Genomic DNA, 56,658 nt, shown 5'->3' with positions numbered 1-56,658 from the left:
CGCTTTCCTACCGGGCTGTGTTCCGGTTATGTCCCGCAAATGACCGCTCCGACCCTCTCCGCTGCGTATCGCCGTAAAGCTGGCGGCAGCGTGACGCTGGGCTCCGTTTCGTGTGACTTTGTGTGAACTTCGGGGTCGAACGATGATCGCGCATCTGAAAGGCATCCTCAGCGCCACCGATATCGACCATGCGGTGATCGACGTCGGCGGTGTCGGCTATCTCGTCGGCGCATCCTCGCGCACCTTGTCCGCGATCGGGCCGGTGGGTGAGGCGTGCATGCTGCATACCGAGATGCTGGTGGCCGAGGATTTCATCCGCCTGGTCGGTTTCGCCAGCGCGGCGGAGCGCGACTGGTTCCGCCTGCTCACCAGCGTGCAGGGCGTCGGCGCCCGCGTCGCGCTGGCGATCCTCTCCGCGCTCGAACCCGGCGATCTGTCCCGCGCCATCGCCGCGCAGGACAAGGCGATGGTAGCCCGCGCCAACGGCGTCGGCCCGAAACTCGCCGAACGCATCGTGCGCGAACTCAAGGACCGGATCGGCGCGGTCGCGATCGGCACGCCCGGCCTAGCCTCGCCGGTCGGGGCCGGGGCGGACGCCGTCTCCGCCATGCTCAACCTCGGCTTCCGCCCCGCCGAAGCCAATGCGGCGGTGGCGAGTGCGGAGGAGGAACTGGGCGCAGGCGCGACGCTGGATGCGCTGGTGCGGCTGGCGCTCCGGAAGGCGGCGAAGTGATCGGTGGGTTGATGACCGATATTGGCCTAGAACCTCGACTGGATTATATTCACGAGATGACACAGCTCTCCATATCGATGCCGCCCGCGTTGCAGACCTGGGTCGATGCCCGCTTGTCGGAGGGCAGCTATGCCGACGCGGCCGATTATCTCCGCGACCTGGTGCGCCGCGATCAGGCCCACGCGTCCGCCGATCGCCAATGGCTGAAGGCAATGATCGACGAGGGGCTGGCATCGGGTGTGCTCGAAGGCACGCCGGAGGACGTGCTTGACGACATCCTGAACGAGGATCCGAATCTGCGTGCCTAAGGCGCAGATCGGTTCGGCGGCTCGCGACGATCTGCGGGACATCCGGATTTACAGCAAAGCCGCTTTTGGTACAGTCGCCGCCCGCGCCTATCTGCTTGGATTACGTGGCGTTTTTACCTTCGTTGGCGAGAACCCCTCGGCAGGTGTCGCTGAGAACGATTTGGGCAACGGAATGCGAAGTTACGGCTATCGATCGCACCGCGTTTATTATCGCGCTGATGCTGCGGGTATCCTGATCGTTCGAATTCTGCATCATGCGAGAGACGTGCCGCGTGTTATGGGCGGCGGTGCATGACCGACGACCGTATCCTCACCCCCCAACGCACGCCGGAAGACGTCGACGCCGCGCTGCGCCCCAAGAACCTCGACGATTTCGTCGGGCAAAAGGCGGCGCGCGAAAACCTGCGCATCTTCATCGCCGCCGCCAAGGCACGCGGCGATGCGCTGGATCACGTGCTGTTCTTCGGGCCCCCCGGCCTCGGCAAGACCACGCTGGCGCAGATCGTCGCGCGGGAAATGGGCGTCGGCTTCCGCGCCACCTCGGGCCCGGTGATCGCCAAATCGGGCGATCTCGCCGCCTTGCTCACCAATCTCGAGGATGGCGACGTGCTGTTCATCGACGAGATCCACCGCCTCGCGCCCGCCGTCGAGGAGGTGCTGTACCCGGCGATGGAGGATCGCGCGCTCGATCTGATGATCGGGGAGGGGCCGTCGGCGCGCAGCGTGCGGATCGATCTGCCGCGCTTCACGCTCGTCGGCGCGACGACGCGGCAGGGGTTGCTCACCACCCCCTTGCGCGATCGCTTCGGTATCCCGGTGCGGCTGCATTTCTACACCGTCGATGAGCTGGAGCGCGTGGTGACGCGCGCCGCGAGCCTGCTCGGCCTGGGCATCACCCCGGACGGCGCACACGAGATCGCGCGCCGCTCGCGCGGCACGCCGCGCATCGCCGGGCGGCTGCTGCGCCGGGTGCGCGATTTCGCCCATGCCGCCGGGCACGACACGGTCGATGCCAAGGCGGCGGATCATGCGCTGAACCGACTGGAGGTCGATTCGCTCGGCCTGGATGCGATGGACCGGCGCTATCTGACGATGATCGCCGACATCTATCGCGGTGGCCCGGTCGGCGTGGAGACGCTGGCGGCGGGCCTCAGCGAACCGCGCGATACGATCGAGGAAGTGATCGAGCCGTATCTGATCCAGCTCGGCCTCGTCGCCCGCACCGCACGCGGACGCTGCCTGAACGCGCTCGGCTGGAGGCATCTCGGCCTGAACCCTCCGGAAGGTGCGCAAGAGGGGCTGTTCGATTAATTACTTGCGCGCCGCCCGGTAGAACCGACCCCCACAACCTGCTAGCTCCGCGAAATGCCATCCGCCGTCGCCTCCGCCCGCGAAATCCTCGTCCGCCTGCACGACGTGATGGCGTCGCGCACGGCCGCGCAGGCCAAGCTCAACGCCGTGGTCAACATCGTCGGCGAGGCGATCAACAGCGAGGTCTGCTCGATCTACCTGCTGCGCGACGGCGTGCTCGAACTCTATGCCACGCGCGGCCTGTCACAAGAGGCGGTGCACGTCACCAAGCTGGCGCTGGGCGAGGGGCTGGTCGGCACGATCGCCGAGTTCGTCGAGGTGCTGAACCTCGACGAGGCGACCAGCCACCCCAATTTCGTGCACAATCCTGAAACGGGCGAGGAGCGCTTCCACAGCTTTGCCGGCGTGCCGATCATCCGCCGCGAACGCGCGGTCGGCGTGCTGGCGATTCAGCATGTCGATCAGCGCAAATATGACGATGTCGAGATCGAGGCGCTGCAGACCGTCGCGATGGTGCTGTCCGAACTGATCGCCAATGCCGATCTGGTCGATGCCAGCGCCGCCGCCAATCTGCGCCCGCAATCCACCGCCGCCGTGCGCATCCCCGGCCTCAAGCTGGTCGAAGGCATGGCCAGCGGCTTTGCGGTCTATCACCAGCCGCGCGTCACGATCGAACATACCGTCGCCGAGGATACCGAGGCCGAGCGCCACCGCGTCTATGCCGCATTCGACCGGATGCGCGAGCAGATCGATCGCATCGCCTCGCAGGCCGAATTCGGCGGTGCCGGCGAACATGACGAGGTGCTCCAGACCTACAAGATGTTCGCCTATGACGAGGGCTGGGCACGGCGCATCAACGAAGCGATCGATTCCGGGCTGACGGCGGAGGCCGCGATCGAGCGCGTGCAGCAACGTACCCGTGCCCGGATGCGGCAGATCGACGATCCGTTGCTGGCCGATCGCATGCACGATCTGGAGGATCTGTCGAACCGCCTGTTGCGCATCGTCTCCGGCCAGATGGGCACGGCGGCGCAGGGCGGCCTGAAGCAGGATACGATCCTGATCGCGCGTAACCTCGGCCCGGCCGAGCTGCTCGAATATGATCGCCGCCGTCTGAAGGGCGTGATCCTGGAGGAGGGATCGCTCACCGCGCACGTCACGATCGTCGCACGCGCGATGGGCGTGCCGGTGCTAGGCCGCGTCAAGGGTGTGCGTCGCGCGATTGCAGAGGGCGACATGCTGCTGCTCGACGTCACAGCCGAGGCGAACGTCTTCGCGCGGCCGTCACCGGCGATCGAGGAAGCATTCGAGACCAAGCTACAGATGCGCCAGAAGCGCCGCGCCGCCTTTGCCGCGCTGAAGAACGAATTGCCGGTCACCAGGGACGGCCACCGCGTCACCGTGATGGTCAATGCCGGCCTGCGCGACGACGTGGCGGCGCTCGACGTCACTGGCGCGGACGGGATCGGCCTGTTCCGCACCGAATTCCAGTTCCTCGTCTCCGCCACCTTGCCGACCAAGGCGCAGCAGCAGCGGCTCTACAAGGACGTGCTGGACGCGGCGGGCGACCGGCCCGTGATCTTCCGCACCGTCGATATCGGTGGCGACAAGGCTTTGCCCTATCTCGTCAAGGACGATGCCGAGGAGGAGGAGAATCCGGCGATGGGCTGGCGCGCGCTGCGCCTTGCGCTCGATCGCGACGGTCTGATGAAGGTACAGGCCCGCGCATTGCTGGAGGCGTCGGCAGGGCGCACCCTGAGCGTGATGTTCCCGATGGTTTCCGAGCCGTGGGAATATGACGAGGCGCGCAACCTGTTCGAGGCACAGCGCGACTGGATGCGCAAACGGGGCAAGAAGCTGCCGATCGAAATTCGCTACGGGGCAATGCTCGAAGTACCGGCGCTGGCCGAAATGCTCGACCAATTGCTGCCGAAACTCGATTTCCTGTCGATCGGCACCAACGATCTGACGCAATTCCTGTTCGCCGCCGATCGCGCCAATCCCAAGCTCGCCGAGCGGTACGACTGGCTCAGCCCGGCGATCCTCCGCTTCCTGGCGCGCGTCCAGGCGCCGGTCGCGGCGGCGGGCAAGCCGCTGGCGGTGTGCGGCGAGATGGGCGGGCGTCCTCTGGAGGCGATGGCGCTGATCGGCCTAGGCATTGATCGCCTGTCGATCACCCCGGCGGCGGTCGGCCCGATCAAGGCAATGGTGCGTTCGCTCGATCGCGCTGCCTTGATGGCCAAGATGCAGGCATTGTTGGTCGAATCCCCGCGCGACATGCGCGGTGCGCTTTCAATCTGGGCGGCGGAAAACGGCGTCGAACTGGCGTAATGATGTGACAGCGGGCCGCGCGGGGCGTTGACACTTGAGTGCCCCTTTGTGAGACACGTTTGCAAGACATGCAGGATATCAACGGGCCGCACCCTTCCTGCCGGAGATGGAAATGACCGACCTACCGCCGGCAGAAGACGCCACCCTGTTCCCCAAGACGGCGGGGGAGCGGTTGCGCGAGGCGCGTGAGGCGCAAGGCTTGTCGCTGGCGGAAATCGCCGCGCGCACGCGCGTACCGGTGCGTCATCTGGAGGCGATCGAGACCGACAGTTTCAAGACGATGCCTTCGGTCACCTATGCGGTCGGTTTCGCCAAGGCCTATGCCCGCGCGGTCGGGCTGGACGAAGTGGCGATCGCCCGCGAGGTGCGCGGGCAGGACATCGGCGTGCGGCGCACCGAATACGAACAATATGAGATCGACGAACCGTCGCGCACGCCCTCGTTCGGACTGGCGGTCGTTGCCGGGGTGATCGTCGCTTTGCTGCTGCTCGGCGTCGGATTGTGGTACGGCACCAACCTGTTCCGGGGCGGTTCCGCGACACCGGCCGCGGCGACCGACAATGCCGAGATCATGCCGCCCGCGCCTGTCCCTTCGGCTGCTCCGAAGCCTGCCGCCGCGCCGGCTAGTGGTCAGGTCGTGCTGACCGCGACGGACGAGGTGTGGATGCGGGTCTATGACGCGACCGGCAAGACGCTGTTCCTGAACACGTTGAAGCCGGGCGAGAAATACGATGTGCCCAGCGACGCCAACGGCCCGATGATCAATGTCGGTCGTCCGGACAAATTGCAGGTGACGCTCAACGGATCGGCCCTGCCTCCGCTTGGCAGCGGGCGCGTGGCAATCAAGGACGTGCCGATCGGCGCTGCAGCACTCAGCGCACGCGCCAGTGGCACGCCGGCACCGACATCGTCCCCGACGAGCAAACCGGCAACGCGGGAAACGAACACGCCGCCGGCGGCCTTCCGCAACGAGCCTTCGGCCGCACCGGCCCGCTTGCCCGGCGCCCAGCCGCGAGTTTCGCGCCTGCCGCCAAGCCAGCCGCCGCCGGAGGCCGCGCCGCCTGTCCTGGTGCCGGCGCCCGCACCGACCACCAATCCTTGAGGCTGGCGACAGGATGACGATCTCCAATATGTTTCCACGTCACTCGCACCGGGGGGTGTCCATGCGTACCTGTCTCACCACGATCGCAATCCTGCTCGGCACGGCGGCACTGCCCGTCCTTCCGGCGACGGCGCAATCGCGCGATGCCAGTGTCGAGGTGCGGGTCGATCGGCTCGAGGGCCAGATGCGCGCGGTGCAGCGCAAGGTGTTCCCAAGTGCGAACGGCAAGCTGATCCAGCCCGAGATCACCGGTGCCGAGGCGACGACCAACCCGATCGGCACGCCTGCCGACACGCCGGTCACCGATCTCACCGCGCGGGTCAACGCGCTCGAATCGCAGCTCAGTTCGATGACCGGGCAGATCGAGCAGAACCAGTTCAAGCTGCGCCAGATCGAGGAAGGCTTTACCGCCTACAAAAGCGCCACCGACGCTCGCCTGAAGGCGCTGGAAGGCACGGCAGCGCCGGTTGCTTTGTCGACCGCCCCGACGATGGGGGAACAGGTACGCCCGACGCCGGCCAAGCTCGTGTCCACCGCGGCCGCCAAGCCCGATCCGGCTGCCACGACGAAGCCAGCACCCACGGCGACCGCCAAGGATCCGGCCCGCGCCGATCGCCTCGCCGCGGTCGAGAAGCCCGCGACCGACGATGCCGGTGAAGACACCTACAATTACGGCTACCGCCTGTGGGAGGCGAAATTGTATCCGGAGGCCGAAACGCAGTTCAAGGCGCTGGTAAAGGATTACCCGCAGCACCGTCGCCTCAGCCGCGCGCAGAACATGCTCGGCCGCGCGCTGCTCGACGATGGCAAGCCCAACCTCGCCGTCCTCGCCTTCTACGACAATTACCGCAATCAGCCCAAGGGCGACCGCGCGCACGAAAGTCTCTATTATCTGGCCCAGGCGCTGACGATCCTGAAGAAGCCGTCGACCGAGATCTGCAAGGTCTATGACGAACTGACCCAAGTCTATCCCGAGAAACTGAACGACGCGATGAAGGCTGGCGTGGCGAAGGGCCGTGTGGCGCAGAAGTGCGGGAAATGATGCGGGCCGGCCGCTGACGGCGCGCGCCGCAGCGGTCGCGCGCTTCCGCGATGACGTGGCGGCGGCGTTGCGGCGACCGGTGGCCCCGGACGATATCATCGCCATCGCCGTATCCGGCGGGCCGGACAGCATGGCCCTGCTCGCGCTGGCCGAGGCAGCGTGGCCGGGGCAGGTGATTGCCGCAACGGTCGATCATGGGTTGCGCGCGGAGGCTGCGGACGAGGCGGCGATGGTGGCGGACTATTGCCTAACCCTCGGCACTTCCCCGGCGAAGGCCGGGGCCCAGTCGCGCAACGCCGATGACGACGCGCATCACAAGCCAATTAAAACCTTCCCGACTGGGCCCCGGCCTTCGCCGGGGAACGGCAGTGGGCAAAGCATCCCCCACACCACGCTAACCCCCGCCACCCCGCTCGGCACCGCCAATCTGCAAGCCGCCGCCCGCACCGCGCGCTACGCGCTGCTCACCGATTGGGCACGCGACGCCGGGGCGACGATCCTCACCACCGCGCATCATGCCGACGATCAGGCCGAGACCTTCCTGATGCGCGCCGCACGCGGGTCCGGGCTTGCGGGTCTCGCCGCGATCCGGCCCCGGCAGCAGATCGAGCATAATCTGATCCTGCTTCGCCCGTTGCTCGACTGGCGCAGCGCCGAACTCCGCACGCTGGCCGAGGGCTGGAAACTGCCGTTCGTGGACGATCCCAGCAACGCCAGCGCCCGCTACGATCGCACTCGCTTCCGCACGCTGCTCAATCAAAACCCGTGGCTCGATGCCGACCAGATCGCCCGGTCCGCCGCCCATCTAGCCGAGATCGACCATGATCTCCGCGCATTGGAAATCTGGCTGCTCGAAACCCACGGTCTGCCCGCAAATCCCGGCGAACGCCGTAGCGACGTGGCGGGCCTGCCACGCGAAGTACGCCGTCGTCTTGCCCGCGCCACGATCACGGCCGTGCGCACCGATCGGGCGATTCTCACTCCCGCCTGGACACCGGCGACCAATATCGAATCGCTGCTGGATGCGCTGGAGGCGGGGAAAGGGGCCACTCAGGCCGGAGTAATGGCCTCGGCAACCGCGAATATCTGGCGGTTTCGGGCCGCTCCGCCGCGTCGGAACACCTGATCGGCATATTCTCTTTTCTGTTCCATTGCCATTAACCTCCCTGCGCCTATCTTGTTGGATGAAGCTAGGTGCGTGGGAATCCAATGAACGATAACGACAAGCAGCCCGGTCAGGACGGTAACGGCCCCAACCCGTGGATGAAAAGCCTGCTGATCTGGGTCGGCATCCTGCTCGCGCTCGCGGTGTTCGTCACGATGTTCGATGCGCCGAACCGCCAGCCGCAGGGCACGGCGATCGCCTATTCGTCGTTCCTGGACAAGGTTCAGGAAGGCAGCGTCAAGGACGTGAACGTCGCCGGTGAGGTCATCTCCGGCACGCTGACCAACGACACCAAGTTCAAGACCTATGCGCTGCCCGATCCGCAGCTGATCGATCGCCTGCGCGCCAAGAACGTGGCGATCACCGCCAAGCCCGAGGAAGGCCCGGCGATCTGGCAGGTCATGCTGATCAATTCGCTGCCGTTCCTGCTGTTCCTCGGCATCGCCTTCTTCGTGCTGCGCCAGATGCAGAAGAATTCCGGCAGCGGCGCGATGGGCTTCGGCAAGAGCCGCGCCAAGATGCTGACGCAGAAAGAAGGTCGCGTGACCTTCGCCGATGTCGCAGGCATCGACGAAGCGCGCGAGGAGCTGGAGGAAATCGTCGAGTTCCTGAAGGATCCGACCAAGTTCGCCCGCCTCGGCGGCAAGATCCCCAAGGGTGCCCTGTTGGTCGGCTCGCCCGGCACCGGCAAGACGCTGCTCGCCCGCGCGATTGCTGGTGAGGCTGGCGTGCCGTTCTTCACCATTTCCGGGTCTGACTTCGTCGAGATGTTCGTCGGCGTCGGCGCGAGCCGCGTGCGCGATATGTTCGAACAGGCCAAGAAGTCGGCACCGTGCATCGTCTTCATCGACGAAATCGATGCGGTCGGCCGCCATCGTGGCGCTGGGCTGGGCAATGGTAACGACGAACGCGAACAGACGCTCAACCAGTTGCTGGTCGAGATGGACGGGTTCGAGGCTTCGGAAGGCATCATCATCGTCGCGGCGACCAATCGCCCCGACGTGCTCGATCCTGCGCTCCTGCGTCCGGGCCGTTTCGATCGCCGCGTGACGGTTCCGCTGCCGGATATCGAAGGCCGTGTGAAGATTCTCGAAGTGCATATGAAGAAGGTGCCGTTGGCACCCGACGTCGATGCCCGCACGCTCGCGCGCGGCACGCCGGGCATGGCCGGTGCCGATCTGGCGAACCTCGTCAACGAGGCGGCCCTGATGGCGGCCCGTCTCGGCAAGCGGCTCGTGGCGATGGCGCAGTTCGAACTGGCCAAGGATCGCGTGATCATGGGCACCGAGTGGAAATCACTCGTCATGACCGACGATGAGAAGCGCATGACCGCCTATCACGAGGCCGGCCACGCCTTGGTCCGCGTGCATGAAAAGGCGTCCGATCCGATCCACAAGGCGACGATCATCCCGCGCGGCGGTGCCCTGGGCATGGTGGTCTCGATGCCGGAGCGCGACAATTATTCGTACCACCGCGACAAGATGTACGCCGATCTGGCGTCCGTCATGGGCGGTCGTGTCGCTGAGGAAGTAATCTTCGGCCACGACAAGGTGTCTAGCGGCGCATCGTCGGACATCAAGCAGGCGACCAAGCTCGCCCGCGCGATGGTGACGCAATGGGGCATGTCGGATTCGATCGGCCCGCTTCAGTACGAGGAACAGCAGGGGGAAACCTTCCTCGGCTATTCGCAGACGCAGCGGCACAATATGTCGAACGAGACGGCACTGGCGATCGACGGCGAAATCCGCCGGTTGGTCGAGGACGGGCACAAGCGGGCGACCGAGCTGATCACGCGCCACGTCGATCAGTTGCATGAGATCGCAGGTGCCTTGCTCGAATTCGAGACGATCACCGGCGACGAGATCAAGGCGCTGATCGGGGGCACGCCGATCGACCGGGAGGGCGGCCCGAAGGCGCCGACGCTGGCGGCAGCTGGCACCTCGATCCCCAAGACCAAGCGTCCCAAGGGTCCGTTCGGCAGCCCGACCCCGCTCGGGGCGTAATCCGAGCCACTTAATCGACCGTTCATCGCGGTCCTCATAGCCCTCCCGCAAGCATGCTTGCGGGAGGGTTTTTGATATGAAGCGGACAGGTTTGGCATTTGCGCTGGCGTGCTTGGCGGCGGTTTCCGTGCAGGCGGCCCCGCCCGTCGCTCCGCCGACGCCGACGCCTACGTCGATGTCGGTGCGCACGTTTCTCGCCAAGGTCGCCAAACTGAAGGGCCTTGGTCCGCTGGCGCTGGCCTCGTCCGATCTGACGCAGGTCAAGGAGGCGGCACGGTCTGCCGGTCTGGCGCTCAAGGCGGATAGCGATGCGCGCGAGGCGGCGGGCAAGCCGCCGCTCGCCTGCCCGCCCAAGGGCACCAAGATGGGCGGCGGCGAATTCCTCGCCGCACTGGAATCGATCCCTGCGGCGGAACGCGACATGCCACTGAAACAGGGCTTCGCGCGCGTTCTGGTCAGCCGCTACCCCTGCGCCAAGAAGGCGTAGCCGGACCTAGCCGGTCAAGCCCATCGCCAGCAGCAGGATGCAGAACGCGATGAGCGCGACGAAGGCGAAGACGAGCAAAGCGATGGTCCGCCAAAGCGCCGATCGTTTGCGCAGATCATAAGCGCCGCGCAGTTGCGCGAACATGTGGATCGGCGGTGCGAATGCGACGATCATCGAGAAGATCCAGTCCGGCGCCGCGATCTTTTGCAGCAGGCTCAGCACCACCACCAGCCCCATCATGAAGGCCAGCGAATAGGTCACGAAGATCGCATGGTCGTATAATTTGTAGCGCCGCCGCCACAGGAACAGCAGAGCGACGAACGGCGTGGAGATGGGAATGAGCGCCCAGCTGTATTTGTAGGCGCTCGATTGCAGCTTGTAGAGCATAAGGCCGGGATTGGCATTGGCCTTGGCGATGCCGCGATCCAGCGCCGGCCAGCCGGTCTTCATGTCGGTGAAGGTGAAATCGTTATCGCCGGGCTTCACGCCGACGATCGCGGTACGCGCTCGCTTCATGCCCGTGATCGTCCCTTCGAGCGCGACGAAATCGGCCTCGGTCTTGTCGCCGGGCGAGGCCTTGTCCTTTTGCAGTTCGGTCGTGGCCGCGGCGATCTGGGCATCGAGTTTGTGGGTCGCTTCGGCGCGCTGCGCCGCCGTCATGTTCGAATTGCCGAAGTCGCCACTGAAAGTGTGGATCGTCGCGAACATCAGGAACACGGTGAACAGGAACAATGCGAGGGGCGATACGAACCGCGCGCGTTCGCCCGCGACATACCGCCGCGTCAGCGCCCCCGGATGCAGCACCAGCATCGGGATCGTGCGCCAGATCTTGCCCTCGAAGTGGAAGACGCCGTGCAACAGATCGTGCCCGATCGACCCGAGCGTCCGGTGGACATGCTCGTTCTGCCCGCAGGCGTGGCAATATTCGCCGATCAGGGCGGTGCCGCAATTCAGGCAGATGCCATGGGCATGATCGCCGCCATGCGATTCGCCCGCGCGTGGCTCGACTGCGCGGCCCAGCAAGGTGCCGGTGGCGATATCGCCGATTGCTCCGATTTCCCCCGTCATCGCGGCGGAACCTATCACCGGATCGACGGAAAGCGATAGGGCTTTGGCAGTGATCGCAGGGCGTGATAGCGAAAGCGGCATGAGCGAAACTATCGATCCCGCCGCCCTGATTGCAGACATGGGCCACCGCGCCCGCGCGTCCGCCGGGATCGTCGGCGCGCTGCCGGCGGATGCGAAGTCGTGTGGACTGACCGCCGCCGCGCAGGTGCTCCGCGATGCCGCACCGGAGATCCTTGCCGCCAATGCGCTGGATATGGCTCACGGGCGGGAGATCGGGCTGTCCGGTGCGATGCTCGACCGGCTGATGCTCGATGAGGGCCGGATCGACGGCATGGCGGCCGGCGTCGCGGCGATCGCCGCTCTCCCCGATCCGGCGGGCACGGTGATGGATCGGACGGTGCGGCCCAACGGCCTCGTTCTGTCGCGCGTGCGCGTGCCGATCGGGGTGATCGGCATCATTTACGAAAGCCGTCCCAACGTCACCGCCGATGCCGCCGCTTTGTGTGTGATGGCTGGCAATGCGGTGATCCTGCGCGGTGGATCGGAGGCGGCGCACAGCAATTGCGCGATCCATGCCGCGTTCGTGCGCGGGCTGGCGGAGGCGGGGCTGCCCAAAGACATCGCGCAACTCGTGCCGATCACCGATCGCGCGGCCGTCGGTGCGATGCTGGCGGCGGACGGGTTGATCGACCTGATCGTGCCGCGCGGTGGCAAGAGCCTCGTCGCGCGGGTGCAGGCCGAGGCGAAGGTGCCGGTGTTGGCGCATCTCGACGGCATCAACCATGTCTACGTCCACGCCTCGGCCGATCGGGCGATGGCGGAGGCGATCGTCGTCAACGCCAAGCTGCGCCGCACCGGCGTGTGCGGCGCGATGGAGACGCTGCTGATCGACCGCGATTACCCGCATGGCGAGGCTTTGCTCCGCGCGCTGGCCTATGCCGGATGCGAGGTGCGCGGAGACGCCGCCGCCCGCGCACTCGATCCGTCGATCGCGCCCGCCGGCGACGCGGACTGGGACACCGAATATCTCGAAGCGATCGCTTCCGCCGCGATCGTGGACGGCGTGGACGATGCGGTGGCACACATCGCCGCGCACGGATCGCACCATACCGACGCGATCGTCGCCGAAGACGAGGATGCGGCGAACCGCTTCCTCGCCGCCGTCGATAGCGCGATCGTGCTATGGAACGCCTCCACCCAATTCGCCGATGGCGGGGAATTCGGTCTTGGCGCGGAAATCGGGATCGCCACGGGACGCTTACACGCACGCGGCCCGGTCGCGCTGGAGGGGTTGACGACGTACAAATGGGTCGGGCGTGGGACCGGGCAGGTACGGGCTTGAGCGATACCGTCACCCTCTGGCGACCTGTCGACCCTGCCGAACTGAAGTTGATTGAGTCAACCGGAATGACGGGATTTCCTCCACGTCTGCCCGATCAGCCGATCTTCTATCCTGTCACTACCAAAGATTACGCGGTGAAAATCGCCCGTGACTGGAACGTGCCCGCCAGCGGGTCAGGGTTTGTCACGCGCTTCGATATACGATGCGATTTCCTGTCAGCCTATCGCATCGAGGAAGCCGGGGGCCGCGCCCACCGCGAATATTGGATTCCAGCGGAAGATCTGCCTGCTTTCAACGCTGCGATTGTCGGTCTGATCGCGGTTGTTCGTCGTTTCCCGGAATGACCCGTATCGGCCTGCTCGGCGGATCGTTCAATCCGGCGCATTCGGGGCATCGCGCGATCAGCCTCGCGGCCATGCGTGCGCTCGATCTGGATGAGGTGTGGTGGCTGGTTTCGCCCGGCAATCCGTTGAAGGCCGGTGCGAAGGACATGGCGCCGCTCGCCATGCGCCTTGCCTCCGCGCGACGCATGGCGCGTCGCGCGCCGATCCGGGCGACCGATATCGAGACCCGGCTCGGCACCCGGTACACCGTCGATACGCTGCAAAAACTCGTTCGCCTGTATCCGAAGAACCGCTTCATCTGGCTGATGGGTGGGGACAATCTGGCGCAGTTCGGCCGCTGGAAATCCTGGCGCACCATCGCGCGTACGATGCCGATTGCGGTGATCGCCCGTCCGGGCTATGAGCATGCTGCCCATGCGGGTCCCGCAATGGGTTGGTTGCGGCGCTGGCAGCGGCCCGCACACCACTCCAAGAGCTGGACGATGTGGAGACTGCCGGCACTCGTGCTGTTGCGATTCCGCCCCGACCCGACCTCCGCGAGCTGCCTGCGCGTGGCCGATCCCGCCTGGATGCGGCACTTCACCCGATCAACATAGGAACTGTCTTGGCCTCTACTTCCCCCGTCATCCGCGCGACCGATCCCGAGGAAGTGGCCGCGCTCCACGCGCTGATCATGGCCAGCCTCGACGACGATCAGGCGGTCGAAACGGTATCGATTCCGCTCGCCGGCAAATCGAGCATCGCAGATTTCATGATCATCGCCAGCGGCCGTTCGACTCGCCAGGTCGCCTCGATGGCGCAGAAGCTGCAGGAGAAGATCAAGGGCGAACTCGGCCGCCAGACGCGGATCGAGGGCCTGCCGACCGCCGATTGGGTGCTGATCGACGCAGGCGATGTGATCGTCCACCTGTTCCGCCCGGAAGTGCGCAGCTTCTACAATCTGGAACGCATGTGGGCGTTCGGCGACGCGCCGGAGCCAGCGCCCACGCCCGCTTTGCATCCGGATTTCGCGGAATTCGATACGTCCGACGATTCGGACGACTGAGACCCCGTGTACCCGGTTCCGTTCGGGCTGAGCTTGTCGAAGCCCATGCTCAGTGCTTGTCCTTCGACAGGCTCTGGACGAACGGTGGCCGGCGCGTGATGCCAGCAGATCGGGGCTAGGGAGATGCTGCTCCATATCGTAGCGCGCGGACGGATCGGGCGCAGCCCGGAGGCGGAGCTGGTCGCGCGCTACATGAAGCGCCTCAACTGGCCGACGCGGATCACCGAATTGCCCGATACCGGCGGCAAGCTGCCCCCGGTCGAACCGCAGACCCGCATCGTCATGCTCGACGAGACCGGCGAGGTAATGCCCTCCAAGGTCTTCGCCGAGAAGCTTGGCCGCTGGCGCGACGACGGCGTGCGCGAGACGCGCTTCATGATCGGCGCAGCCGACGGGTTCGAGGATGCCGATCGGGCGCAGGCCGATCTGCTGCTGTCGTTCGGCCGCGCGACCTGGCCGCACATGCTCGCCCGCGCGATGCTCGCCGAACAATTGTGGCGTGCGACCAGCATTCTTGCCAATCACCCCTATCACCGCGAAGGTTAGGCGATGGGTGCGGGGGCAAAGTATTGTATCGCAGGCGTCGCCTTGGTCGCGGCGTTCGGCGTCGCGATCTCCGCACCGGCGCAGGATCAGCAAAAGCGCCTCGCCGACGCCAAGGCGCAATCCGCCGCCGCCGCCGCGCGCTCCGCCGCGCTGGAGAAGCAGGCCGATGGCGAGCGCGACCAGGCCCGTCAGGCGCGCCAGCAGGAGGCAGCCGTCGCCGCGCGCATCCAGCAGGCCGAGGCAGATATCGCAGCGGGGCAGGCACGGATCGATATCGTCCGCCGCCTGTTAGAGACGCAACGCACGAAGCTCGACCAGCAGCAAGGGCCGATTGTCCGCCTCGTCGCCGCGCTCCAGTCGCTCGCCCGTCGCCCGGTGATGATGAGTGTCGTGCGGCCCGGATCGCTGGAGGATATCGTCCATGTCCGCGCCGTGCTGGCCGGCACGCTCCCGGTTATCCGCGAGCGTACTGCCGGGGTGCGCGCCGATCTCGCCCGCACCCGCCACCTGCAGGCCGATGCGGCCACCGCGACGCAAGCGCTGGCCGAAGCGCGCGGGCGGATGGAGACGCAGCGCCTCACGCTCACCCGGCTGGAGGCGGAACACCGGTTGCGCTCGCGCGATCTGGGCCGCGACGCCTTGTTCGAATCCGATCGCGCCATCGCGATGGGCGAACGCGCGCGCGACATCGTCGACCTGATGGATCAGATGGGCAATCAGGCGAACGTGCGCGAAAGCCTGGCGTCGCTGCCCGGCCCGTCGCCGCGTCCGCTTCGCCCCGGCGAAATCGCCTCGCCGGTCGATACCGCAACCTGGTCGCACGCTGCGCCGCCATACCGTTTGCCGGTGGTCGGCAAGATCGTCACGGGACTCGGCGAACTGTCCGACGCGGGCGTGCGTTCGCGCGGGGTGACGATCGCGGCGGCTGCCGAGGCCACCGTTGTCGCGCCCGCCGCGGGGCGCGTGGCCTATGCCGCGCCGTTTCGTGGCTATGGGACGATTGTCATCCTCGATCATGGCGGCGGCTGGACCTCGCTCGTCTCCGGCCTCAGCCTCGCATCGGTGAAGGTCGGCGAGAGCATCGATCAGGGGCAACCGATCGGGCGGGCCGGTGGGGGTGAGGATTCGCGCGTTACAGTGGAACTGCGCCGCCGGGGGCGTGCGGTGGATATGACGCCGTTGGTGGGGTGAGCACTTTCTCCCTTCCCTGGAAGGGAGGGGGCGGGGGTGGGTTGCTATCGAGGGAACGAAGCGACTGCCCCATACCGACCCACCCCCAGCCCTCCCTTCCAGGGAGGGGAGCCAAAAGGACCGCTCACCTCTCGTTCACCCGCAAGCCGCTTTGATCCGCGCGGAATAACCCGCTAGGGTCACGATCGACCGTATTTCTCCTGTTTCGAAGAGACCCACGTTACATGGCTCGTCCGTTTCTCCAGGCTACCGCGATCGCCCTCGTTCTGGCGGTCGTTCCCGCCGGCACCGCTGCTATGGCGGCGGTCGATACCGATGCGTATCGCGAACTCGATCAGTTCATGGACGTGTTCGCGCGCGTGAAGGCGACCTATGTCGACAAGGTCGATGACAAGGTGCTGATCAAGGGCGCGATCGACGGTATGCTCGCGGCGCTCGACCCGCACAGCGCCTATGAGAGCGGCCTGGATTACGACAATCTCAAGATCCAGACGATGGGCAGTTACGGCGGCCTCGGTCTCACCGTCACGGCGGAGGATGGCGCGGTCAAGATCATCTCGCCGCAGGAGGATACGCCGGGATACCGCGCGGGGCTGAAATCCGGCGACTACATCACGCATATCGACGGCGAGCTGATTTACGGCCAGACGCTGGACGAGGCAATCTCGCAGATGCGCGGGCCCCCGGGCACCAAGGTCGCGCTGACGATCATCCGGCCCGGCCGCGACAAGCCGATCGAGGTCAGCCTGGTGCGCGAGCGGATCGTGCAGCGTCCGGTGAAGTGGGAGGTCAAGAACGGCATCGGCATCCTCAACATCAACACCTTCTCGCAGGATACCGGCAAGGCGGTGCGCGCCGGTATGGCGGGGGTCGAGAAGCAATTGGGCCATGCGCCGATCGGCTGGATCGTCGATCTGCGCGACAATGGCGGCGGCCTTCGTGACGAAGCGATTGAGGTCGCCGACGACTTCCTCAACTTCGGCGAGATCGTGTCCGAGCGCGGGCGTGAGAAGAACGATATCGAGCGCTTCTATGCCAAACCGGGCGATCCCTCGCGCGGCCTGCCGACGATCGTCCTGGTCAATTCCGGCTCCGCCTCGGCGTCGGAGATCGTCGCCGGTGCGCTGCAGGATCAGCACCGCGCGCTGGTGATGGGCGTGCGGTCGTTCGGCAAGGGATCGGTACAGACCGTGCTCGATCTCGGCGGCAACACCGCTTTGCGCCTGACCACGTCGCGTTATTACACGCCGTCGGGCCGATCGGTGCAGGAAGGGGGGATCGAACCGGATATCAAGGTGCCGCAGATCAGCGACCCGGATTACAAGACCCGGCCGGTGTTCCGTGAGGATGACCTGCGCCGCCATCTGATCAACGAGGTCAAGGCCGACGACAAGGCGCTGATGGAGGATACCAAGGACGATCCCCGCTTCACCGCGACGCCGGAGCAATTGAAGGCCAAGGGCATCGAGGACTTCCAGCTCGATTACGCGCTGAAGACGCTGGCACGGTTGGGGCCGGTGCCGAAGAAAGCGGTGGCGAAGAAGTGATGCGGGATCGTTTCAAGACCGCCCGCGCCATAGCGCTGCTGCTTCCCGCCGCCCTGCTTGCCGGGGCATGGGGATCGCAACTCATCGGCCACCTCGTGCCGTGCGAAATGTGCCACTGGCAGCGTTGGCCGCATTACGCCGCCGTCTTGATCGCGGCGCTCGCGTTCTTCGTGCCCGGTACCAGCGCCAGGCGTGCGCTCGTGCTGCTCGCCGCCATCGCCATCGCGATCAGCGGTGCGATCGGCGTGGCGCATGCCGGCGTGGAATATCATTGGTGGCAGGGCTTCACCGCCTGCACCTCGACGGTCGGCGGCAGCGGCGGCACACCCGAGGAGATGCTGGCGCGGATCATGAACGCACCGATCGTGCGCTGCGACGTGGCGCAATGGAGCCTGTTCGGTGTGTCGCTGGCCGGGTTCAACGCGATCTTGTCGCTCGGCGGGGCGGGGGTGATCCTGTACCTGCTCGCGGGTCGCCGGCGGTGACCCGCTGGAAGCCCGGCGACGCAAGAAGCGACACGATTTCGATGATCCGCGTCGATCAGGCCGGCGAATATGGTGCGACACGCATCTATGCCGGTCAATTGGCGGTGATGGGCGATCGCAGCCCCGCCGCGCGGCAGATCGCTGGCATGGCGATCCAGGAGGAGCGGCATCGCGCCTTTTTCGACGCGATGATCGCCCGGCGCGGCGTGCGCCCGACCGTGCTGCAGCCGTTCTGGGACATTGCCGGCTTCGCGCTCGGCGCGGTGACGGCGGCGATCGGGCCGGCGGCGGCGATGGCCTGCACGGTCGCGGTCGAGACCGAAATCGACAAGCATTATGAGGATCAGCTGACTGAACTTGGCAGCGACGATCCCGAACTTGGTGCCGCGATCCGCGATTTTCAGGCCGAGGAGGTCGAGCATCGCGAAACGGCGCTCGCCGCAGGAGCGGAACAGGCGATCGCCTATCCATTACTCAGCGCGGTGATTCGGCTCGGCTGCCGGGTCGCAATCGCGACGGCGAAGCGTATATAATGAAGATCGAACGGGAGCAGGTGTCATGAAATTCGTCCTTCTCGCAGGACTGGGCATTGCCGCCGCGGTCGCCGCTTTGCCCGCCGCCGCGCAGAACGCGCCGCAGAACGGCGTGCTGGTGATCTACGGCAACCAGAAATGCCCGACGACGGAAAGCGGGGAGGAGATCGTCGTCTGCGTCCGTCGCAACGCCAACGAACAGTTCCGCATCCCCAAGGAATTGCGCGAACTGGAAGTCACGCCCGAGAACGAGGCCTGGGCGCTGAAAGCCAAGGCGAACGACAATGTCGGCGCGACCGGCATCGGTAGTTGCACGACGGTCGGGCCGGGCGGTGGCAGCGGCTGCTTCCTGCAACAGGCCAATCGCGTGCGGTCGGAAAACAAGAAAAAGGCCGCCGACGCCAAGAAGGTCGAGGATTCGCTGCCCTGATCGGACCTTGCGCGCTGATGCCCTTGGGATAGGGTAGGGCCGGCATCGGGGGGAATGATGGCGACGATATTCGAAACCGAAGCTGCGCCGAAACTGCAGTCGCTTGCACCGGATACGCTCGAACGCGTGCTGGCGGTGGGTTCCGCCGTGCTGCTCGCCGCCGTTGTCGCGGCGCTCGTGCGCGGACATGCGCATTGGGGCGAGATCCCGGGGATCGTCTGGGCGCATCTGCTCACCATCATGATCGCGCTCGTTCTTACCGCGACGATGCTGTTGCGGCGGCGCGGGGATCGGCCACACCGGGTGCTCGGCACGATCTGGGTTGTCGCGATGCTTGCCACCGCCCTGATCTCGTTCGGGGTGCGCCAGACCAATCCCGGTGGTTTCAGCTTCATCCACATTATCTCGGCCTGGACGGTGATCCAGGTGCCGATCATCTGGTGGAGCGCGCGGACACACAACATCGTGCGTCATCGCCGGTCGGTTCGCGGCATGGTGATCGGCGCGTTGCTCGTCGCCGGTTTCTTCACCTTTCCGTTCCATCGCCTGCTCGGCCAGTGGCTGTTCGGCTGATCCGATGACCAATTCCGCCCCGGTGAGGGGGCCGCACGGCGTGGCGATAGGGCTGTTCATCCTCGTCTGGCTGTCGTGCATCTGGTTCGGATCGAACGAGGTGAACCCGAACAACGCGACGCGCATGTTCGCGGCCATTTCGCTCGCCGAACGCGGCGATGCGACGATCGACGAATTCGAGACGATGACGGTCGATAAGGCGCAGTTCAACGGCCATATCTATATGGACAAGATGCCGGGCATGACGCTGATGGCGCTGCCCTCGGTCTGGATCGCCGATCGCATCACCGGCCAGCGATCCGAGCTTTATCCCTACACGATCCGCGATGCGCGCTTCATCGCCTTCCTGCGGCTACGCCAGTTGTTGACCATTGCCACGACCAGCGCGGTGCTGATCGCGCTTGCCGCCGTGCTGCTGCTCGATCTGGGGGCGGGGATTACCGGTAGCCCGAAGGCGGGGTTGGTCGCGGCGCTCGGCTATGCGCTGGCTACGCCGGCCTGGGGCTGGTCGACCACGGTGTTCGGGCATGCCCCGGTCGGTGCGCTGCTGATGATCGCCGCCTGGGCCGTGTGGCGCGGAACATCGGGGCCGCGCGAGCTGGCGCGGCTGCGCTATCCGATCATGCTCGGCGCGTGTCTCGGCTGGTCCTTGCTGATCGAACTGACGGCGGTGTTCCCGGCGGCGGTGGTCGGCCTGTGGGCGATCTGGCGCACGCGGCACGTTCCCCTTGCGCAACGGCTGCGCCTCGCTGCGATCGCGGCGGTCGCGGGGGCGGTGCTGCTCAGCCCGATGTTGGTCTATAATCAGATTGCCTTCGGCCAGTGGTTCCGGCTCGGCTATCAGGGCGTGGTCGGGTTCGAGGGCATGAACCAGGGGTTGTTCGGCCTGACCTATCCGCATCCCGACATCTTCTTCCAGCTGATCGCCGGGCCGCAACGTGGGCTGCTGTTCGTCGCGCCGATCCTGATCCTCGCGCCATTCGGCCTTGCGCGGCTGATCCGCACTCCCGCCACGCGTGATCTCGGCATCGCCGCGGCAGCACTGGCGATCGTCATGCTGCTCTACAACGCCTCTTATTATTACTGGAACGGCGGCTATTCGACCGGCCCGCGCCACGCGATTCCGGCGATGGCGTTCCTCGCGCTCGGCCTCGCGCCACTCTGGGCGAGCGCCGGTAAAAGCGCCCGGCGCTTGATCGGTGCGCTGCTGGCCCTGAGCCTGTTCATCAACCTCGCCATCGCCGCTGCCGAGGTCACCGCGCCGGACACGATCCTGTTCCCCCTGTGGGATCCGATCCTGAAACATTTCCTGGAATTGCAGATCCGCACCATCCCGAGCGACTGGTGGGGCTGGAAACCGGGCTTCGGCCTCGCACTGTATCTCACCGTCGCGCTGCCCGTATTGTGGTTGCTATGGCACGGCGCGGACTTGTCCGAACCCGCCGCGCGCCCTATTCAGGAGCCGGTCGCGTGACTGGCGAATCGTGGGGCACCACAGGGAAGCGCCGACCGTAGCAGCGCCGTTCGCCTGGGCACCTTCACCGAACGATGGAGCGCCCTGATGCCCGAATTCTCCCCGATCCGCGTCGCCTTCTTGCTCTTCCCGAACGTCACGCAACTCGATCTTACCGGTCCGGCGCAGGTGTTGTCGCGCCTCGGCAATGCGACGATCGATCTGGTCGCGAAAACCCGTGATCCGGTGATGACCGACGCCGGCTTCGCGTTGCTGCCGACCGCCACGTTCGACGACGCGGTCCAGCCTGATATCATGTGCATACCCGGCGGGTTCGGCCTGAACGACGCAATGGAGGATGAAGCGACGATGGCCTGGGTGGCGAAGGTCGCGCCGGGGGCGGAGTGGATCACCAGCGTCTGCACCGGATCGCTATTGCTCGGCGCAGCGGGGCTGCTGACGGGCTATCGCGCGACCTGCCATTGGGCGCAGCACCATCTGCTGTCCGAATTCGGCGCGATCCCGGTGCAGGAGCGCGTGGTGATCGATCGCAACCGCGCGACCGGTGGCGGGGTGACCGCGGGGATCGATTTCGGCTTCACGCTGATGGCGGCGATCCGGGGCGAGGCGCATGCCCGCTTCGTGCAACTGAGCTTGGAATACGATCCCGCGCCGCCCTTCGATGGCGGGTCGCCGCGCCGGGCCGATCCCGCGATGATCGCGCGTTACGAAGCGCTGGCCGTCAAAGCCGCGCCGGGCCGCGACGATCGCACCCGGGCGCTGGCCGCAAAACTCAGCGGCGCTTCATGCCCCTGACGCGGTGCCAGATATAGAAGGCTGCGCCCGCCACCAGCACGACGCCGATGATCGCATCGGCGCTGTGGAACGCCGCCTTGACGCGCGGATCGCTGTTCCATTTGTCGCCCAGCTTCATGCCGACCCAGGCGAGGCCGAAGCACCACGGCCATGATCCGGCGAAGGTGTAGAGGTGGAACGGCAGCAGCTTCATCCGCGCGATCCCGGCGGGAAAGGCGATGAAGGAGCGGATCACCGGCAGCAACCGCCCGATCAGGATCGCGGAATTGCCGAACCGCGCGAAGAAGCGGTCGGCCATGTCCAGTTCGCCCGGCCCGATCAGCACGTACCGGCCCCAGCGCTCGATCGCCGGCCGGCCGCCGCGCTTGCCCAGTTCATAGGCCGGGATCGATCCGATATTGCACCCGATCGCGCCGGCCGTGGCGGCAAGATACAGGTCGAAATGCCCGGTCGAGACAAGATAGCCGGCGAATGGCATGATGATTTCCGACGGCAGCGGGATGCAGGCGGATTCGATCGCCATCAGCAGCGCGATGCCGAGATAGCCTCCGCTGGAGATGACCCAGATGGTGAAGCCGGCGAGGATGCCCAGGATGTGCTCGATCATGGGGCCGTGCGATGCGCGATGCGCGCCGCGAAGGGAAGCCCCCAAATGCCAGCGCGCGTTCAGGCGGGGCGGCACTAAACAGGGCGGGTGAACAGCGGTTATTCCTCGCAGGCCATTGGCCGGTTCGATCGCGACCGCATGTTTGCCGGAGTGGCGGTGGCGGTGTTGCATGTCGCGATCGGCTATCTGCTGGTCGTCGGCCTCGCGCCCGATCTGGTTGCGCGCGGGGCGGATGCGCTGGCCGTGTTCGACGTCGCCTTGCCCAAGCCGCCACCCCCGCCGGAAGCGCCGAAGCCGAAAAAGGCGCGCGACGCACGTAAGACCGGAGCCGCCGCCCCCGCCAATCGCGAGGCTCGCCCGAGCGAGATCGTCGCGCCGCCCGTGCCGCCGCCGCCTATTCCCCCGCCGATCCTCGCTGCGCCCGTGGCGGGGCCGGACGTGCAGGCCGAGTCCGGCGCGGCCCCTTTGCCCGGTCCCGGCACGGGCGGTGGCGGGCAGGGCGAGGGGACGGGCAGCGGCAGGGAGGGAAACGGGCAGGGCGCGGGCGGTCGTGGCAGTTTCGCGCGCAAGATTTCGGGGCAGATCGAGGATCGCGATTACCCCAAGGCCGCCGCACGGGCCGGGATCGGCGGTACCGTCTGGGTGCGCTACACCGTCACGCCCAAGGGCCGCGCGGAGGATTGCCGCGTCACCCGCTCCAGCGGCAATGCCGATATCGACGCCGTTACCTGCAAGCTGATCCTCAAGCGCTTTCGCTACCGGCCGGGGACGGATGCGGCGGGGCGGCCGATATCTTCGGTGGTGGAGGAGGATCATCATTGGTTGATCGAGCGGGACGGGCGGGATGATCCGGACGATCGTTAGGGCCATCGTGACCCCAAAACCCAAAGATCCGTTCGTCCTGAGTAGCGACTGAGCTTGTCGAAGGCGCGTATCGAAGGACAGGCGTTGCGCGGTCCAACGGTACTTCGATACGAGCCTTCGATACGCCTTCGGCTACTCAGTCTCTACTCAGCACGAACGGGGTAGGGAGCGGAGGCTTGCGCGTTGCATCACCCCGTCACCCGCCCCGCCACCACGCGCAGATCCTCCACGAATCGCGCATATTCCTCCGCCCGCGCGACCTCGTCGGGCAGGCGCAGCAGGAAACTCGGGTGGACGGTGATCCAGGCCTCGCCGCCGCCATCGGGCAGTTCCAGCGCCCGCCCGCGCTCCTTGCCGATCGTCACCACCCGACCGAGCAGACTGCGCGCCGCCGTCGCGCCTAACGCGACCGTCACCTGCGGCTTGATCAGCATGCGTTCCTGATCGACCCACCAGCGGCAGGCGGTGATCTCGCCCGCGCCGGGCTTGGCATGGATGCGCCGTTTGCCGCGCTGCTCGAACTTGAAATGCTTCACCGCATTGGTGACGTAGACCTGCGCCCGGTCGATCCCGGCCTCGGCGATCGCCCGGTCGAACACCTGTCCCGCCGGGCCGACGAACGGACGTCCGGCCAGATCCTCCTGGTCGCCCGGCTGTTCGCCGACGAACATCAGCCGCGCATCGACCGGTCCTTCGCCGAACACCGTCTGCGTTGCCTGTTGGTGGAGCGAGCAGCGCGTGCAGCCCGCCGCCTCGTCGCGCAGCGCCGCCCAGGCCGCGTCGATATTTCCGCCGATCTGCGTCCGCGCCACGTCGATCATCCCGCTCTCCCGCGCCCGCGCACCCGCAATCAAACCCGATACCAAAGCGGTTTCGGGCATGTTCTTCCAATATTTACGCGGCATCTCCTTCAGCATCGCGCCCACCTTCAGCCGCGCCGGATTGAAGATCGAGGCGTAATAGGTCTTCCACACATCCTCGATCGGATCGCCGTCGGGTGCATCGCTCTTCACCGCGCCTGGGCCTTCCTCCAGCCGCTTGCTGTCCCAATGGATCGACCGTTCCGGCGTCAGGATCGACCAGCGCAACGCGGCGAAGCGATCGATGAAGAAGGCGGCATTGGCGCGGACGATATGATGGTCCGGCTCGAACCAGGCGATGAAGCGGCCCGAATCCGCATCGATTTCGCCATCGGCCATCTCACGGAAGCGCACGAATGCGCGCATCTTGTGGATATCGCGCCGCACCTCGCGCGCCAGCCCCTCGAGCTTCTGCACCAACGGATCGGCGCGATCCTCGATCAGCTTCGGCTCGCCACGCAAGCGCCAGAGTGCGGTGTAGAGCAAGGCGAAGCGTTCCGGGGCGCTGTGCAGCACCGCCTTGCGCGCCAGATCGACAAAGGCGCGTGGCACCGAGAAGGTCGCGCCGGGCTGGGGCGCGGGCATGCCGGGGTTGTCGGCGAACAGATCGGCCGCCGCGTTTCCGACCTGCCACACCACGTCCTCCGGCGGCACGCCTTCCGCCGCCAGCGCGCGCGCGGCATCGCGCCAGCCGTCGAAATCGTCCGGTTCGGCGAGGCGGATCGTCCTCATCTCAGCAGAACAATTCCATCTGCTTCGGCTTGGCCGCGACGATCGGGCGCAGATCGGCCCGGTCGCTCAGCGCCACCGGTCGCCAGTCCTCGGCGATCAGAAACGGGCGCACCTTGGCGATCGACGCGGTCAGCCGCGCGACATCGGCCAGATGCAGCCGTCGCCAGCGCCGCGCCGCCAGGATATTGCCAACCGCCTTCACCCCCAATCCCGGCACGCGCAGCAGCATCTCGCGCGGCGCCCGGTTCACATCGACCGGAAACGTGCCGCGAAACTTCAGTGCCCAGGCTAGCTTCGGATCGATATCGAGCGGCAACATGCCGGTCGCATCGTCCGCCGCGGCGACGACATCGGCAGTGGAATAATCGTAGAAGCGCATCAACCAGTCGGATTGATACAGCCGGTGTTCGCGCATCAGCGGTGGACGCTGCAGCGGCAGGATCGCGCTGGCATCCGGGATCGGCGAGAAGGCGGAATAATAAACGCGCCGCATGCCGAAGCGGTCGTAAAGGGATGACGCCTTGCGCACGATATCACCATCGGTCGCCGCATCCGCGCCCACGATCATCTGCGTCGATTGCCCGGCAGGGGCGAATTTCGGGGCCGATTTGTAACGCTTCCGGGCATCGGCGGTATCGACGATCGCCGTCTTCATCTCGCCCATCGCGGTCGCGATCCGCGTGTCCGATTTTTCCGGCGCGAGTCGCTTCAGGCCGGAGGCGGTCGGCAGCTCGACATTGATCGACACGCGATCGGCATACAGACCGGCCTGATGCACCAGTTCCGGATCGGCATCGGGGATCGTCTTCAGGTGGATGTAACCGCGAAAGTGATGATCCTCGCGCAAACTGCGCGCGACCTCGACGATCTGCTCCATCGTGTAATTGGATGATCGGATGATGCCGGAGGACAGGAACAGCCCCTCGATATAATTGCGTTTGTAGAAAGCGAGCGTCAGCCGGACCACCTCATCGGCGGTAAAGCGCGCGCGGCGCACGTTGCTCGACTTGCGGTTGATGCAATAATGGCAGTCGAAGATGCAGCTGTTGGTCAGCAGGATCTTCAGCAGCGAGATGCAGCGCCCGTCCGGCGCATAGGCGTGGCAGATGCCCATCCCGCCATCGGTCGACCCGATGCCTTTGCCGTCGCGCGACGTGCGTTTCGACGTGCCGGACGACGAGCATGATGCATCGTATTTCGCCGCATCGGCAAGGATTTCCAACTTATGCTGAACGTCGAGCTGGGCCATTTGTTCGGCATATGTTCCAATCGTGCAAAAGTCGATTGATCAGCGTCAAGTCGCGGGAATAATCGGCCGGGCGGTTAACGGGATGTTTGCCGTTTATCACCATGAAGGTGCCCGAAGGCAGATCGTTGCCGAGGGACGTACAGGCATGAACGAAGCAATCGAGCACGACACTTGCGGGAAAGGCCGCAAGCTCTGGGTGACCCCGGCCGTGATCACGGCGACGATCGTCAGCCGTTCCGAAGGTATGGTCCATGGCGGAAGTCTGGAAACGCCGATCGACAGCGCCGGCACGAGCTGAACCGGCCAGGTTCAAGCTTTCAAGGCATGTTTTTACGCTCGAACCACCGCCGGTAGTCGGCGACGAGCAGCACATCCAACGCCAGTCCCTTATGTTGGCCCCAGGGCTGCTCGGGGCGCAACGCGTCGATCAGGGCTTCGCGATCGACGAGATCGTCCGGAAGGCGTTCCGCCCGCGCAACCAGTTCCGGCCCGGCGACGGCCAGCACCTCGCCGATATCCGGGATGCGGTCATCGTTGTGGAACGGCCGGTCCTGAAACTCGGGCGGATAGATGTCCGCCAGCGCCCGACACGCGAGATAGCGGTTGCGCCCGTTCCTGAAATACAACGCCTCCGGGATCGCCAGCGCGAGTTCGACCACCCTTTTATCATGAAACGGACGGGTCACCGCCAGGCCCTCGGTCCACGCCGCAATGTCCATCGGTGCGTAGGAAACCTGAGCGCCGACCCGCGTCACGACACGGCCGATGCGGTCGCGCATTTCGATCGCGATGCCGGTGTCCAGCCCGAATTCGTCGCGCGCCACGACGCCCGACGCGACCGCCACATCGATCGATCCGGCTCGCACGAACCCCGCCGCGCTGGCCGTCCCGACGCTGCGTCCCAGTCGGATCTTCGCCCGCCGGATCAACGGATCGAGCATGTGTCGCACATGCCGTTTCAGCAAGGGAAGCAGGGGCATCCCGAAGCGCTTGCGCAGCGCCATGACCTCCCGGACATAGCCGACCGGATCGCCTCGCATCAGCAGGCGGGGCACGGCTGCGCTGTCCCGCGGATTGAGCGTATAATCCCCGCCGTGGCCGTCCATCAGCTGCCGGACGTCGTGCGTCCGCGCGATCCGCGCGGCCTCGGCATAGACGTAATGTACCGGCGACGCAGGGCCATCCAGGCGCGGTAACGCTTCGTCCAATCCGCCGAACGGCACGATCCCCTCGCGCGTTAGATAGTGGACGTCGAGATGCGGCATATCGCGCGCGCAAAACTCCACCATCGGCCGGGCATCGCGCTTCTGCTGCCCGCGCTTCTCCTCCGCCATCACCGATGCGATGCCCAGAATCGTCCGCCCCTGTTCGCGCAGCACCGGGCCCGCCAGCCCCGCCACCGCGCTGCTGTCGAACCCGCCGCTCATGTGCAAGGCCGACCGGCGCTCCAGCCGGCGCAGGCGGCACGACACCGCCTCGCCCAGCACCCTGCGATAGGCGGCGATGTAATAGGCTTCGTCCTGGCCCTCATGCTCGGGCGCGGCCCGCGGCGTCCAATAGCGCCGGCGATCGACCGAACCGTCGCGCCCGATCACCATCCGCTCGCCACCGCGCAGGCCCTCGATCCCCTCGAACAAAGTATCCGGTGCCTTTGAATCGCGCAGCACCAGCAGGCGCCGCATCGTGGCATCGTCGCTCATCGCGCGCGGCACGTCTTCCAGCGCCCACAACGCCTTGATCTCGCTGGCGAAGGCGAGGAAATGCTCGCCGCGATGGAACAGCAGGTGGCGCTGGCCCATATGATCGCGCGCCAGTACCAGCCTGCGCGCACGCGCATCCCACAAGGCGAAGGCGAAATCGCCGATGAGATGTTCCGCGCAGTCGGCACCCCAATGCTTGTACGCCGCCAGCACCAGCGCGCTGTCGGGCAAGTCGCGCAAGGCATCCGCGTCGATTCCGAACGTCTCTGCCAGTTCCTCGCGATTGTCGAGCCGACCCTCCGCCACCAGCGTCACATCACCGCGATCGTTGCTCAGCGGCTGCGCATCGAACACGTCCTCCCGCTGCACGCGCATCTTGCAATAGCCGAGGCACACCGGGCCCAACGCCGCGATCTCGATTCCGTCCGGCGCGCGGTGTCGCATCGTCGCGCCCATACGCGAGACGCCCCGCGTATCCGCTTCCGCCCCGTCGAACCTGATGATACCGAAAATCGCGCTCATGCCCGGCGCTTATAAGCCGATACGGTGACGTCGAACCATAGTCTTCGCCCCCCGGGTGGGAACTGTGCGGTCGATCCCCATTCCCGTCCGTGCTGAGCCTGTCGAAGCACTGCCCTTCTTTTCCCCCGTCGAGAAAAAGGGCAGTGCTTCGACAAGCTCAGCACAGACGGGGTGGGAAATGAACCAATGACGCAATCGCCACCGCGCATCATGGCCGGCTGGCTCACCCCATGGTCGCTGCTCGCGCTCACCTGCCTCGCCGGTTGGGCGTTCAAGGGGCATTGCGGCGCGGGCTGGGCGGACGGGGTGCAATATACCACCGGCTGTTACAGCGATGCGGTGCCGTTCTGGGGCGGGCGCGGCGTGGCGGCGGGGCAGGTGCCGTATCTTCAGGCGCGCATGGAATATCCGGTGCTGACCGGCGCGCTGATCTGGATCGAAGGGATCGTCGCGCGGATCCTGCGCGGCCCTGCCGCCGATGCCGCGACTTTTCTGTTCGTAGTCAGCGCGGTCAATGCCGGGCTCGCGTTCCTCGTCTTGTGGATGATGGAGCGGGCCGGCGTCGATCGGCGACGGCTCTATCTCTGGGCCGCCGCGCCGCCGCTGATCCTCTATCTCGGGCATAATTGGGATCTGCTGGCAGTGGCACTTGCGATGGCCGCATTGCTCGCCGCGCGCGCGGGACGATTGACCAATGCGGTGCAATGGGCGGCAGCGGGCACGGCGGCCAAGCTGTTCCCGGTGCTGATGCTGCCGCTGTTCGGCCTGACCGCCCTGCTCCAGCCGGGCGAGCGCTGGCCGCGACGGATCACCAAGGCGGCATCGCTCGCGCTCGTCGCAATCCTCGTCTGGGGCGCGATCAACGCGCCGATCGCCTATGCCGCGTTCGGCAATTGGTCCGAATTCTATCGCTTCTCCGGCGAACGCAGCGGCACGGCGGCGTCGGTGTGGGAGTTGCTCGCCACGTTCGGGCTATGGGTCTCGCCAATCCCGACGCGCAACCTCGTCAGCTTCGCGCTCTTTGCCGGCGGGGCTGCGCTCATCGTCACGCTCGGCTGGCGCAGGCACGGGGCCCAACCCTGGCTGCTGTTCACGCCGGTGCTCGCCTGGTTCCTGCTCACCAACAAGGTCTATTCGCCGCAATTCGACCTGTGGCTTTATCCCTCCCTTGTCCTGACCAGTTATCGCCTGTGGCCGATCCTGTGGTTCGCCGCCGGTGATGCCGCCGCCTATTTCGCCGAATTCTGGATGTTCGCCGGCATGGAAGGCCACACGCCATCGGCAACGCAAGGCGACATCGCGCTCGCCGCCGCGATCCGGGGCGCGGCGATGCTGTGGATCATCGTCTCGGCAATCCGGCAACCGGCGCCGGACTGGACGGTCCTGCCGACACCTGACGAGGAAGCCGCACGGGGCGGAATGATGGGGGCGATTTAACTCCATTTCCGTTCAACAATTTCTGGACCCCCCGTCCGGCCCTATGTCACCGATGAGGAGAGTAGAGTCTGGGGGTGGCGTGAAACTGACGGATATAGATCTCATTTCCGAAAGGCTGGTCGGCTGGGTATGCATGGCCGCGACCGTTACGGAATATGTCGATCCTAAACTCCTGGCGCTTGATATCTCTCAGGCCGCGGGCGTCGGTGCTTTCGATTTTCTGCTTGCCACCGGTCGCGCCAGTGCAGTGGTGAAGAAGATCGGGCGGATGCTGTCATGAGCTACATCCCGCTAGAAATACAGAAGCGTCGCCGGCTTTTCCGGACGATCGGAACTGCCGCGATTTGCACGATCTATTTCGCGGTGCTGCTCGGAGTGTTTCTTGCGCCGGAGATCGCGCGATGGCCGTTGATCGCCTTGGCCGTGCTGGCACCGCCGATTATCGAAATCCTGCTGCCTCCGACGTTCGATGCCTTTGGGCAGACGAGATCCGCACCATTGCTGCCGTATCTCGCCGGCATCGGAATAGTGATATTCCTGGCAGCGACCGCCGCGATCGGGCCGGAATGGTTGAAAACGAATGTCGCGATCGTCCTGGCAGGTGCGGCGGTTGTGATATCGTCGTTCTTCATCGTGAATTGGGTGTTTGACGAACCGCATCTCGTCGTCAGGAAGCTGACGATCATCGGGATATTAGTGGCCTGTGCCGGCTTGACGGCAGGCATCGTCATCGGGCCCGAACTCGTCCGCTCGATCGCCATGGGCATAGCAGCGGCATTCCTGACGACGCTGTTTCCGACGTTGCAGGACGTTAGATTCAATGGTTGGCCCCGCGGCATGGAGCCGTCTCATAATGATCGGGAAGGATACGCCTTCTATCGCGGTCCCGTAATGGACGGCACTTTCGAACGCCATAGCCATGCCTTTCATGTCGACGGCGGGGCCGAACTCGATACTGCTCTGGAGCCGCTAGACCGAACTTTCTCTCAGGCACTTTGGATGGTCGACGATGCGCTCAACGGGCATGATCGGGAAGCAGAAAATAGCTGGCGTCGCCCCCACACGTCCCCAGTGCTGCTGTCGATCGCCGCGTTGGATAATTTCGGGTTCATTACCAGCGCTGAAGCGAAGAAATTCGTCGCGATTGCCATGCGGCCGGACCCGGAAGCCAAGATTGGAGAGGGGCGAGCGCTGTTACTCAATCTGAACGCGTACATCGTTTACGCACGCAGCCGGCTTAGGGCGCACAGCCTTGGTGCGCACAGTACCGCGATCACGCAGGGCAATTGAAAGCGGTCGTCACTCCGCCGCCAGCAAGGTCTCCGCTCCGCCCAGATCGACCGATACCAGCCGGCTGACGCCCTGTTCGATCATCGTCACGCCGAACAGGCGGTGCATGCGGCTCATCGTCACGGCGTTGTGCGTGACGATCAGGTAGCGGGTCTTCGTCTCGCGTGTCATCGCGTCGAGCAGGCCGCAGAAGCGTTCGATATTGGCGTCGTCGAGCGGGGCATCGACCTCGTCCAGCACGCAGATCGGTGCCGGGTTGGTCAGGAACAGGCCGAAGATCAATGCGACGGCGGTCAGCGCCTGTTCGCCGCCCGACAGCAAGGTGAGCGATTGCAGTTTCTTGCCCGGCGGTTGTGCCATGATCTCGAGGCCCGCCTCCAGCGGATCGTCCGAATCGATCAGTTCGAGATGCGCGCTGCCGCCGTTGAACAGGGTGGTGAACAGGCGGCGGAAATGGCCGTTCACCGCCTCGAACGCGGCGAGCAATCGCTGCCGCCCCTCGCGGTTGAGCGTGCCGATCGATCCGCGCAGGCGATTGACGGCCAGGCCCAATTCCTCGCGCTCGCTGGCATTGCCGCTGCTCGCCGTTTCCAGCTCGGCGAGTTCGGATTCGGCGACGAGGTTGACCGGGCCGATCCGTTCGCGATCGACCGACAGGCGCTCGTGCGTCTTGCTCTCCTCCTGCGGATTGCCCACGGTATCGGCCGTGAAGCCGACCTTTTCGGGTAGCACGGGGGCAGGGCATTCGAAGCGTTCGCCGGACAGGCGGCCCATTTCGACGCGGCGCAGTTCCTGATTTTCGGCCCGCGCCAGCGCCCCGGCACGGACTTCGCGCGCTTCCGACAGCGCCTCGCCCGCCATGCGCGCGACCGTTTCGGTCTCGCGCAGCACGCCTTCGGCCCGGCGCTCGCTGGCCTGTGCGGCGTCCGCTTCGGCGCGGGCGGTCTGGTGGGTGGCCTCCAATGCGGCGATCGAGGCGGCGATCTCGGCGGGCTTCCCGGACAGGGTCACCGTCTCGCGCATCAGTTCGACCTCGCGCTTGTCCATGTCGGCGATGCGGCGCGCGGCCTCGCCGGCGCGCGCGCGCCAGCCCTTCGCTTCGCCCGATCCGCTGGCCAGCCGGTCGCGATCCTGCGCCAAGGCGCGCTCCAATGTCGCGCGGTCGGCGCGTGCGGTGGCGACGGCGTTGCGGCGCGTCTCGGCCTGTGCGGACAGTGTGGCGACCCGGTCGCGCGTCGCGCTGCCATCGGGCAGAGCGGCCTTGGTTGCAGCCGCCGCTTCGGCCTCGGCCTGCGCCTCGTGCAACTCCCCGGCGATGCGCTCGCGGCGCGTATCGAGATCGGCGCGTTGCGTCTCGATCCGCTCCAGCGCGGCACCGGCGCGATCCTCGGCGCGGGCGGCGTCGCGCGCGCGGTTTTCCGACTGTTGCAGGGCGGAACGGGCGGCGTGCGCCGCCGCGCGCGCCTCGGCGATGCTCCGGTCGATCTGCGCCAGCGCAGCATCCGCCGCCTCGACCGCCGCCACCGCATCTGGCTTGGCGTTTTCCAGCGCGCGCAGGCGGTTCAGGCGAACGAGCCGTTCCGCTGCCGCCGCGCCGCCGGATTTGGCGACATAGCCATCCCAGCGCCGCAGCACGCCGGCGCGCGTGACCAGCCGCTGACCGACGGCGAGCGGCTGACCTTCGTCCAGTTCCGCCACCAGCACCTGCGCCAATCGCCGGGCCAGCACGGCGGGGGCGGCAACGTGATCGGCCAGCCGTTCGGTGCCGGCGGGCTGGGCGGGGTCGCCGGGCTGCGCTTCGGCGCCTGCCCAGAACCGCTCGGTCGCGGGATCGAGCCCGGCGTCCAGATCGTCGCCCAGGGCCGCCGCCAGCGCGCGTTCGTATCCCGGATCGGGTTGCAATTTGTCGAGCACCCGGTCGCGCCCCGACGCCGGAGTCGCCTTGGCCAGCGCCGCCGCTTCGCTGTTCAGCGCCGCCAGTTCGGCATGCGCGGCCGAGCGTGCCGATTGCGCCGCGTCGCGATTGCCGATCGCCGCGCGCTCGCCGGTATCCGCCTTGCCGAGATCGGCGCGCGCCGCCTCGGCGTCGGCCAACGCCTTCACCCGGGCGTCGATCGCCGCCGCGCGTTCGGCTTGCAATGGCGCGGCATCGCCGATCGCCCGGCCTTCCGCCGTCACCCGCGCCAGATCGCGCTCGCTACGTTCGACGCGGGTGCGCGCTGCCGCCAGCACGGCCTCGGCGACCCGCGCTTCCGCCGCTTCGCTCGCCTGCGCCGCCAGCGCCTGGGCCAGCGCCACTTCGGCATCGCGCCCGGCGCGTTCCGCCTCGGCCATGGCGGCATCCATGCCCGGCATCTGGCCGCTGGCTTCGGCGATGCGCCGTTCCAGCGCCTTCGCCTCTTCGGCCAGCCGCGACAGGGCCTTGGCGGCGTCGTGCGCCAGCGCGCCTTCGCGATGGCGATCGTCGGCCAGTCGCGTCGCGGCGTCGGTCAGGTCGTGCAGTCGGCGTTCGACGCCCGTTTTCTCGGTGCGCAGCGCCGCCAGCGTGTGGCCCGCCTCGGTCGCCGCATCGCGTGCGGCCAAGGCGGCGGCGCGTGCTTCGGCGAGCTGGTCGGTCGCCTGTTGCTGATAGGCCGCCGCCGCGCGCTGCTGCTCGGCCGTTTCTGCGACCTTCGTCTCCGCCGCCGCCGCCTCGGCCTTGGCCAGGTCCGATGCCACCGCCGCATCGCGCCAGCGGGCGAAGATCATCCGTGCCTCGGCCGTGCGGATCTGGTCGGATAGCGCGCGATAGCGCTCGGCCTGTCGCGCCTGCCGCTTCAGCGATGCGGCGCGCGCATCCTGATCGGCGATCACCTCGTCCAGCCGCGCCAGATTCGCCTCGGTCGCGCGCAATTTCTGTTCGGCATCCTTGCGCCGCACGTGCAGCCCGGCGATCCCCGCCGCTTCCTCCAGCATCGCGCGACGCTCGGCCGGCTTGGCCGCGATCACCGCGCTGATCCGCCCCTGGCTGACCAGAGCCGGCGAATGCGCGCCGGTCGCGGCGTCGGCGAACAGCAAAGCCACGTCCTTTGCCCGCACGTCGCGCCCGTCGATCCGGTAGGCGGAGCCCGCGCCGCGCTCGATCCGGCGGACGATTTCCGTTTCCTCCGAATCCGCGCCCTCGATCAACATCGAAACTTCAGCGAATTCGCGCGCCGGGCGCGTTGCGGTGCCGGCGAAGATCACGTCCTCCATCCCCGCCCCCCGCAGGGAGCGGGCGGAGGTCTCGCCCATCGTCCAGCGCAACGCCTCGAGCAGGTTGGATTTGCCGCACCCGTTCGGCCCGACGATCCCCGTCAGGCCTGGTTCGATGCGCAGATCGGCGGCGTCGACGAAGCTCTTGAAGCCCGACAGGCGAAGCCGCTTGATCTGCACTGGTGCGCTGCTCCCCCCGGATCCTAGACCGGGATCAGGCCCCGGCGGCCTTCAACTGCTGTTCGACCTGCTCCCAGCTGATCGCGCCCTGCAACTGGTTGCCGTTGAGGAAGAAGCTCGGCGTGCCGCTGACGCCCATCTGGGTGCCGACGTCCATGTTCTTCACCATCTTGTCGATCTCGGCCTTGTCGGTCAGGCAGGCGCGCGCCTTCGCCTCGGGCAGACCGCGCTGCTTGACGAAATCAATATAGCCCAGCTTCTCGGCCCAGGCGGTGGAGAACACCTCCGGCGGCTTGCCCTGCAACGTCGCCTGGAACGCCTGAGCGTCCTCCATCTTGGGCAGGATCGTCGATTGCGCGGCGAACATCTGTTCCAGCACCGGGAAGAACGCGGTCGTGCCGACGCAGCGGCCGAGCAGGGCCGGCGCGAAATCGGGCGCGCCATGGACGAGATATTCGCGGAACTCGTAAGACACCTTGCCGCTCTTCACATAGGTGTCGATCAGCGGCTTCATGCCGGTATTGGCGAATGCGCCGCACGTCGGGCACAGGCGCGATCCGTATTCCACCAGCTTGATCGGCGCGGCGGGGTTGCCCATCACGAAGCCGCCTTCCTTGGTCTGCGCCACGGTCTGCGTCCAATCCTGGCCGCTCGGCACGGGGGCCGCGGCGACCGGTGCGGCGGGCGACCCGGAATTGGCGGTGCCGGAATTGTCGCCGCAGGCGGCAAGCGCGATCAGCGGCAGGATGGCGGAGATGAAACGGAACTTCATGCGAGGTACACTCCTAGGGGACATCATTTCGCACCGGCGGCGCGCAGAACCTTTTCCAATCCGGCCCAGTCGAGCGTCGGATACGGCTTGCCGTTGACGACGAAGGTCGGCGTGCCGCCCATGCCGGGGGGCGAAGCGGCGGCGATCGTCTTCCACGATTGGTCGCTCATTACCGCGACCTGCAGCATACCCTTGGTGTCGGCGAAGCAGGCGTCGATCGCGGCGTCCTTCAGGCCCTGCGCGCGGCCGATATCGGTCAGCCCCGATCCGTCGGCCAGCGCGCGCAGCTTGCTGGCGGTGGGGTAGAGCGCGAGGCGCGATCCGTTGGCCTGGCGGAAGTCCAGCCCGCGCGGGAACCAGTCGCCTTGCTGCGCGAAGATCAACTCGGTCGTCCGGACAAAGCCTGCCGGGCCGGTGCAGCGCGCGATCACCGTCGCGGCGAGATCGAGATCGTCGCGCGTCGCGTGGCGCAGTTCGACGCTGGTCGATCCCGAGCGGACGAACTTGTCGCGCAAGGTCGGCGCGGATTCGCCGGCATAATGCGCGCAATGCGGGCAAGTGTAGCTGAGATATTCGACCAGCTTCACCTTCGCCTTGGGGTTGCCGACGACGAACGCGCCATCGGCGGTGCGCGCCACGGTCTTGGTCCAGTCGCGCGGGGCGGGGGCCGCGCCGATCAGCAGGGGGGCGAGCAGGAGAGCGACCAGAGGTGCGAAGAGCGAGCGGATCATTCGTCGATGGTTCCAATGACGGGCGCGCCGCGCGTGGCGGCGACACCGGCGGCCAGTGCCTCGAGCACGGCCTTCAGTTCGGGGTCGGCAATGGTGCGCAAGCTGACACCAAGATCCAGCGGGACGGGCTTCAGCGACGGCGGCGCTGCGCGAACGCGCGGTGCGGGCACGTCGCCCTGCCGCATCTGCACCTTGCAGATCGCCTCATAGCCGAAGAAGCGGTTGACGCGTTCGATGATCTCCGGCGCGATATGCTGCATCATAGTGCCATGCGCGCCGCGCACGACGAGGTTCAGCGTGCCTTCCGAGCGTTTGCCCTGCGGGAAGCGGATCGATTCGGGTGCCGACACGCCCGCATAGCGCGGCCCGACGATCTCCGCCCAGCGGCTGACGACGGCGCTCTGCACGAAGCCGAATCGCCGGAACGCCGCGCGCCCGACATCGGGCAGCAGCTCCGCCACGCTGCGCGCGCGGCCGCCGCGTGGCGCTTCTGGCTGGGGAGGGGAGACGACGCGCTTGCTCATCCCGTCCCCCATGCCATAGCGGCGGCGTGCCCGCAAAGCCCAGAAACCCTTCCGGCTCCATTTCCGCGCCATTGCTCGCCTGGTACGATGCGCATGCCCGTGCGCTGCCGTGGCGCGCACCGCCCGGCACCCCGCCACCCGATCCGTATCGCGTGTGGCTGTCGGAAATCATGCTGCAACAGACCACCGTCGCGGCGGTGAAGCCCAAGTTCGCGTTGTTCACCGCGCGCTGGCCCGATTTCGCGGCGCTTGCGGCTGCGGACGAGGCGGAATTGATGACCGCCTGGGCCGGCCTCGGTTATTATGCCCGTGCCCGCAACCTCGTCGCCTGCGCCCGCGTCGTGGTGGCGGACCATGGCGGATCGTTCCCGAGCACCGAGGCCGAACTGCGCGCGCTGCCGGGCATCGGCGACTATACCGCCGCCGCGATCGCCAGCATCGCCTTCGGTCGGCGCGCGGTGGTGGTGGATGCCAATGTCGAGCGCGTCGTCGCGCGCCTGTTCGCGATCGCTACCCCGCTGCCCGCCGCCCGGCCCGCGATCCGCGCCGCCGCCGACACGATCACGCCGGACGAGCGCTCCGGCGACTTCGCACAGGCGATGATGGATCTAGGCTCATCGATCTGCACCTTCCGCGCGCCGAAATGCCTCGCCTGCCCGCTGCACGAAAGCTGCGACGGCTTCGCGTCCGGCGCACCTGAGACCTATCCGGTCAAACCGGCCAAGGCGGCGCGCCCGCAACGCTATGGCACGATCTTCTGGGCGGAGCGCGAGGGCAGGGTGTTGCTGGTCCGCCGCCCACCCAAGGGTCTGCTCGGCGGCATGCGCGCGCTGCCGACCGGGCCGTGGGGCGATGCGCCGCCCGGCCTCGCCGACGCGCCGTTTGCCGGCGAGTGGCGGATGCTGGATGCGAAGGTCTCGCATGTCTTCACGCACTTCCGGCTCGAACTCGCGCTTGCGGTCGCGCGCGCGCCGGAGCATTCGAATTCGGAATGGTGGCCGATAGCCGACATCGAGTCGGCGGGGTTGCCCAGCGTTTTCGCCAAGGCGGCGGCAGAGATCGGGAGAGCAAGATGACATCGTTCAAGCTTTTGGCGTCCGTGGGGTTGAGCGCGATCCTGCTGACCGGCACCGGTTTCGCCCAAACCGTCCCGGCACCAAGCGCACCCGTTACCGCCGCTCCCGCGCCGACGCTCAGCGTCGTCCCCTCGGTGCTCCCCGCCACCCAGGCGGTGCTCGACGGCTATGTTCGCGACAACAAGATGCCCGGCATCGTCGCGGCGTTCGGCGTCGGCGACGGCCCGACCATGTTCCTGTCCGCCGGCAAGATCGCCGATGGCCCTACCGCCGCGAAGGCCGGCCCGGACAGCCTGTGGCGGGTCTATTCGATGACCAAGCCGATCACCGGCATGGCGGCGATGATCCTGGTCGAGGAGGGCAAGCTGAAGCTGGACGATCCGGTGAGCAAGTACATCCCGGCGTTCAAGGACATCAAGGTGCTGGACGGGCCGGACAGCCTGGCCAGCCACCCCGCCGTGCGCCCGGTCACGATCCGTATGCTGCTGACGCACAGCGCGGGGCTGGGCTATTCGATCATCACGAAGGGGCCGTTGCTCGCCGAATACAAGAAACTCGGCATCGATCCGGCGCAGGTCAATAACGATCTGGAGGCGCAATCGCGCAAGGTGCGTCCGGCCACGCTGGAGGAATTCGCCAACCGCGTCGCCAGCCTGCCGCTGGTCTACGAACCCGGCACCAAATGGAGCTATTCGATCGGGCTCGACGTGATGGGCCGCGTGATCGAGGTCGCCAGCGGCCAGCGCTTCGACGCGTTCGTGCAGGCGCGCATCTTCGATCCGCTGAAGATGACGTCCAGCTTCTGGACCGTGCCGCAGAGCGAGGTATCGCGCCTTTCGACAAACTACATCTTCACCCGCGCGGCGATGGCGCAGTTCAACCCCGGCCTCGACACGTCGAAGATCGATGCCAAGGCGCGCATCCCGCTGGACGCGGCGGCGACCTCGGTCTGGCTCAAGGCCCCCAGCTTTCCCTACGGCGGCGCCGGACTGGTGATGTCGGCGCGCGATTACGACCGGTTCCTGCACATGCTCCAGAACTACGGCACGCTGGACGGCGCGCGCATCATGAAGACGGAAACCGCGAAGCTCGCAATGTCCAACCTGCTGCCGATGGGCGTGGTCTTCTCCGGCACGGTCGCCGCAACCGGCGGCAACACCGGCGGGCCGAAGATGGGCTTCGGCGCGGGCGGATCGGTCTATCTGGAGGATTTCGCCGGCGGCGCGGGCAAGGGCACGTACGGCTGGGGCGGCGCGGCCGGCACGGTGGCGTTCGTCGATGCCGGGCGGCAGGCGCGCGGCAACGTGATGGTCAATTATTTCCCCGGCGACACCTATCCGATCCGCGCCGAAGTGCTGCCCGCCTTCCTGGCGGATGTGGCGCGCATGACGGCGAAATGAGCGGACGTCCCGGTATCGACCGGGGCAGTTTGTCACGGAATGCTCGTTCGCCAAACACCTCGTCACCCCCGCGTAGGCGGGGGTCCCGCTTCTTCTACTCCGGACGGGGCAAGGCAGCGGGATCCCCGCCTTCGCGGGGATGACGAGTTTGGGGCACCTTGAACCAAGCTGATTTCAGGCCTTTGTGGAGATAGCTACGAGAATGTTCTCCGAGATGACCGCGCCGGGCTTCACCGGCGGCACGCTGGATCGTGCGGATCACCTGCGCCACGATTCCGATGCTTTGGCAGAGGCGCAAGGCGATTGGCGCGCGCGCCTGCTGAAGCTCGACGCGCTCCAGCCGGACGTGACCGACGATGGTCGCCTCGGCTGGACGACGCTCGCCGATCTGCCCGACGATGCCGTGCCGCTGCTGCTCGGGCTGGACGATGGCGGGCGTCCGCACTTCGCCGCGTTCGTGCCCGGCATGCGCGTGTCGAATGCCCCGGCGATGCGCAGCCCGGCGCTGATGGCGGCGCTGCACAGCCTCGCCCCCGGCGAGGCGGCGACCTATGCCGCCGCGCGCAGCCTGATCGACTGGCATGCCCGGCACGGCTTCTGCGCCAATTGCGGCACCGCGACCGACATCTTTCGTGGCGGCTGGGGCCGGGCCTGCCCGAGCTGCAAGGCCGAGCATTTCCCGCGCGTCGATCCGGTCGTCATCATGATCGCCGAACATGATGGTCGCGCCTTGCTCGGGCGCGGCAAGGGATGGCCGCCGGGCCGCTATTCCGCGCTCGCCGGGTTCCTGGAGCCGGGCGAATCGATCGAGGAAGCCGTCGCGCGCGAAATCCACGAGGAAGCCGGCGTGAAGGTGCGTGGCATACGCTATGTCGCCAGCCAGCCCTGGCCGTTTCCGTCGCAATTGATGATGGCGTGCGTCGCGGTGGCAGAGGACGACACGATCACGCTCGACACCAATGAGCTGGAAGACGCGATCTGGGTGTCGCGGGAGGAAGTGCGCGATGTGCTGGCGGGCGGGACGGGGTCGTTCCTGCCCCCGCCGCCTTACGCTATCGCCTTCACGCTGCTGACCGAATGGGCGAAGGGCTGAAAAGAACCCTTCGTCACCCCGGACTTGTTCCAGTGCTTTTCACTTGCACCATGTACTCTTCCCCGGCGGAGGCCGGGGCCCAGTCGCGAAGGTCGATGTTACGTCGCGCAGCGCACGATTACTTCTGTTTGCCGACTGGGCCCCGGCCTTCGCCGGGGAAGTGCGGACTTTACTTGTCGAAAGGGATAAGCGCGAACGCTTCCGGAACGACGGTTAACTTGATCTCAAACCGACCAGGCCGCCAGATCCGCCTCCTGCCCGATCAGCGCCAGCCCATGCGCGATCGAGGTCAATTCCCCGCCACTCGCGATCGCATCCTCGCCGAACCGCCGCACGAACAATGCCCGCACCGCCGGGGTCAGCGATGTACCCCCGGTCAGGAACACGCGGTCGATCCCGTCCGCCGCCACGCCGCTGGCAACCAGCGCCCGGTCCACCGTCTGCTCGATCCGCGCGATATCCTCGGCGATCCAGCCATCGAATTCGGCACGCGTCACGTCCGCCTCGATCTCCAGCCCCGCGCCCGCGAAATGGAAATGCGCGTGTGTGTCGCCGGACAGGGCGCGCTTCAATTGTCCGACCGCGTCGTACAGCGGATAGCCCAATTCCTGCTCGATCACCGCGATCATCCGCCCGATTGCCGCCTGGTCGATCGCGCTGCGCCGTAATTTGTCCAGTTCGGCCAGCGTCTTGCGGTTGCGCATCAGCGCCAGTTTGGACCAGTCCGCGAAATCGCTGAAATAGCCGCGCGGGATCTCCAGCACCTTGTCGAACGACTTGTACGATCCGCCCTTGCCCAGCATCGGCAGCACCAGCCGGTCGACGATGCGGTAATCGAACCGGTCCCCGGCGATCCCGATCCCGGCATGCCCCAGCGGTACGCAGCGCCGCGCCGCGCCCGGTGCCTCGACCCGCACCACCGAAAAGTCGCTCGTCCCGCCGCCGAAATCGGCGACCAGCACCGTCGCCGGTTCGCTCAGCCGCGCGGCGAAGCTGAACGCCGCGCCGACCGGCTCGTAGACATAGTGGATGTCGGCCCCGAACCCGGCGAACATCGCATCGTATCGCGTTCGGGCCAGCGCCTCGTTCGGCCTGCTCCCGGCATATTCCACCGGCCGCCCGACGACGACCCGCTTGGCTCCACCGGCCAGCTTCCCCCCCGATCGCGCCGCCATCTTATCGAGGAACAGCTGCCCCATCTCCTCGAACCGCAACCGCCGCTCGAAAATCGTGGCATGTTCGAATACTGGGCTGGCCGCGACCGACTTGAACGATTGCACGAAGCGGCTCGCTTCGGGATAGTCGAGATATTCGGCGATCGCCCACGGCCCGGCCTCGACCGCCAGCCCGCCGCGCACATCCTCGTCCTGCCAGAAGCACAAAGCTGATCGGAACACCGCGTCGGTCCCGCCCGGCGTGTCGAAGGCAACCATCTCCGGCGCGGCGCCGCCCGCCGACACTGCGGCAACGCTGTTGGTCGTGCCGAAATCGAATCCGAGGACGGCTTCTCTCTGCATGTCCCGAGCCTTCGCGGCGCGCACGATGGAAGGCAAGAGTGGATCGGTCGTGCCGGGCTTCCTACATGGCATGCGATGACCGCGCCCATCCTCTACAGCTTCCGCCGCTGCCCCTATGCGATGCGCGCGCGGATGGCGTTGCTGGTCGGCGGAATGGTGTTCGACCAAATCGAGGTGAAGCTGCGCGACAAGCCGGCGGAGATGCTGGCCGCATCGCCTAAAGGGACGGTTCCGGTGTTGGTGCTGCCCGATGGCCGGGTGATCGAGCAGAGTTTGGACATCATGCGCTATGCGCTGGCGGTAAACGATCCGGAGCATTGGCTGGCGGGCGACGATGCCGAATTGATCGCAGCCAATGACGGGCCGTTCAAGCACCATTTGGATCGCTACAAATATCCCGACCGGCATGGCAGCGATCCGATCGAGCATCGCGCGGCGGGGCTGGCGCTGCTGGGCGCGCTCGAAACGCGGCTCGCCGGTGTGGCCAATCTCTGCGGCGATGCGCGCGGCCTGACCGATATCGCGCTGATGCCGTTCGTCCGCCAGTTCGCGGCGGTAGATCGCGACTGGTTCGATGTGCAGGACGTTCCGAACGTGCAGCGCTGGCTCGCCAGCCATATCGCGTCGCCACTCTTCCAGCAGGTCATGGCGAAATGAGCATCGACGACGACAAGCGCCTTGCCGCGACCGCCGCCGCGGTCGAGATCGAGCCCGGCATGATCGTCGGTCTCGGCACCGGATCGACCGCCGCTTATCTGATCGCGCATCTGGGGCAGAGGGTGCTCGGGGGGTTCAAGATCACCGCCGTCGCCACATCGCTGGCGACCGAGGCAGCGGCGCGGGCGGCGGGAATCACCGTCCTGCCGCTCGACGATATCGCCGAGATCGACCTCGCGATCGATGGCGTGGACGAAATCGACGGCCATTGCCGCGCGATCAAGGGCGCGGGCGGGGCGATGCTGCGCGAGAAGATCGTCGCCACCGCCGCGCGCCGGATGATCGCCATCGCCGACGGGTCGAAGCGTGTCGCCGCGCTCGGCCATGCGCCGGTGCCGGTCGAGATCCTGCCGCTCGCCCGCGCCTTCGTCGCCGATCGCATCGCGAAACTCGGTGCGACTCCGGAGCTGCGGCTCAAAGACGGCCAATATTGGCGCACCGATCAGGACAATCTGATCCTCGACTGCAAATTTCCGCAAGACTTCGATCCCGCCAACGCCGCTGCGCAACTGGCTGCGATTCCAGGACTTCTCGGCCACGGCCTGTTCCTCACCGAGATCGATTCGGCCTATATCGCGCACGACGGTGCGGTGAGTCGGGTTGACCGCACGAGATAACACCGCAGAAGCCGCAACCTCGGACGCCCCTTCGCGTTGGGGCAGCGACAAGAAGGATCGACCCGTCATGAGCGACACCGCAACCGCCGACTCCCCAACCAGTCTTCACGAAGACGGGTCGCTGTCGCGGCTGACCATCGACACGATCCGCACCCTGACGATGGATGCGGTGCAGAAGGCGAATTCGGGTCATCCCGGCACGCCGATGGCGATGGCTCCGGTCGGCTACACGCTCTGGTCGCAATTCCTGCGCTACGATCCTTCGAAGCCCGATTGGCCAAACCGCGACCGCTTCGTGCTGTCGGTCGGCCACGCCTCGATGCTGCTCTACGCGCTGTTGCACCTCGCCAAGGTCGACGAGGTCGATGCCAAGGGCAACAAGACCGGGCACGAGGCCGTTAGCCTGAACGACATCGAGAATTTCCGCCAGATTTGCTCCAAGACCCCCGGCCATCCCGAATATCGCCACACCACCGGCGTGGAGACGACCACCGGTCCGCTGGGGCAGGGCTGCGGCAATTCGGTCGGCATGGCAATCGCGGAGCGCTGGCTCGCGGCGCGCTACAACAAGCCGGGCTACACTTTGTTCGATCACGATGTGTACACGCTCGCCGGAGATGGCGATCTGATGGAGGGCGTGAGCCAGGAGGCTGCCAGCCTCGCCGGGCATCTCCGTTTGTCGAACCTGTGCTGGATCTACGACAGCAACCATATCACGATCGAGGGCAAGACGAGCCTGACGTTCGACGAGGACGTCGGCAAGCGCTTCGAAGCCTATGGATGGAACGTCATCCACGTAAACGACGCGAACGATTGCGCCGCGATGGCCGCGGCGCTCGATACGTTCCGCAACACCGACGACAAGCCGACGATGATCATCGTTCATTCGATCATCGGTTACGGCAGCCCGATCGCTGGCACGTCCAAGGCGCATAGCGATGCGATGGGCGACGCGGTGATCGCCGAGACCAAACGCGCTTACGGCTGGCCCGAGGACAAGACATTCTACGTCCCAGATGGCGTGATCGAGCATTTCAACGGCGCCATCGCCGATCGCGGCCGCCCGGCGCGCGAGGAATGGGAGGCAACACTGGCCAAGTATCGCACCGCATTCCCCGATCTCGCCACCGAACTCGACGCGATGCTGTCGGACACTTTGCCCGAGGGCTGGGATGCCGACATTCCCGTGTTCGAGCCCGACGCCAAGGGCATCGCCAGCCGCGATGCGGCGGGCAAGGTGCTGAACGCGATCGTGCCGAAGGTGCCGTGGCTGCTGGGCGGCTCGGCCGATCTCGCGCCCTCAACCAAGACCGACATCAAGGGCGGCAAGTCGTTCGAACCCGGCAGCTATGACGGCGTGAACTTCCATTTCGGCGTGCGCGAACATGGCATGGGCGCGGTCGTCAACGGCATGTCGCTGTCGCACCTGCGTGGGTACGGTTCCACCTTCTTCGTGTTCCTCGATTACATGCGCCCGCCGGTGCGTCTGTCTGCGCTGATGGAGATCGGCGCGGTGTGGATCTTCACGCACGATTCGATCGGCGTCGGCGAAGACGGCCCGACGCACCAGCCGATCGAACAGCTCGCGATGCTGCGCGCAACGCCCGGCATGGACACGATCCGTCCCGGCGACGCCAACGAGGCGGCGGCGGCGTGGAAGGCGATCGTCAAGGAAAGCGGCCATCCGCATGCCCTGGTGCTGTCGCGCCAGGCGCTGCCGACGCTCGACCGGACGAAATATGCCAGCGCCGATGGCCTCGAACAGGGTGCCTATGTGCTGGCCGACAGCGAGAACCCACAGGTGATCCTGATCGCCACCGGGTCCGAAGTGTCGCTGGCGATCGGCGCATACGAGCAGCTCAAGAGCGAGGGCATCGCCGCGCGCGTCGTCTCGATGCCGAGCTGGTTCCGGTACGAGCGCCAGTCGGACGCGTACAAAGAAAGCGTGCTGCCAAAGGCGATCACGGCGCGCGTTTCGATCGAGATGGGCAGCGAGATCGGCTGGGATCGCTATATCGGGCTCGAAGGCAAGGCGATCAGCATGGCGACGTTCGGTGCTTCCGCCCCGCTCGCAAAGTTGGCCGACAAGTTCGGCTTTACGATCCCCAAGGTCGTGGAAGTCGCCAAATCCGTAATGGAGACGAAGTGATGGGCCGTTTGAACGATCTCGCCGCTCGGGGCCAAGCCGTCTGGCTCGACTTCGTCGATCGCAAATTCCTCGCCGAGGGCGGCTTGCAGAAGCTGGTCGATGAGGACGGGCTGACCGGCGTCACGTCCAACCCGTCGATCTTCGAGAAGGCGATGGGGCATGGGGACGCCTATGATTCCGCGCTCGCCGATTTCGACAAGGCACACCCGGACGCCTCGACCATGGCGCGCTACGAACATCTCGCCATTCAGGATATCCGGACGGCGGCAGATACGCTTCGTCCGGTCTATGACAGGCTGAACGCCAAGGATGGCTATGTCAGCCTGGAAGTGTCGCCCTATCTCGCCAACGATACCGACGCGACGATCGCCGAGGCGGCGAAATTGTGGGCCGAGGTCGATCGCCCGAACCTGATGATCAAGATCCCCGGCACACCGGCCGGCGTGCCCGCAATTGCCGCGACGATCGACGCCGGGATCAACGTCAACGTGACCCTGCTGTTCTCGATCGATGCCTACAAGGCGGTCGCAGTCGCTTATACCGAAGGTCTCGAAAAGCGCGCCGCGCGCGGCGAAGCGATCGACCGGATCGCCAGCGTCGCCAGCTTCTTCGTCAGCCGGATCGATTCGAAGATCGACGACAAGATCGATGCCGGCACCGGCGGGGAAGCGGCGAAAGCGCTGAAGGGCAAGGTCGCCATCGCCAACGCCAAGCTGGCTTATGCCTGGTACGAGGAGTTCATCGCCTCGGATCGCTGGCAGGCGCTTGCCGCCAAGGGCGCGCAGGTGCAGCGGTTGCTCTGGGCCTCCACCGGCACCAAGAACCCGGACTATCCCGACACGCTGTATCTCGACACGTTGATCGGCAAGGATACGGTCAACACCGTGCCACCCAAGACGTTGGATGCGTTCCGCGATCACGGCAATGTCGGCGATACACTGGGGGCCGATGTCGAGGCGGCCCGCAAGGTAATGGCCGATCAGGAAAGTCTGGGGCTGGACCTGAAGGGCGTCACCGATACGCTGGTCGAGGAAGGCGTGGCGAGCTTCTCCAAGGCGTTCGACGATCTGCTCGGCGCGATTGCAGCGAAGCATCCGGCTGAGGCGGCATAAGCTTTTGTGCTTCCCCGGCGAAGGCCGGGGCCCAGTCGCGGAACGATCGCGGCGACGGACCGTATTGCGTTACCAAGGCCTCCGCGTGGGCCCCGGCCTTCGCCGGGGAAGCAGCCTCTTTGTATTGAGGATTACGACATGAAGATCGGTATCATCGGCCTCGGTCGCATGGGCGGCAACATCGCCCGCCGCCTGATGCGCGCGGGCCACGAAACGGTGGTGTTCGACCGCGACCAAAAGGCGATCGATGCGCTGGTGGCGGACGGCGCGGTTGCCGCCTCCGGTCTCGATGATATGAAGGCCAAGCTCGATAGCCCCGCAATCTTTTGGTCGATGCTTCCTGCTGGCGAGATCACGGAGCAGACTGTCGCGACCATCGCCGGATTGTGCGGCGAGGGCGATATCGTGATCGACGGCGGCAACAGTTTCTACAAGGACGATATCCGCCGCGCGAAGACGCTGGCCGAAAAGGGCATCCGCTATATCGACGTCGGCACGTCGGGTGGCGTGTGGGGGTTGGAGCGTGGCTATTGCATGATGGTCGGCGGCGACAAGGCGGCGGTCGATCATATCGATCCGATGCTCGCCGCGCTCGCGCCCGGCCACGGCACGATCACCCGCACGCCGGGCCGGATGGAGAATGAGGGCGAGGATCCGCGGGCGGAGGAGGGCTATATTCATGCTGGCCCGGCGGGGGCCGGCCACTTCGTCAAGATGGTGCATAACGGTATCGAATATGGCCTGATGCAGGCCTATGCCGAGGGCTTCGATATCCTGAAGGGCAAGGCGTCCGACAAGCTGCCGGAGGACGAACGCTTCGATCTCAACCTGACCGACATCGCCGAAGTATGGCGGCGCGGCAGCGTGATCTCGTCCTGGTTGCTCGATCTCTCGGCCATCGCGCTGGCCAAGGACATGCAGCTCGAAGCGTTCAGCGGCAACGTCGCGGATTCGGGCGAGGGCCAGTGGACGATCGACGCGGCGATGGAGGAAAAGGTGCCGGCCAACGTGCTCACCGCCGCTTTGTTCGCGCGCTACCGCAGCCGCGTGGAGCATACGTTCGGCGACAAACTGCTGTCGGCGATGCGTTATGGGTTCGGCGGCCATGTCGAGATGCCGCAGTGAGTGTCGAAATACGGCTCGTCGTATCCGACGTCGATGGCACGCTGGTCGATGGGAAGAAGAAGCTGACGCCGGGGACGATCGATGCGGTCGGTCGCCTGCGCGCGGCGGGCCTCGGGTTCACGATCGTCAGCGCGCGGCCGCGTTCGGGGATGATGCCGATCGCGGATACGCTGGGGATCGACGTACCGATGGGCGCGTTCAACGGCGGCACGATCTTCAAGCGCGACGGCACGATCGTCTGCCAGCATTTCATCGACCGCGATGTGGTGGAGGGCGTGTTCGCGCTGGCCGAGGGCGCGGCGGTGGATGTCTGGGTGTTCGCCGACGACAAATGGTATGCCAGCACCGATCGGGGCGTGCATGTCGCGCACGAACGCATCGCGTCCAACCAGGCACCGATCGTCACCAGCGACTTTACCGCGCTCTATGATCGCGCCGACAAGATCACCTTCGTCAGCGACGATGCGGACCTGTTGCGCGGTCTGCACGACAAGGCCCGGCCGTTCGCGGACAAGGCCACGATCATGCAGTCGCAAACCTATTATCTCGACGTGACCGCGCTCGCCGCGAACAAGGGCGACGGGATCGCGCTGCTGGCCGAGGCGATGGGCACGCCGCTGTCCGCCACCTGTGCGATCGGCGATCAGGCCAACGATGTGCCGATGTTCGCGCGTGCCGGCCTGTCGATCGCGATGGGGCAGGGGCCGGCCGAAGTCCGCGCCAAGGCCGACAAGGTGACGGCGGGCAATGACGAGGACGGCGTGGCGAAGGCGATCAACGAGATCATCCTGGGGGGTGATGCAGTTCTCCCCTCCCTGGAAGGGAGGGGCCGGGGGTGGGTTGGTATGGGGTGAGGACGGTGCTCCCTCGAGAGCAACCCACCCCCAACCCCCTCCCTTCCAGGGAGGGGAGAATCCCGCTTAATTCCCCCACGCGCGCATGAAGGTATCGATTGCCGAATCGATATCCTGTGCGACGCGCTCCTCGCCGATCGCGCTCTGAATGGAGAATAGCACTTCCTGAAAACAGCCGGACTGGCACAAGGCGGCGAATTGCCACGCCGCGGCCATCGGGTCGCCGGATCGCAATTGCCCCGATGCCATTGCCGACGCGATGAACGCCGCCAGCCGTTGCTTGCCGCGCTTCGGCCCGCGTTCGTAGAACATCGCGCCGAGTTCGGGGAAGCGTTGCGCTTCGCCCGTAACGACGCGGTGCAGTGCCAGAATCGGCGGGGACAGGATCGTGTCCATCATCGCGGTGGCAAACCGCCGCAGCGTCGGCTCGACCGGCGCGCCATCGGGCAGTTCGACGGTCAACGCCGCGCTGAAATGTTCGGCGATATCGTCCACCACGGCGGCGAACAGATCCTCCTTGGACGGGAAATATGACCATAAGGTCGTCTTCGATCCGCCGACCGCAGCGGCGATCGAGGACATCGTCGTCTCGCCATAGCCGCGCGAGAAAAAGGCATCGCGGGCGGCATCCACGAAGGTCTGACGGCGTAACGCGCGGCTGTCCGGTTCACACGCAGGGGCGATCGAGGGAGTGGCAATACTGTCTGGTATCATTTCAATTGACAATCGAACCGGGGAGGATCAGTGGGCAATGATACCAGATAGTATCAGGCATTACCATGCGTCTCCTCCATTTGTCCCTGGCGGTCTCCACCGCTGCCTTGCTCGCCGGGTGCGTGCCCGATCTCGGCACCAAGCCTGAACCGCGCGCGACCGCGTCGCTCGAATCGACTCAGAGCCTCGCGCCTGTGGCCGGAGCGACTCGCGACTGGCCGGTGGCTGCGTGGTGGACCGGGTTCGGCGATGCGCAACTCAGCGGTCTGATCGAGGAAGCGCTGAAGGCGTCGCCCGACGTTGCCGCCGCCGTCGCGCGGATCAACGCCGCCGATGCGCTCGCGCAGCAGAGCCGGTCGGCTTTGTCGCCCAGCCTGTCGGCGGATGGCTCGGTCGGCGGCAACAAGCAGAGCAAGAATCTCGGCATTCCGCCGGAATTCGTGCCTAGCGGGATACAGGACACCGGACGGCTGACCGGCACCGCCAGCTTCAACCTCGATCTGTGGGGCAAGAACCGCGCCGCACTCGCCGCCGCCACATCGGAGGCACAGGCGGCGCGCGTGGATGCCGATCAGGCGCGGCTGATGCTGTCCACGAACATTGCCGCCGCTTATGCCGAACTGGCGCAATACCATGCCGAACGCGATGTCGCAGTCGAGGCGCTCCGCGTGCGTGGCGCGAGCGCCAAGCTGACCACGCAACGCGTCGATGTCGGCGTCGATGCGGTCGGCAGCCAGCGTCAGGCCGAATCCCGCGTGCCCGCCGCCCGCGCCGATATCGCCGCGCTGGACGAGGCGATCGTGCTGACCAGAAACCGCATCGCGGCGCTCGTCGGTGCCGGTCCGGATCGTGGCCTGAGCATCACCCGCCCGACGATTGCCGCCGCCGCGATCGGCGTGCCGGACCAAGCCGGGATCGACCTGATCGGCCGCCGCCCGGACGTCGTTGCTGCACGGCTGCGCGCGGAAGCGGCCGCCAAGCGGATCAAGGTCGCGCGCGCCGATTTCTATCCCAATATCAGCCTGTCGGCGATCGTCGGCCTGCAATCGCTCGGCCTCAGCCGGCTGTTCGAGGGGAATTCCAGCTATGGCAGCGCCGGCCCGGCGTTCAGCCTGCCGATCTTCGACGGTGGGCGCATCAAGGGCCGCTATGTCGAGGCCCGCGCGGACTATGACGGCGCGGTCGCCACATACGATCGTACGCTGATTGCCGCGCTGCACGAAGTCGCCGACGCGGTCGCCAGCCAGCGCGCGCTAGACCAGCGGCTGACCGAACAGCGCGCCTCGCTCACCGCCGCCGCCGATGCCAGCCGCATCGCCGCGCTGCGCTACACCGGCGGGCTCTCGACCCAACTGACCGTGCTGACCGCGGACGATTACCAACTCACCGCCCGGCGCGCCGTGGCCGATCTCGAAGCGCGCCGCATCGCGCTCGACGTCGCGCTGATCCGCGCGCTCGGTGGTGGCTATAGCTATACGGAGACGAAGTGATGGCCGAAGCAGACGCGCATGCGCAGCCCGAAGCGGATACCGCGCAGACCGACGATCATCCCACGCCGCCGACTGCCGGCAAGCGCCGGAAACTGCTGACGATCCTCGGCATCGTCGTGCTGGTCGCCGCCTGCCTGTGGGCGATCTGGTATTTCGTGTTCGATGTCGGCCGCGTGCATACCGACAACGCCTATGTCGGCGCAGATTCGGCGCAGATCACATCGTTAGTCTCCGGCCCGGTCACTGAAGTGCGAGTGGGTGGCACGCAGGCGGTGAAGAAGGGCGACGTGCTCGTCGTGATCGATTCCGCCGATGCGAAGATCGATCTCGCCACCGCCCAGGCCGCTCTGCTTCAGGCGCAGCAAAAATACGGCCAAACCGCCGCTCTGGCCGGGTCCGCCCGCTCCAAGGTGACGTCGCGCGGCGCGGACATCGCTCAGGCCCGCGCCAAGCTCGCCGACGCCAACGCGATGCTTGCCCGCACGAAGATCGATCTCGATCGCCGCCAGCAACTGGTCGGTAGCGGTGCCGCCTCGGGCGAGGAACTGACCACCGCGCGCGCCGCCTATCAAAGCGCGCTCGCCTCCCGCCAATTGGCGCAGGCCGGCGTCACCTCGGCGATCGCGACGCAGAATTCCGCCGGAGACGACGCGGCGGCGAGCGAGGCTCTGGTGCGCGGCACGACGATCGATACCTCGCCCGACGTGGCATCGGCGCGCGCGCGGCTCGATAAGGCGAAGCTCGATTTCGAGCGTACGGTGATCCGCGCTCCGGTCGATGGCATCGTCACCAATCGTCAGGTGCAGGTGGGGCAGCGGATCGCGGCCGGCGCGCCGATCATGACGATCGTGCCGATCGCCACCGCCTATGTCGACGCCAATTACAAGGAAAGCCAGTTGCGCGACGTGAAGATCGGCCAGCCGGCCGAGCTCACCTCGGATTATTATGGCGGCGATGTCGTGTTCCACGGCCATGTCACCGGTTTCTCCGGCGGCACCGGCGCGGCTTTCTCGCTGATCCCGGCGCAGAACGCGACCGGCAATTGGGTGAAGGTGGTGCAGCGCCTTCCGGTGCGCATCGCGATCGATCCGAAGGATCTGCAGGCGCATCCGTTGCGCGTCGGGCTGACGATGGACGCCGTCATCGATACGCGCGGCAAGTAAGATGGCCGACGCCGAAACCCAGCCGGCACCGCTGACCGGCGGCAAGCTGCTGCTCGGCGGCATCGCGCTGGCGCTGGCGAACTTCGTCGTCGTGCTCGATACGACGATCGCCAACGTCTCCGTGCCGCATATCGCCGGCGGTCTGGCGATCTCGCCGACGCAGGGGACGTGGGTGATCACGTCCTATTCGGTGGCCGACGCGATCAGCGTGCCGCTGACCGGGTGGCTGGCGTCGCGCTTTGGCACGGTGCGCTGGTTCATCATGTCGCTGATCGGGTTCGGCATCTTCTCGATGCTGTGCGGCCTGTCGAACAGCCTGCCGATGCTGGTCGTGTTCCGTATCTGCCAGGGCCTGTCGGGTGGGCCGTTGATGCCGCTCAGCCAGATGCTGCTGTTGCGCATCTTCCCCAAGGAGAAGGCTGGCGCCGCAATGGGGCTATGGGCGATGACGACGGTGTGCGCGCCGATCGCCGGGCCGATCCTGGGCGGGATGATCAGCGACAATTGGACCTGGCCGTGGATCTTCTTCATCAACATTCCGGTCGTCTGCTTCTGCATCTTCGCCGTCGGTCGCATCGTGGCGCCGTTCGAGACGAAGACCGCCAAGGTCGGTATCGACGTGGTCGGGCTGGTGCTGCTCATCGTGTGGGTCGGCGCGTTCCAGCTGATGCTGGATACCGGACGCGAGCATGACTGGTTCTCCTCGCCGTTCGTCGTCGCCATGGCGATCATCGCCGCGATCGGCCTGCCGGCATTCATCATCTGGGAATTGGGCGAGAAGAACCCGATCGTGGACATCAAGGTGTTCCGACATCGGGGCTTCACCGCTGGCACCATCGCCATCGCGCTCGGGTTCGGCGCGTTCTTCGCCTCGGTCGTGTTGACGCCGTTATGGCTGCAACAGGTGGTCGGCTACACCGCGACCGAGGCCGGGTTCACGACCGCGTTCGTCGGTGTGTTCGCGGTCGCGATGTCACCAGTCGCGGCGCGGCTCGTCGGCAAGGTCGATCTCCGCATCACGGTGTGTGGCGGGATCCTGTGGCTCGGCGTTATGTCGCTGTTGCGTGCGGACTGGAGCACGGATTCCGATTTCTGGCATCTGGCCATGCCGCAATTGTTACAGGGGTTCGGCATGCCGTTCTTCTTCATCGGCCTCACCGCGCTCGCATTGTCGTCGGTCAAGCCGAGCGAGACGACGTCGGCGGCCGGCATCATGAGCTTCGTGCGCACGCTGTGCGGCGCGATCGGCACCGCCACGGCAACCACCGCATGGGACAATGCCAGCCGCATCAGCCGATCCGATATGGTGCCGTCCATGAACGGCGTGGCGGCGACGATGGAACAGTTGCAGGCGAAGGGCCTCGGCGTCGAACAGGCGCGCGGGGCGATCGATCGGCTGGTCGAGGCGCAATCCTCGACCGTCGGGGCGACGCATGTCTTCACGCTGGCATTCGTCGTGTTCATCATCGCCGCGGCATTCGTGTGGCTCGCGCCGAAACCGCAGGGCAAGGTCGAAATGGGCGCGGCGCACTGACGCTTGCATGACGGCCACCTGCTGGCATAGGCGGACCCGGAACGAGGAGATGCGCCCATGAAGACCCGTGCTGCCGTTGCATTCGAAGCCAAGAAGCCGCTCGAGATCGTCGAACTCGACCTGGAAGGGCCAAAGGCGGGCGAAGTGCTGGTCGAGATCATGGCGACCGGCATCTGCCATACCGACGCCTACACCCTGGACGGGCTGGACAGCGAAGGCCTGTTCCCCAGCGTGTTGGGCCACGAAGGCGCGGGCATCGTGCGCGAGGTGGGGGCGGGCGTCACCAGCGTTGTGCCCGGCGATCACGTCATCCCGCTCTACACGCCGGAATGCCGCCAGTGTAAATCGTGCCTCAGCGGCAAGACCAACCTCTGCACCGCGATCCGTGCGACGCAGGGCAAGGGCCTGATGCCCGATGGCACGACGCGGTTCAGCCATAAGGGCCAGCCGATCTTCCATTACATGGGCTGCTCGACCTTCTCGAATTTCACCGTTCTGCCCGAGATCGCCGTCGCCAAGATCCGCGAGGACGCGCCGTTCAACAGCGCCTGCTATGTCGGTTGCGGCGTGACGACCGGCGTCGGCGCGGTGGTGAACACCGCCAAGGTGCAGGTCGGCGACAATGTCGTCGTGTTCGGGCTGGGCGGGATCGGCCTCAACGTGCTGCAGGGCGCGCGGATGGCCGGCGCGAACAAGATCATCGGCGTCGATCTGAACCCCGATCGCGAAGAATGGGGCCGCCGCTTCGGCATGACCGACTTCATCGACGCGCGCGGCAAATCGCGCGACGATACGATCGTGGCGATCCTGGCGCTCACCGATGGCGGCGCGGACTTCACCTTCGACTGCACCGGCAACACCGAAGTGATGCGCACCGCACTCGAAGCCTGCCATCGCGGCTGGGGCACTAGCATCATCATCGGCGTGGCCAAAGCGGGCAAGGAGATCGCCACGCGCCCGTTCCAGCTCGTCACCGGCCGCAACTGGCGCGGCACGGCGTTCGGCGGCGCAAAGGGGCGCACCGACGTGCCGAAGATCGTCGACTGGTACATGAACGGCAAGATCGAGATCGACCCTATGATCACCCACGTGCTGAGCCTTGAGGAGATCAACAAAGGCTTCGACCTGATGCATGCCGGTGAGAGCATTCGGTCGGTGGTCGTGTACTGAGGTTCATCCCCGAAAGTCGCAAACCCCTCAACCGTCATCCCGGCGAAGGCCGGGATCCAACGTGCCGCATTGGTTGTCCTTGGTTTGCACGCGCTCGCTTGCCGCCCATTGGATCTTGGCCTCCGCCGGCATGATGTTTTGGAACGGGCACAAACCAACGCACACACTGGCGCTCGCAACCGCCGAGCGATAGCGTAACCGCGATGCCCGCATCTGCCGCCGCCCTGTTCCAGCGCTTGTCGCCCGGGATGGCGTTGCTCGTCCTGTACCCGATGGTGCGCCCGCCGCTTGGTCTCTGACGGGGCGCGCGCAAGCGGCGTTCAGGCGGTCACTAGCCCCCGCTCCACGACAATCACCCGGTCGCACAAAGCCATGCTCTCTGCGCGGTGCGAGATCATCAGGATCGTTGGGCGGGGATCGAGTGAAGCCAGGCGGGCGAGCAATGCCGCTTCGCCTTCGGCGTCGATCGCGTTAGCAGCCTCGTCGAGGATCAGCAGGCGCGGCTGGCGGATCAACGCGCGAGTCAGTGCGAGGCGCTGGCGCTCGCCGCCGGACAGCATCGCGCCGCGTTCGCCGATCACCGTTTCCAGCCCCTCGGGCAGCCCGGCGATCAGCGCCTCGGCCCCCGCCAGGCGGATCGCCGCATCGATCCGCGCCTGATCGATCCCGTCGTCGTGCCAGGTCAGGTTGCGGCGCACGGTGTCGTGGAACAGGAAGCCGTCCTGCGGGACATAGGCGATCCCCTCACGCAATCCCGCGAGCAGGGCGTCATCGGCCGGCAGCCCACCGATCCGCATCTCGCCCGCCTGAGGCACGAGCAGACCGATCAGCAGATCGACCAAAGTCGTCTTTCCCGCGCCCGAAGGTCCGGTAATGCCGACGAACTCGCCCGGATCGATCGTCAGGCTGGCCTGTCGCACCCCGCCGCCGCCGGGATGAAGATAGCGCACGTCCCGAAGCTCGATCGGCCCGGGCGGCGGGATGACCGGGGGAGGCCGCGCGTCGTCGTCGCGCATCAGATCGATATCGAGCTGCCGCATGCCCTCGAAGCTCGGCAAGCTGAAGACAAAGTTCTGCGTGGCGGACTGGATCTGCTGCGCCGGCCCGGCCATCCGCGCGAAGATCAGGATCAGCGCGATCAGCACCGGCGGCGATACGCCCGATACGACTCCGCCGAACACCACTGCCGCGCCCGCCAGCGCGGATCCCAGCGCAAAAACCATGCGCGACCGCGACATGCGCCGGGCATAGGCGATCTGGCGGTCCTTCAACATCGTCTGGATCGCGGCGAATTCCGCCACGAACTCGCCTTGCCCGTTCTGTGCTGCCGCCGCCTTCAGGCCGCCGAGAAAGGTCGCGGCGCTGCCCATCATTGCCTGGCTCCTGCGCACCACGTCCCCGCCCAGATCGCGTGTGCGGCCGTACGTCCCGAGCAAGGCGGCCGCGCCGATCGTCAACACCACGATCGCCACCGCGGCGAATTTTGGCGCGAGGCTGAAGGCGAGTGCCGCCTGCACGATCAGCAGCACCAGCGCCACGCTGCCCTGCATCATGAATTGCGCGCTCGCCCCCACGCGCTGCATTTCCGTGCCGATCAAATTGGTGATGCGCGCGTGGCGGAGGGAGACGATGCGGCTCCACGGTGCGGCGGCCAGTGTTCGCAGCATCCGGTTGCGCAGATCCTCGACGAATCTGCCCTGCAATTTCGCCAGCGCCATATCGCGCGCCAGGAGTATGCCGCTCCGCAGCAGCACGACCAGCAGGAAGGCGGCCAGCAATATGCCGAGTTGCGCGGTTGCTGTCGTCGCGCCGAACCCGTTCAAAATGGTGTTCAGCCAGACCCGCCAGCCGGATGGCGCACCACCCGGCACGACGACGCCGAGGATCGGGATCAGCAGAACGACGCTGACGCCTTCGAGTATCGCGCCGGCCCCGACCAAGGCAGCCGCAGCAACGCCGCGCCATCCCGCATGATCGGCAAAGGCCTTCAGGAAATCGCCCGCCGACCGCAAAGCAGCCATGCCGCCGTTCGGCGCGCGTCCGTCGTCACCTGTGTCGCCCCGTGCCATACCGGATCGTATAGGGGACGCGGAGGCGTTGGGCAAAACGCATCCTGTTGCGGCGCAGCAAAAACTTGTCTTACGAATTAGTAACTTATCAGAAACCTGTGTTAAGCCCTACTTGTAAAACCTTGGCGTCGCCCGCACGTTGCGAAACGAAACTAACCTACCGGGTAACGATCCGGATGGCAGTGGGGAGGGTGAAGTGAACACCCGTAATCAAGCCGTTGGGGAATTTTATGCGCTGTAGCCAGAGCTGGCTGAGCAAGACCGGTGCCGGTACGGCCCTGCTGCTGCTCGCCGCATGTGG

General features: G+C 66.3%; 54 protein-coding genes and 1 riboswitch (1 of these 55 cut by a window edge). Of the genes, 42 read left to right on the top strand and 12 right to left on the bottom strand.

What is annotated here, in order from left to right; genetic code table 11:
* Window positions 1-142: 142 nt before the first annotated feature.
* The 10 genes from ruvA (at window position 143) to U1738_RS07735 (ending at window position 10,482) form a co-directional block, all read left to right on the top strand.
* Window positions 143-733, top strand: coding sequence for a Holliday junction branch migration protein RuvA (ruvA, locus tag U1738_RS07780; RefSeq protein ID WP_332788473.1), 591 nt, complete (start codon window positions 143-145; stop codon window positions 731-733).
* Window positions 734-789: 56 nt separating this feature from the next.
* The gene (locus U1738_RS07775) at window positions 790-1,041 is read left to right on the top strand and encodes a ribbon-helix-helix domain-containing protein (RefSeq protein ID WP_332788472.1); all 252 of its coding nucleotides are present in this window, start codon (window positions 790-792) and stop codon (window positions 1,039-1,041) included.
* Window positions 1,034-1,336 (top strand): type II toxin-antitoxin system RelE/ParE family toxin, encoded by a 303-nt coding sequence (locus tag U1738_RS07770; RefSeq protein ID WP_332788471.1) that lies wholly within the window; start codon window positions 1,034-1,036, stop codon window positions 1,334-1,336. Before U1738_RS07775 ends, U1738_RS07770 begins: the two co-directional genes overlap by 8 nt.
* Complete coding sequence (gene ruvB, locus U1738_RS07765) at window positions 1,333-2,352, top strand: Holliday junction branch migration DNA helicase RuvB (RefSeq protein WP_332788470.1); 1,020 nt, start codon at window positions 1,333-1,335, stop codon at window positions 2,350-2,352. Before U1738_RS07770 ends, ruvB begins: the two co-directional genes overlap by 4 nt.
* Before the next feature lie 54 nt (window positions 2,353-2,406).
* Window positions 2,407-4,683, top strand: a complete 2,277-nt coding sequence (ptsP, locus tag U1738_RS07760) for a phosphoenolpyruvate--protein phosphotransferase (protein WP_332788469.1) — start codon at window positions 2,407-2,409, stop codon at window positions 4,681-4,683.
* A 112-nt stretch (window positions 4,684-4,795) separates the two neighbouring features.
* Window positions 4,796-5,785 carry a helix-turn-helix domain-containing protein gene (locus U1738_RS07755; RefSeq protein ID WP_332788468.1) on the top strand — a complete coding sequence of 330 codons (990 nt, stop codon included), beginning with the start codon at window positions 4,796-4,798 and terminating at the stop codon, window positions 5,783-5,785.
* A 61-nt stretch (window positions 5,786-5,846) separates the two neighbouring features.
* Complete coding sequence (locus U1738_RS07750; RefSeq protein WP_332788467.1) at window positions 5,847-6,827, top strand: tetratricopeptide repeat protein; 981 nt, start codon at window positions 5,847-5,849, stop codon at window positions 6,825-6,827.
* Window positions 6,802-7,953, top strand: a complete 1,152-nt coding sequence (gene tilS / locus U1738_RS07745) for a tRNA lysidine(34) synthetase TilS (protein WP_443026993.1) — start codon at window positions 6,802-6,804, stop codon at window positions 7,951-7,953. Before U1738_RS07750 ends, tilS begins: the two co-directional genes overlap by 26 nt.
* A gap of 83 nt (window positions 7,954-8,036) precedes the next feature.
* The gene (gene ftsH / locus U1738_RS07740; RefSeq protein ID WP_332788466.1) at window positions 8,037-9,995 is read left to right on the top strand and encodes an ATP-dependent zinc metalloprotease FtsH; all 1,959 of its coding nucleotides are present in this window, start codon (window positions 8,037-8,039) and stop codon (window positions 9,993-9,995) included.
* 76 nt (window positions 9,996-10,071) lie between these two features.
* Entirely contained in the window at window positions 10,072-10,482 is a 411-nt protein-coding gene (locus U1738_RS07735; RefSeq protein WP_332788465.1) for a hypothetical protein, read from the top strand.
* Window positions 10,483-10,488: 6 nt separating this feature from the next.
* On the opposite strand, the gene U1738_RS07730 is transcribed toward U1738_RS07735, so the two are convergent.
* Window positions 10,489-11,550 (bottom strand): DUF3667 domain-containing protein, encoded by a 1,062-nt coding sequence (locus tag U1738_RS07730; protein WP_332788464.1) that lies wholly within the window; start codon window positions 11,548-11,550, stop codon window positions 10,489-10,491.
* 79 nt (window positions 11,551-11,629) lie between these two features.
* On the opposite strand from U1738_RS07730, the gene U1738_RS07725 reads away from it, so the two are divergent.
* From U1738_RS07725 to U1738_RS07665, 13 genes are all read left to right on the top strand, one after another.
* Window positions 11,630-12,892 (top strand): glutamate-5-semialdehyde dehydrogenase, encoded by a 1,263-nt coding sequence (locus U1738_RS07725; RefSeq protein WP_332788463.1) that lies wholly within the window; start codon window positions 11,630-11,632, stop codon window positions 12,890-12,892.
* A complete protein-coding gene (locus U1738_RS07720; protein WP_332788462.1) occupies window positions 12,889-13,236 on the top strand; it encodes a hypothetical protein in 348 nt (115 codons plus the stop codon). Before U1738_RS07725 ends, U1738_RS07720 begins: the two co-directional genes overlap by 4 nt.
* The gene (locus U1738_RS07715) at window positions 13,233-13,832 is read left to right on the top strand and encodes a nicotinate-nucleotide adenylyltransferase (protein WP_332788461.1); all 600 of its coding nucleotides are present in this window, start codon (window positions 13,233-13,235) and stop codon (window positions 13,830-13,832) included. The genes U1738_RS07720 and U1738_RS07715 overlap by 4 nt, the downstream gene beginning before the upstream one ends.
* An 8-nt stretch (window positions 13,833-13,840) precedes the next feature.
* Window positions 13,841-14,281 (top strand): ribosome silencing factor, encoded by a 441-nt coding sequence (gene rsfS, locus U1738_RS07710; protein ID WP_503643682.1) that lies wholly within the window; start codon window positions 13,841-13,843, stop codon window positions 14,279-14,281.
* 123 nt (window positions 14,282-14,404) lie between these two features.
* Window positions 14,405-14,827, top strand: a complete 423-nt coding sequence (locus U1738_RS07705) for a 23S rRNA (pseudouridine(1915)-N(3))-methyltransferase RlmH (protein WP_332788460.1) — start codon at window positions 14,405-14,407, stop codon at window positions 14,825-14,827.
* A 3-nt stretch (window positions 14,828-14,830) separates the two neighbouring features.
* Window positions 14,831-16,018, top strand: a complete 1,188-nt coding sequence (locus U1738_RS07700) for a murein hydrolase activator EnvC family protein (protein WP_332788459.1) — start codon at window positions 14,831-14,833, stop codon at window positions 16,016-16,018.
* Window positions 16,019-16,242: 224 nt separating this feature from the next.
* Complete coding sequence (locus tag U1738_RS07695; RefSeq protein ID WP_332788458.1) at window positions 16,243-17,565, top strand: S41 family peptidase; 1,323 nt, start codon at window positions 16,243-16,245, stop codon at window positions 17,563-17,565.
* A complete protein-coding gene (locus U1738_RS07690; RefSeq protein ID WP_332788457.1) occupies window positions 17,565-18,050 on the top strand; it encodes a disulfide bond formation protein B in 486 nt (161 codons plus the stop codon). Before U1738_RS07695 ends, U1738_RS07690 begins: the two co-directional genes overlap by 1 nt.
* 41 nt (window positions 18,051-18,091) lie before the next feature.
* The gene (locus U1738_RS07685) at window positions 18,092-18,583 is read left to right on the top strand and encodes a demethoxyubiquinone hydroxylase family protein (RefSeq protein ID WP_332788456.1); all 492 of its coding nucleotides are present in this window, start codon (window positions 18,092-18,094) and stop codon (window positions 18,581-18,583) included.
* A gap of 25 nt (window positions 18,584-18,608) precedes the next feature.
* On the top strand, window positions 18,609-19,013 hold the full coding sequence (locus U1738_RS07680) for a hypothetical protein (protein ID WP_332788455.1): 405 nt from the start codon (window positions 18,609-18,611) through the stop codon (window positions 19,011-19,013).
* A 57-nt stretch (window positions 19,014-19,070) separates the two neighbouring features.
* A complete protein-coding gene (locus tag U1738_RS07675) occupies window positions 19,071-19,586 on the top strand; it encodes a DUF2306 domain-containing protein (protein ID WP_332788454.1) in 516 nt (171 codons plus the stop codon).
* Window positions 19,587-19,590: 4 nt separating this feature from the next.
* Window positions 19,591-21,060, top strand: a complete 1,470-nt coding sequence (locus U1738_RS07670; RefSeq protein ID WP_332788453.1) for a hypothetical protein — start codon at window positions 19,591-19,593, stop codon at window positions 21,058-21,060.
* Window positions 21,047-21,127: riboswitch (ZMP/ZTP riboswitch) on the top strand. (Overlaps the previous gene by 14 nt.)
* A 20-nt stretch (window positions 21,128-21,147) precedes the next feature.
* Window positions 21,148-21,855: a DJ-1/PfpI family protein gene (locus tag U1738_RS07665; protein WP_332788452.1), complete on the top strand. Its 708-nt coding sequence runs from the start codon at window positions 21,148-21,150 to the stop codon at window positions 21,853-21,855.
* Here U1738_RS07665 and U1738_RS07660 read toward each other — a convergent pair.
* A complete protein-coding gene (locus U1738_RS07660; protein WP_332788451.1) occupies window positions 21,833-22,462 on the bottom strand; it encodes a DedA family protein in 630 nt (209 codons plus the stop codon). The genes U1738_RS07665 and U1738_RS07660 overlap by 23 nt on opposite strands.
* 87 nt (window positions 22,463-22,549) lie before the next feature.
* On the opposite strand from U1738_RS07660, the gene U1738_RS07655 reads away from it, so the two are divergent.
* Window positions 22,550-23,326: an energy transducer TonB gene (locus tag U1738_RS07655; RefSeq protein WP_332788450.1), complete on the top strand. Its 777-nt coding sequence runs from the start codon at window positions 22,550-22,552 to the stop codon at window positions 23,324-23,326.
* A 188-nt stretch (window positions 23,327-23,514) separates the two neighbouring features.
* On the opposite strand, the gene U1738_RS07650 is transcribed toward U1738_RS07655, so the two are convergent.
* On the bottom strand, window positions 23,515-24,918 hold the full coding sequence (locus tag U1738_RS07650) for a UdgX family uracil-DNA binding protein (RefSeq protein ID WP_332788449.1): 1,404 nt from the start codon (window positions 24,916-24,918) through the stop codon (window positions 23,515-23,517).
* A 1-nt stretch (window position 24,919) separates the two neighbouring features.
* Complete coding sequence (locus U1738_RS07645; protein ID WP_332788448.1) at window positions 24,920-26,167, bottom strand: putative DNA modification/repair radical SAM protein; 1,248 nt, start codon at window positions 26,165-26,167, stop codon at window positions 24,920-24,922.
* Window positions 26,168-26,189: 22 nt separating this feature from the next.
* Here U1738_RS07645 and U1738_RS07640 point away from each other — a divergent pair, with 22 nt between their 5' ends.
* The gene (locus tag U1738_RS07640) at window positions 26,190-26,465 is read left to right on the top strand and encodes a hypothetical protein (RefSeq protein ID WP_332788447.1); all 276 of its coding nucleotides are present in this window, start codon (window positions 26,190-26,192) and stop codon (window positions 26,463-26,465) included.
* A gap of 19 nt (window positions 26,466-26,484) precedes the next feature.
* Here the strand turns inward: U1738_RS07640 and U1738_RS07635 are convergent, their stop codons facing one another.
* Complete coding sequence (locus U1738_RS07635; RefSeq protein WP_332788446.1) at window positions 26,485-28,389, bottom strand: asparagine synthase-related protein; 1,905 nt, start codon at window positions 28,387-28,389, stop codon at window positions 26,485-26,487.
* Between the two features lie 186 nt (window positions 28,390-28,575).
* On the opposite strand from U1738_RS07635, the gene U1738_RS07630 reads away from it, so the two are divergent.
* From U1738_RS07630 to U1738_RS07620, 3 genes are all read left to right on the top strand, one after another.
* Window positions 28,576-29,826, top strand: coding sequence for a glycosyltransferase family protein (locus tag U1738_RS07630; RefSeq protein ID WP_332788445.1), 1,251 nt, complete (start codon window positions 28,576-28,578; stop codon window positions 29,824-29,826).
* 79 nt (window positions 29,827-29,905) lie between these two features.
* A complete protein-coding gene (locus U1738_RS07625; protein WP_332788444.1) occupies window positions 29,906-30,106 on the top strand; it encodes a hypothetical protein in 201 nt (66 codons plus the stop codon).
* Window positions 30,103-31,116: a hypothetical protein gene (locus U1738_RS07620; protein ID WP_332788443.1), complete on the top strand. Its 1,014-nt coding sequence runs from the start codon at window positions 30,103-30,105 to the stop codon at window positions 31,114-31,116. Before U1738_RS07625 ends, U1738_RS07620 begins: the two co-directional genes overlap by 4 nt.
* Before the next feature lie 9 nt (window positions 31,117-31,125).
* Here U1738_RS07620 and smc read toward each other — a convergent pair whose 3' ends face one another.
* From smc to U1738_RS07600, 4 genes are read right to left on the bottom strand one after another with little or no spacing between them, the layout of a single operon-like run.
* Window positions 31,126-34,530, bottom strand: coding sequence for a chromosome segregation protein SMC (gene smc / locus U1738_RS07615; RefSeq protein WP_332788442.1), 3,405 nt, complete (start codon window positions 34,528-34,530; stop codon window positions 31,126-31,128).
* Between the two features lie 34 nt (window positions 34,531-34,564).
* Complete coding sequence (locus U1738_RS07610) at window positions 34,565-35,302, bottom strand: DsbA family protein (RefSeq protein ID WP_332788441.1); 738 nt, start codon at window positions 35,300-35,302, stop codon at window positions 34,565-34,567.
* 23 nt (window positions 35,303-35,325) lie between these two features.
* Complete coding sequence (locus tag U1738_RS07605) at window positions 35,326-36,033, bottom strand: DsbA family protein (protein ID WP_332788440.1); 708 nt, start codon at window positions 36,031-36,033, stop codon at window positions 35,326-35,328.
* Window positions 36,030-36,569: a DUF721 domain-containing protein gene (locus tag U1738_RS07600; RefSeq protein ID WP_443026995.1), complete on the bottom strand. Its 540-nt coding sequence runs from the start codon at window positions 36,567-36,569 to the stop codon at window positions 36,030-36,032. The genes U1738_RS07605 and U1738_RS07600 overlap by 4 nt, the downstream gene beginning before the upstream one ends.
* Window positions 36,570-36,628: 59 nt before the next feature.
* On the opposite strand from U1738_RS07600, the gene U1738_RS07595 reads away from it, so the two are divergent.
* From U1738_RS07595 to nudC, 3 genes are all read left to right on the top strand, one after another.
* Window positions 36,629-37,633: an A/G-specific adenine glycosylase gene (locus U1738_RS07595; protein ID WP_332788571.1), complete on the top strand. Its 1,005-nt coding sequence runs from the start codon at window positions 36,629-36,631 to the stop codon at window positions 37,631-37,633.
* Entirely contained in the window at window positions 37,630-39,033 is a 1,404-nt protein-coding gene (locus U1738_RS07590) for a serine hydrolase domain-containing protein (RefSeq protein ID WP_332788438.1), read from the top strand. Before U1738_RS07595 ends, U1738_RS07590 begins: the two co-directional genes overlap by 4 nt.
* A 214-nt stretch (window positions 39,034-39,247) precedes the next feature.
* Window positions 39,248-40,126: an NAD(+) diphosphatase gene (nudC, locus tag U1738_RS07585; protein WP_332788570.1), complete on the top strand. Its 879-nt coding sequence runs from the start codon at window positions 39,248-39,250 to the stop codon at window positions 40,124-40,126.
* 224 nt (window positions 40,127-40,350) lie between these two features.
* On the opposite strand, the gene U1738_RS07580 is transcribed toward nudC, so the two are convergent.
* On the bottom strand, window positions 40,351-41,643 hold the full coding sequence (locus tag U1738_RS07580) for an Hsp70 family protein (protein WP_332788437.1): 1,293 nt from the start codon (window positions 41,641-41,643) through the stop codon (window positions 40,351-40,353).
* A gap of 75 nt (window positions 41,644-41,718) precedes the next feature.
* Here U1738_RS07580 and U1738_RS07575 point away from each other — a divergent pair, with 75 nt between their 5' ends.
* From U1738_RS07575 to U1738_RS07550, 6 genes are all read left to right on the top strand, one after another.
* Window positions 41,719-42,300, top strand: a complete 582-nt coding sequence (locus U1738_RS07575) for a glutathione S-transferase (protein ID WP_332788436.1) — start codon at window positions 41,719-41,721, stop codon at window positions 42,298-42,300.
* A complete protein-coding gene (gene rpiA, locus U1738_RS07570) occupies window positions 42,297-42,977 on the top strand; it encodes a ribose-5-phosphate isomerase RpiA (protein ID WP_332788435.1) in 681 nt (226 codons plus the stop codon). Before U1738_RS07575 ends, rpiA begins: the two co-directional genes overlap by 4 nt.
* A 67-nt stretch (window positions 42,978-43,044) precedes the next feature.
* Window positions 43,045-45,126, top strand: coding sequence for a transketolase (gene tkt / locus U1738_RS07565; RefSeq protein ID WP_332788434.1), 2,082 nt, complete (start codon window positions 43,045-43,047; stop codon window positions 45,124-45,126).
* Window positions 45,126-46,238, top strand: a complete 1,113-nt coding sequence (gene tal, locus U1738_RS07560; protein ID WP_332788433.1) for a transaldolase — start codon at window positions 45,126-45,128, stop codon at window positions 46,236-46,238. The genes tkt and tal overlap by 1 nt, the downstream gene beginning before the upstream one ends.
* Before the next feature lie 138 nt (window positions 46,239-46,376).
* A complete protein-coding gene (gnd, locus tag U1738_RS07555) occupies window positions 46,377-47,363 on the top strand; it encodes a phosphogluconate dehydrogenase (NAD(+)-dependent, decarboxylating) (RefSeq protein ID WP_332788432.1) in 987 nt (328 codons plus the stop codon).
* Complete coding sequence (locus U1738_RS07550; protein ID WP_332788431.1) at window positions 47,360-48,217, top strand: Cof-type HAD-IIB family hydrolase; 858 nt, start codon at window positions 47,360-47,362, stop codon at window positions 48,215-48,217. The genes gnd and U1738_RS07550 overlap by 4 nt, the downstream gene beginning before the upstream one ends.
* Window positions 48,218-48,283: 66 nt before the next feature.
* On the opposite strand, the gene U1738_RS07545 is transcribed toward U1738_RS07550, so the two are convergent.
* Window positions 48,284-48,931, bottom strand: a complete 648-nt coding sequence (locus U1738_RS07545; RefSeq protein WP_332788430.1) for a TetR/AcrR family transcriptional regulator — start codon at window positions 48,929-48,931, stop codon at window positions 48,284-48,286.
* 65 nt (window positions 48,932-48,996) lie between these two features.
* Between U1738_RS07545 and U1738_RS07540 the strand changes: the two genes are divergently transcribed.
* Genes U1738_RS07540 through U1738_RS07525 form a run of 4 tightly spaced genes read left to right on the top strand, consistent with a single transcriptional unit; the run spans window position 48,997 to window position 54,288 of the window.
* Complete coding sequence (locus tag U1738_RS07540) at window positions 48,997-50,421, top strand: efflux transporter outer membrane subunit (RefSeq protein ID WP_332788429.1); 1,425 nt, start codon at window positions 48,997-48,999, stop codon at window positions 50,419-50,421.
* On the top strand, window positions 50,421-51,584 hold the full coding sequence (locus tag U1738_RS07535; RefSeq protein ID WP_332788428.1) for an HlyD family secretion protein: 1,164 nt from the start codon (window positions 50,421-50,423) through the stop codon (window positions 51,582-51,584). Before U1738_RS07540 ends, U1738_RS07535 begins: the two co-directional genes overlap by 1 nt.
* Window position 51,585: 1 nt before the next feature.
* On the top strand, window positions 51,586-53,118 hold the full coding sequence (locus tag U1738_RS07530) for a DHA2 family efflux MFS transporter permease subunit (RefSeq protein ID WP_332788427.1): 1,533 nt from the start codon (window positions 51,586-51,588) through the stop codon (window positions 53,116-53,118).
* Window positions 53,119-53,175: 57 nt separating this feature from the next.
* The gene (locus U1738_RS07525; RefSeq protein WP_332788426.1) at window positions 53,176-54,288 is read left to right on the top strand and encodes an S-(hydroxymethyl)glutathione dehydrogenase/class III alcohol dehydrogenase; all 1,113 of its coding nucleotides are present in this window, start codon (window positions 53,176-53,178) and stop codon (window positions 54,286-54,288) included.
* 320 nt (window positions 54,289-54,608) lie between these two features.
* Here U1738_RS07525 and U1738_RS07520 read toward each other — a convergent pair whose 3' ends face one another.
* The gene (locus U1738_RS07520; protein WP_332788425.1) at window positions 54,609-56,357 is read right to left on the bottom strand and encodes an ATP-binding cassette domain-containing protein; all 1,749 of its coding nucleotides are present in this window, start codon (window positions 56,355-56,357) and stop codon (window positions 54,609-54,611) included.
* Between the two features lie 230 nt (window positions 56,358-56,587).
* On the opposite strand from U1738_RS07520, the gene U1738_RS07515 reads away from it, so the two are divergent.
* Window positions 56,588-56,658: the beginning of an efflux RND transporter periplasmic adaptor subunit gene (locus tag U1738_RS07515; protein ID WP_332788424.1), read on the top strand. Its footprint extends 1,135 nt past the window's final position; 71 of the gene's 1,206 nt are visible here — the first part of the coding sequence; the start codon lies at window positions 56,588-56,590; the stop codon falls past the right edge of the window.

This window comes from Parasphingomonas caseinilytica (assembly GCF_036663755.1).
In the GTDB taxonomy this organism is placed as follows: domain Bacteria; phylum Pseudomonadota; class Alphaproteobacteria; order Sphingomonadales; family Sphingomonadaceae; genus Sphingomonas.
This window is presented reverse-complemented; position numbering and strand designations above follow the sequence as displayed.

Coding starts and splice junctions, on each gene's coding strand:
- U1738_RS07750 (WP_332788467.1), top strand. CDS start 5,847: ATGCGTACCTGTCTCACCACGATCGCAATCCTGCTCGGCACGGCGGCA.
- U1738_RS07755 (WP_332788468.1), top strand. CDS start 4,796: ATGACCGACCTACCGCCGGCAGAAGACGCCACCCTGTTCCCCAAGACG.
- U1738_RS07540 (WP_332788429.1), top strand. CDS start 48,997: ATGCGTCTCCTCCATTTGTCCCTGGCGGTCTCCACCGCTGCCTTGCTC.
- U1738_RS07670 (WP_332788453.1), top strand. CDS start 19,591: ATGACCAATTCCGCCCCGGTGAGGGGGCCGCACGGCGTGGCGATAGGG.
- U1738_RS07730 (WP_332788464.1), bottom strand. CDS start 11,550: ATGACGGGGGAAATCGGAGCAATCGGCGATATCGCCACCGGCACCTTG.
- U1738_RS07545 (WP_332788430.1), bottom strand. CDS start 48,931: ATGATACCAGACAGTATTGCCACTCCCTCGATCGCCCCTGCGTGTGAA.
- tkt (WP_332788434.1), top strand. CDS start 43,045: ATGAGCGACACCGCAACCGCCGACTCCCCAACCAGTCTTCACGAAGAC.
- U1738_RS07705 (WP_332788460.1), top strand. CDS start 14,405: ATGCTGCTCCATATCGTAGCGCGCGGACGGATCGGGCGCAGCCCGGAG.
- U1738_RS07535 (WP_332788428.1), top strand. CDS start 50,421: ATGGCCGAAGCAGACGCGCATGCGCAGCCCGAAGCGGATACCGCGCAG.
- ftsH (WP_332788466.1), top strand. CDS start 8,037: ATGAACGATAACGACAAGCAGCCCGGTCAGGACGGTAACGGCCCCAAC.
- U1738_RS07620 (WP_332788443.1), top strand. CDS start 30,103: ATGAGCTACATCCCGCTAGAAATACAGAAGCGTCGCCGGCTTTTCCGG.
- U1738_RS07660 (WP_332788451.1), bottom strand. CDS start 22,462: ATGATCGAGCACATCCTGGGCATCCTCGCCGGCTTCACCATCTGGGTC.
- ptsP (WP_332788469.1), top strand. CDS start 2,407: ATGCCATCCGCCGTCGCCTCCGCCCGCGAAATCCTCGTCCGCCTGCAC.
- U1738_RS07675 (WP_332788454.1), top strand. CDS start 19,071: ATGGCGACGATATTCGAAACCGAAGCTGCGCCGAAACTGCAGTCGCTT.
- ruvB (WP_332788470.1), top strand. CDS start 1,333: ATGACCGACGACCGTATCCTCACCCCCCAACGCACGCCGGAAGACGTC.
- U1738_RS07775 (WP_332788472.1), top strand. CDS start 790: ATGACACAGCTCTCCATATCGATGCCGCCCGCGTTGCAGACCTGGGTC.
- gnd (WP_332788432.1), top strand. CDS start 46,377: ATGAAGATCGGTATCATCGGCCTCGGTCGCATGGGCGGCAACATCGCC.
- U1738_RS07665 (WP_332788452.1), top strand. CDS start 21,148: ATGCCCGAATTCTCCCCGATCCGCGTCGCCTTCTTGCTCTTCCCGAAC.
- U1738_RS07530 (WP_332788427.1), top strand. CDS start 51,586: ATGGCCGACGCCGAAACCCAGCCGGCACCGCTGACCGGCGGCAAGCTG.
- U1738_RS07680 (WP_332788455.1), top strand. CDS start 18,609: ATGAAATTCGTCCTTCTCGCAGGACTGGGCATTGCCGCCGCGGTCGCC.
- U1738_RS07575 (WP_332788436.1), top strand. CDS start 41,719: ATGACCGCGCCCATCCTCTACAGCTTCCGCCGCTGCCCCTATGCGATG.
- U1738_RS07735 (WP_332788465.1), top strand. CDS start 10,072: ATGAAGCGGACAGGTTTGGCATTTGCGCTGGCGTGCTTGGCGGCGGTT.
- U1738_RS07685 (WP_332788456.1), top strand. CDS start 18,092: ATGATCCGCGTCGATCAGGCCGGCGAATATGGTGCGACACGCATCTAT.
- U1738_RS07600 (WP_443026995.1), bottom strand. CDS start 36,569: ATGGGGGACGGGATGAGCAAGCGCGTCGTCTCCCCTCCCCAGCCAGAA.
- U1738_RS07715 (WP_332788461.1), top strand. CDS start 13,233: ATGACCCGTATCGGCCTGCTCGGCGGATCGTTCAATCCGGCGCATTCG.
- U1738_RS07520 (WP_332788425.1), bottom strand. CDS start 56,357: ATGGCACGGGGCGACACAGGTGACGACGGACGCGCGCCGAACGGCGGC.
- U1738_RS07635 (WP_332788446.1), bottom strand. CDS start 28,389: ATGAGCGCGATTTTCGGTATCATCAGGTTCGACGGGGCGGAAGCGGAT.
- U1738_RS07695 (WP_332788458.1), top strand. CDS start 16,243: ATGGCTCGTCCGTTTCTCCAGGCTACCGCGATCGCCCTCGTTCTGGCG.
- U1738_RS07525 (WP_332788426.1), top strand. CDS start 53,176: ATGAAGACCCGTGCTGCCGTTGCATTCGAAGCCAAGAAGCCGCTCGAG.
- U1738_RS07690 (WP_332788457.1), top strand. CDS start 17,565: ATGCGGGATCGTTTCAAGACCGCCCGCGCCATAGCGCTGCTGCTTCCC.
- nudC (WP_332788570.1), top strand. CDS start 39,248: ATGACCGCGCCGGGCTTCACCGGCGGCACGCTGGATCGTGCGGATCAC.
- U1738_RS07645 (WP_332788448.1), bottom strand. CDS start 26,167: ATGGCCCAGCTCGACGTTCAGCATAAGTTGGAAATCCTTGCCGATGCG.
- U1738_RS07700 (WP_332788459.1), top strand. CDS start 14,831: ATGGGTGCGGGGGCAAAGTATTGTATCGCAGGCGTCGCCTTGGTCGCG.
- ruvA (WP_332788473.1), top strand. CDS start 143: ATGATCGCGCATCTGAAAGGCATCCTCAGCGCCACCGATATCGACCAT.
- U1738_RS07580 (WP_332788437.1), bottom strand. CDS start 41,643: ATGCAGAGAGAAGCCGTCCTCGGATTCGATTTCGGCACGACCAACAGC.
- U1738_RS07610 (WP_332788441.1), bottom strand. CDS start 35,302: ATGAAGTTCCGTTTCATCTCCGCCATCCTGCCGCTGATCGCGCTTGCC.
- U1738_RS07590 (WP_332788438.1), top strand. CDS start 37,630: ATGACATCGTTCAAGCTTTTGGCGTCCGTGGGGTTGAGCGCGATCCTG.
- U1738_RS07605 (WP_332788440.1), bottom strand. CDS start 36,033: ATGATCCGCTCGCTCTTCGCACCTCTGGTCGCTCTCCTGCTCGCCCCC.
- U1738_RS07630 (WP_332788445.1), top strand. CDS start 28,576: ATGACGCAATCGCCACCGCGCATCATGGCCGGCTGGCTCACCCCATGG.
- U1738_RS07725 (WP_332788463.1), top strand. CDS start 11,630: ATGAGCGAAACTATCGATCCCGCCGCCCTGATTGCAGACATGGGCCAC.
- rpiA (WP_332788435.1), top strand. CDS start 42,297: ATGAGCATCGACGACGACAAGCGCCTTGCCGCGACCGCCGCCGCGGTC.
- U1738_RS07650 (WP_332788449.1), bottom strand. CDS start 24,918: ATGAGGACGATCCGCCTCGCCGAACCGGACGATTTCGACGGCTGGCGC.
- tal (WP_332788433.1), top strand. CDS start 45,126: ATGGGCCGTTTGAACGATCTCGCCGCTCGGGGCCAAGCCGTCTGGCTC.